The organism is Streptomyces sp. PA03-6a (assembly GCF_033792765.1).
Lineage (GTDB): Bacteria > Actinomycetota > Actinomycetes > Streptomycetales > Streptomycetaceae > Actinacidiphila.
On sequence record NZ_JARAVK010000004.1, the window covers coordinates 57,672 to 98,054 of the forward strand.

31 protein-coding genes and 3 pseudogenes (1 of these 34 cut by a window edge) are annotated in these 40,383 nt (G+C 72.8%); 11 read left to right on the plus strand and 23 right to left on the minus strand.

The window, feature by feature from the left end:
* Positions 1–2,983 carry the 3' portion of a carbohydrate-binding protein gene (locus PV350_RS01860; protein WP_500332608.1) on the plus strand. Its footprint begins 104 nt before the window's first position, so 2,983 of the gene's 3,087 nt are visible here — the last part of the coding sequence; its start codon lies beyond the left edge, outside the window; its stop codon occupies positions 2,981–2,983.
* 85 nt (positions 2,984–3,068) lie between these two features.
* Here PV350_RS01860 and PV350_RS01865 read toward each other — a convergent pair whose 3' ends face one another.
* Positions 3,069–3,977, minus strand: coding sequence for a LysR family transcriptional regulator (locus PV350_RS01865; protein WP_500332609.1), 909 nt, complete (start codon positions 3,975–3,977; stop codon positions 3,069–3,071).
* Between the two features lie 100 nt (positions 3,978–4,077).
* Here PV350_RS01865 and PV350_RS01870 point away from each other — a divergent pair, with 100 nt between their 5' ends.
* The gene (locus tag PV350_RS01870; protein WP_500332610.1) at positions 4,078–5,133 is read left to right on the plus strand and encodes an NADP-dependent oxidoreductase; all 1,056 of its coding nucleotides are present in this window, start codon (positions 4,078–4,080) and stop codon (positions 5,131–5,133) included.
* On the opposite strand, the pseudogene PV350_RS01875 reads toward PV350_RS01870, so the two are convergent.
* Positions 5,093–5,296, minus strand: a pseudogene (locus tag PV350_RS01875) (glucose-6-phosphate dehydrogenase); the annotation flags it as partial. The gene PV350_RS01870 and the pseudogene PV350_RS01875 sit on opposite strands and share 41 nt — an antisense overlap.
* A gap of 171 nt (positions 5,297–5,467) precedes the next feature.
* On the opposite strand from PV350_RS01875, the gene PV350_RS01880 reads away from it, so the two are divergent.
* Complete coding sequence (locus PV350_RS01880) at positions 5,468–6,193, plus strand: ABC transporter ATP-binding protein (RefSeq protein WP_500332611.1); 726 nt, start codon at positions 5,468–5,470, stop codon at positions 6,191–6,193.
* Positions 6,190–7,881, plus strand: coding sequence for a hypothetical protein (locus tag PV350_RS01885; protein WP_500332612.1), 1,692 nt, complete (start codon positions 6,190–6,192; stop codon positions 7,879–7,881). Before PV350_RS01880 ends, PV350_RS01885 begins: the two co-directional genes overlap by 4 nt.
* A gap of 97 nt (positions 7,882–7,978) precedes the next feature.
* Here PV350_RS01885 and zwf read toward each other — a convergent pair whose 3' ends face one another.
* The 3 genes from zwf to PV350_RS01900 all read right to left on the minus strand — a co-directional run bounded on the left by zwf (position 7,979) and on the right by PV350_RS01900 (position 11,438).
* Entirely contained in the window at positions 7,979–9,436 is a 1,458-nt protein-coding gene (zwf, locus tag PV350_RS01890) for a glucose-6-phosphate dehydrogenase (RefSeq protein WP_500332613.1), read from the minus strand.
* Positions 9,437–9,443: 7 nt separating this feature from the next.
* Positions 9,444–10,475 (minus strand): phosphogluconate dehydrogenase (NAD(+)-dependent, decarboxylating), encoded by a 1,032-nt coding sequence (gnd, locus tag PV350_RS01895; RefSeq protein WP_500332614.1) that lies wholly within the window; start codon positions 10,473–10,475, stop codon positions 9,444–9,446.
* 351 nt (positions 10,476–10,826) lie between these two features.
* A complete protein-coding gene (locus PV350_RS01900; RefSeq protein ID WP_500332615.1) occupies positions 10,827–11,438 on the minus strand; it encodes a hypothetical protein in 612 nt (203 codons plus the stop codon).
* Positions 11,439–11,789: 351 nt separating this feature from the next.
* Between PV350_RS01900 and PV350_RS01905 the strand changes: the two genes are divergently transcribed.
* Together PV350_RS01905 and PV350_RS01910 are read left to right on the plus strand one after the other, a co-directional pair.
* Positions 11,790–15,770: a metallophosphoesterase gene (locus tag PV350_RS01905; RefSeq protein ID WP_500332616.1), complete on the plus strand. Its 3,981-nt coding sequence runs from the start codon at positions 11,790–11,792 to the stop codon at positions 15,768–15,770.
* Positions 15,771–15,882: 112 nt separating this feature from the next.
* Positions 15,883–17,022: a HupE/UreJ family protein gene (locus PV350_RS01910; RefSeq protein ID WP_500332617.1), complete on the plus strand. Its 1,140-nt coding sequence runs from the start codon at positions 15,883–15,885 to the stop codon at positions 17,020–17,022.
* 36 nt (positions 17,023–17,058) lie between these two features.
* On the opposite strand, the gene PV350_RS01915 is transcribed toward PV350_RS01910, so the two are convergent.
* Positions 17,059–18,147 carry a DNA polymerase III subunit beta family protein gene (locus PV350_RS01915; RefSeq protein ID WP_500332618.1) on the minus strand — a complete coding sequence of 363 codons (1,089 nt, stop codon included), beginning with the start codon at positions 18,145–18,147 and terminating at the stop codon, positions 17,059–17,061.
* Between the two features lie 232 nt (positions 18,148–18,379).
* Here PV350_RS01915 and PV350_RS01920 point away from each other — a divergent pair, with 232 nt between their 5' ends.
* Complete coding sequence (locus tag PV350_RS01920) at positions 18,380–19,228, plus strand: endonuclease/exonuclease/phosphatase family protein (protein ID WP_500332619.1); 849 nt, start codon at positions 18,380–18,382, stop codon at positions 19,226–19,228.
* On the opposite strand, the gene PV350_RS01925 is transcribed toward PV350_RS01920, so the two are convergent.
* Together PV350_RS01925 and PV350_RS01930 are read right to left on the minus strand one after the other, a co-directional pair.
* On the minus strand, positions 19,229–20,113 hold the full coding sequence (locus PV350_RS01925) for a metallophosphoesterase family protein (protein WP_500332620.1): 885 nt from the start codon (positions 20,111–20,113) through the stop codon (positions 19,229–19,231).
* An 84-nt stretch (positions 20,114–20,197) separates the two neighbouring features.
* A complete protein-coding gene (locus PV350_RS01930; RefSeq protein WP_500332621.1) occupies positions 20,198–20,647 on the minus strand; it encodes an LppU/SCO3897 family protein in 450 nt (149 codons plus the stop codon).
* Positions 20,648–20,954: 307 nt separating this feature from the next.
* Between PV350_RS01930 and PV350_RS01935 the strand changes: the two genes are divergently transcribed.
* A complete protein-coding gene (locus PV350_RS01935; protein ID WP_499515071.1) occupies positions 20,955–21,233 on the plus strand; it encodes a hypothetical protein in 279 nt (92 codons plus the stop codon).
* Positions 21,234–21,581: 348 nt separating this feature from the next.
* On the opposite strand, the gene PV350_RS01940 is transcribed toward PV350_RS01935, so the two are convergent.
* Both PV350_RS01940 and PV350_RS01945 read right to left on the minus strand, forming a co-directional pair.
* Entirely contained in the window at positions 21,582–22,133 is a 552-nt protein-coding gene (locus PV350_RS01940) for a glycine-rich domain-containing protein (protein ID WP_499515072.1), read from the minus strand.
* Positions 22,134–22,730: 597 nt separating this feature from the next.
* A complete protein-coding gene (locus PV350_RS01945; protein ID WP_500332622.1) occupies positions 22,731–23,273 on the minus strand; it encodes a glycine-rich domain-containing protein in 543 nt (180 codons plus the stop codon).
* 1,185 nt (positions 23,274–24,458) lie between these two features.
* Here PV350_RS01945 and PV350_RS01950 point away from each other — a divergent pair.
* Complete coding sequence (locus PV350_RS01950) at positions 24,459–25,124, plus strand: hypothetical protein (RefSeq protein WP_500332623.1); 666 nt, start codon at positions 24,459–24,461, stop codon at positions 25,122–25,124.
* A gap of 47 nt (positions 25,125–25,171) precedes the next feature.
* Here PV350_RS01950 and PV350_RS01955 read toward each other — a convergent pair whose 3' ends face one another.
* The 8 genes and pseudogenes from PV350_RS01955 to PV350_RS01990 all read right to left on the minus strand — a co-directional run bounded on the left by PV350_RS01955 (position 25,172) and on the right by PV350_RS01990 (position 31,566).
* Entirely contained in the window at positions 25,172–25,735 is a 564-nt protein-coding gene (locus PV350_RS01955) for a glycine-rich domain-containing protein (protein WP_499515075.1), read from the minus strand.
* A gap of 597 nt (positions 25,736–26,332) precedes the next feature.
* The gene (locus tag PV350_RS01960) at positions 26,333–26,497 is read right to left on the minus strand and encodes a hypothetical protein (protein ID WP_499515076.1); all 165 of its coding nucleotides are present in this window, start codon (positions 26,495–26,497) and stop codon (positions 26,333–26,335) included.
* A gap of 169 nt (positions 26,498–26,666) precedes the next feature.
* Positions 26,667–26,876: pseudogene (locus tag PV350_RS01965) on the minus strand (ABC transporter ATP-binding protein); the annotation flags it as partial.
* Positions 26,865–27,316 (minus strand): annotated as a pseudogene (locus PV350_RS01970) (tannase/feruloyl esterase family alpha/beta hydrolase); the annotation flags it as partial. The pseudogenes PV350_RS01970 and PV350_RS01965, both read right to left, overlap by 12 nt.
* Positions 27,317–27,403: 87 nt before the next feature.
* Positions 27,404–28,078 (minus strand): GAP family protein, encoded by a 675-nt coding sequence (locus tag PV350_RS01975; protein WP_499515077.1) that lies wholly within the window; start codon positions 28,076–28,078, stop codon positions 27,404–27,406.
* Between the two features lie 198 nt (positions 28,079–28,276).
* On the minus strand, positions 28,277–28,939 hold the full coding sequence (locus PV350_RS01980) for a Type 1 glutamine amidotransferase-like domain-containing protein (protein WP_500332624.1): 663 nt from the start codon (positions 28,937–28,939) through the stop codon (positions 28,277–28,279).
* A gap of 72 nt (positions 28,940–29,011) precedes the next feature.
* The gene (locus PV350_RS01985; protein ID WP_500332625.1) at positions 29,012–30,898 is read right to left on the minus strand and encodes an ABC transporter ATP-binding protein; all 1,887 of its coding nucleotides are present in this window, start codon (positions 30,896–30,898) and stop codon (positions 29,012–29,014) included.
* A 281-nt stretch (positions 30,899–31,179) separates the two neighbouring features.
* Positions 31,180–31,566, minus strand: a complete 387-nt coding sequence (locus PV350_RS01990) for a hypothetical protein (RefSeq protein ID WP_499515080.1) — start codon at positions 31,564–31,566, stop codon at positions 31,180–31,182.
* A 579-nt stretch (positions 31,567–32,145) separates the two neighbouring features.
* Here PV350_RS01990 and PV350_RS01995 point away from each other — a divergent pair.
* Both PV350_RS01995 and PV350_RS02000 read left to right on the plus strand, forming a co-directional pair.
* Positions 32,146–32,679, plus strand: a complete 534-nt coding sequence (locus PV350_RS01995) for a glycine-rich domain-containing protein (RefSeq protein WP_500332626.1) — start codon at positions 32,146–32,148, stop codon at positions 32,677–32,679.
* Between the two features lie 118 nt (positions 32,680–32,797).
* Positions 32,798–33,694: a class I SAM-dependent methyltransferase gene (locus PV350_RS02000; protein WP_500332627.1), complete on the plus strand. Its 897-nt coding sequence runs from the start codon at positions 32,798–32,800 to the stop codon at positions 33,692–33,694.
* Here the strand turns inward: PV350_RS02000 and PV350_RS02005 are convergent.
* The 5 genes from PV350_RS02005 to PV350_RS02025 form a co-directional block, all read right to left on the minus strand.
* On the minus strand, positions 33,689–34,549 hold the full coding sequence (locus PV350_RS02005) for an alpha/beta fold hydrolase (RefSeq protein WP_500332628.1): 861 nt from the start codon (positions 34,547–34,549) through the stop codon (positions 33,689–33,691). The genes PV350_RS02000 and PV350_RS02005 overlap by 6 nt on opposite strands.
* A gap of 55 nt (positions 34,550–34,604) precedes the next feature.
* Positions 34,605–35,369: an alpha/beta hydrolase family protein gene (locus PV350_RS02010; RefSeq protein ID WP_499515084.1), complete on the minus strand. Its 765-nt coding sequence runs from the start codon at positions 35,367–35,369 to the stop codon at positions 34,605–34,607.
* Between the two features lie 237 nt (positions 35,370–35,606).
* Complete coding sequence (locus PV350_RS02015; RefSeq protein ID WP_500332629.1) at positions 35,607–37,505, minus strand: alkaline phosphatase family protein; 1,899 nt, start codon at positions 37,503–37,505, stop codon at positions 35,607–35,609.
* A 149-nt stretch (positions 37,506–37,654) separates the two neighbouring features.
* Complete coding sequence (locus tag PV350_RS02020) at positions 37,655–39,061, minus strand: cytochrome P450 (protein ID WP_500332631.1); 1,407 nt, start codon at positions 39,059–39,061, stop codon at positions 37,655–37,657.
* The gene (locus PV350_RS02025) at positions 39,058–40,062 is read right to left on the minus strand and encodes an NAD-dependent epimerase/dehydratase family protein (RefSeq protein ID WP_500332632.1); all 1,005 of its coding nucleotides are present in this window, start codon (positions 40,060–40,062) and stop codon (positions 39,058–39,060) included. Before PV350_RS02025 ends, PV350_RS02020 begins: the two co-directional genes overlap by 4 nt.
* Positions 40,063–40,383: the final 321 nt, after the last annotated feature.

Below are 40,383 nucleotides of genomic sequence, written 5' to 3' on the forward strand. Positions count from 1 at the left end.
CGCCGCCGCCGCGACCGGCGCGTCGACGCCGTTCGGGATCTACGAGGCCGAGGCCGGCACGACGGGCGGGGGCGCCACCACGACGACGCTGACGGCGCCGCCCGCGACGCAGTACTCCAGCGCCGCCCTCGAAGCGTCCGGCCACTCCTACGTGCACCTGGGCGGCACCGGGCACTCCGTCCAGTGGACGAACACCACCGGGGCGCCCATCAGTTTCCTCAACGTCCGGGCCAGCCTCCCCGACTCCGCCTCCGGCGGCGGCTCGACCTCGACGCTGAACCTGTACGTCAACGGGGTCTTTCGGCAGGCGCTCAACCTCAACTCCAAGCAGACCTGGGTCTACGAGGGCAACAACAACTACAACACCAGTGACAACCAGAACCCGGCCGACGGCAATCCACGGGTCTTCTGGGACGAGTCGCACGCCTTCGTCACCGGCGCCCCGATACCGGCAGGCGCCACGTTCTCACTCAAGAAGGACGCCGCCAACAGCGCGGCTTTCTACGATGTGGACTCCGTCGACGTGGAGAACCCGCCTGCGCCGCTGACCCAGCCGGCGAACTCGATCTCCATCACCAGTTGCGGTGCCGTCCCGGACGACACCCCGACCAACGGCGCGGCCGCCCCCCAAGCCGTCGACAGCCGGGCCGCGATCCAGAACTGCATCAACCAGGCCCAGTCGCAGGGCAAGACCCTCTGGATCCCGCAGGGCACCTTCTACGTGAAGGGCACCACCGGCCTGACCGCGCAGGGGATCCGCATCGCGGGCGCCGGCATGTGGTACAGCACGGTCTACCGCGACGTGCCGGTCCCCAACAGCACCCCGCTCGCGGCGCTGTTCAACCTGACCTCGTGCACGGTGGAGAACTTCCACGTCGACGCCAACGCCGTCAGCCGCAGCACCATCGGCGGCGACGGCGGCGCGATGGACACCACCGGCACCAACTGGGTCGCCGACGGCATCTGGACCCAGCACACCATGTCCGGCTTCTGGGCCTCGGGCACCGGCGGCACCGTCCGCGACAGCAGGCTGACGGCGATCTGGGCGGACGGCATCAACGTCAACAACGTGTCACTCGGCGCCGACACCGGCAACAACCTCACCGTCACGAACAACTTCGTCCGCGGCACGGGCGACGACGCCATCGCCATCAACTCCGTCCACTACAACACCAACGGCGACGGCTCCCAGACGTTCTACCAGCCGATGACGAACGTCACCGTGAGCGGCAACACCTCGATCGCACCTTGGGGCGGCAAGGGCATCGGGATCTACGGCGGCAGCGGCCACCACGTGAGCGGCAACTACATCAGCGACACCGCCCGCTACATCGGCCTGGGCGCCGGCCGGTTCGGTGTCAACGGCAGCGACCTGCTGTCCGCGACGGTCTCCGACAACACCGTCGTCCGCTCCGGCGGGAACGCCTACAGCCAAGGTCAGCCCGCCCTCCACATCGGCAACGGCGGCGACGGACAGAACACCGGCATCGTCGACAACGTCACCGCCACTGGCAACACCGTCGTGGACTCGCTCTACGACGGGATCGGCTTCTCCACCTCGACCGACACCCTGCTGCAGAACAACACCGTCACCACCCCCGGCCGCAACGGCATCGCGATCTCGCCCCCGTTCTACCCCGCGCCCACCGGCTCCGCCGCCATCACCGGTAACACCGTCACCGGTCTGCACCCCGGGGCCACGGCCTTCGTCAACAACTCCGGCGGCTTCACCGCCACACTGAGCGGCAACACCTGGGAGCCCCCGGCGCCCGAAGGCCCCTACGGCGGCACCCCCGCGGCGATCCCCGGCACCGTCCAGGCCGAGAACTACGACACCGGCGGCCAGGGCGTCGCCTACAACGTCACCAGCGTCAACGGCAACGCCAACGGCTACCGCGCCGACGGCGTCGACCTCGAAGCCACCTCGGACACCGGCGGCGGCCACAACCTCGGCTGGACCAGCGGCGGGCAGTGGTTCCGCTACACCGTCGACGTCGCCACGGCCGGAACGTACAACGTGGGCCTGCGTCTGGCGGCCCCCGCGGCGGTGACCGGTGCGCTGCACCTGTCCAGCGCCTCCGGCGCCAACCTCACCGGCGCCGTCGACGTACCCTCCACCGGCGGCTGGCAGACCTGGGCCACCGTCACGGCCCGGGTCACACTGCCCGCAGGCCGCCAGATCCTCACCCTCAACCAGGACAACGGCGGCTGGAACCTCAACTCCCTCACCTTCACGGCGGCGGGAAGCCCCCCGCCGGCCAGCCTCTCGGCATCCCCCGCCTCGCTCACCTTCGGCGGCCAGGCGCTGAACACCACCAGCGCCGCGCAGTCCGTCACCGTCACCAACTCCGGTGCCGTCGCCGCCTCGATCTCCTCGATCACCGTCGGCGGTGACTTCGCACAGACCAACACCTGCGGCTCGTCCATCGCCGCCGGAGCCTCCTGCACGATCAGCGTCACCTTCACCCCGACGGCCTCCGGCACCCGCACGGGTACGGTCACCGTCTACAGCAACGCGGTCAACAGCCCGACCACCATCGCGCTGTCGGGCACCGGAACCGGCGGCGAAGGCGTCAACCTGGCCGCGGGACGGCCGACGACCGAGTCGGGCCACACCGATGTCTACCCCTCGTCGAACGTGACCGACGGCTCCCAGTCCACCTACTGGGAGAGCGTCAACAACGCCCTTCCGCAGTGGGTGCAGGTCGACCTCGGGTCGGCGCGCAGCGCGTCCAGGATCGTGCTGCAACTGCCCGCGGGCTGGGGAGCACGGACCCAGACCCTGTCCGTGCTGGGCGGCACCGACGGCACGAACCTCGCCGCCGTCAAGGCCTCGGCGGCCTACACCTTCGACCCGGCGACCCACAACACCGTCACGATCACCTTCCCCGCCACCACCCAGCGCTACTTCCGCCTGAACATCGGCGCCAACACCGGCTGGCCGGCCGGACAGATCTCGGAGTTCCAGATCTGGGCCACCTGATCGCCCCTCGGGCTCCCCGCTGGTCGCTCCCGCCCCCGGACGCTCCCCTGCGTCGGGTGGCGGGGGCGCCCGTGTCCCCGTTCAGTCAGCGCGTAACGCCGGTTCCACTCGGGGTCGCCGCCCGCAGCTCCCTCACCAAGGCGCGCACGACGGCGGATCCGGCCAGTTCGGACGTGGTGACATAGCCGACCCGGCGGGTCGGGCGGGCGGGGCCGAGGTCGGAGATCTCGACGGAGTCCGGTGCTCCGACCAGGGAGAGCGCCGGCATGATCGCCATCCCGTGGCCTCCGCTCACCAAGGACAGCACCGCGCCATCGTCCTCGGCCTCGACGGTCGCTTGCGGGATCCAGTCCTGCGCGGACCACCACGCGCGGGTGTACGAGCCGCAGTTCTCGGCCCAGTCGACCAACGGAAGCGAACGCGGAGCGGCGTGACCCCTCGCGTGCACCAGGGCGTACGGCTCCTCCAGGAGTCCGCCCGCGACCAGACCCGGTGGAAGCGGTACGGAGCCGCCCAGGGTGGCAAGGGCTATGTCGGCCTTCCCGTCGGCCACTTCGCCCGCGGTGCCGCGCCCCACCTCGCGTACGATCCGCACCTGCGGCTCGATCCCGGGGTGCCGGGCGCGCAGCCGCCGCAGCACAGGCGGCAGCAGGTGGAGAGCCGCGCTGCGGAAAGCCGCGATCCGCAGCGGCCCCTCCGCGGCGTCGGGCCGGCCCGCGCCGCGCGCCTCGACGGTCAGAACGTCCAGCAGGCGGAGGATGCGGCGGGCGTGCGCGACGGCCTTCTCGCCGGCAGGAGTGGGGCGGGCGCCGGTGCGGCCGCGCTCGAAGAGGACGGCCCCGATCTTGCGCTCGCTGCCGCGCACCGAGTGGGAGACCGCGGACTGGGTCAGCCCGAGGGTGCCGGCCGCGGCCGAGAAGCCGCCGGTGTCCGCGACCGCCACCAGGACGCGCAGTTCGTGCGGGGCGAGATCGGACTCGGTCGTACGGGCCACGGGGCGTTCACCTCAGCGTATGAGAGCTGCTCATGGAACGGTGCGTCGCATGAGCCCAACCGCCTGTCCGGGCGGCGCATTCCCGCCCTACCGTCCGGTCATGAACGAGACCGCGCTCACCGTGCACCAGACCGCCCGCCCGCACGGCTTCCCCACCGCCGGGCACTTCGCCGTCGTCGAGTCCACGCTTCCCGAGCCCGCGGCCGGCAGCGCGCTCGTGGAGAACCTCTACTGGTCCGTCGACCCCTACCACCGCGAGATGATGGACGACATGCCCGGCGGCTTCGAGCTCCACGCACCACTGGAAGGCCGCACCATCGGGCGGGTGACCGCCTCGCGCACGCCTGCGCTGGACGAGGGCGAGATCGTGTTCCACTGGCAGGGCTGGCGTACGCACGCGGTGGTCACGCCCGAGGAGATCCGGCGGCTGCCCCGCTTCGACGGAGTGCCCCTGACCGCGTACTTGAGCACCCTCGGCGGCACCGGCCTGACCGCCTATGTGGGCCTGACCCGGATCGCCCGGCTCCAGGAGGGCGAGGACCTGTTCGTGTCGGCCGCCGCCGGCGGCGTCGGCACGGCGACCGGGCGGTTCGCCAGACTGCTCGGCGCCGGACGGCTCGTGGGCAGCGCGGGCTCGTCGGCGAAGGCCCGACACCTCATGCGGGAGGTGGGCTACGACGCCGTCTTCGACTACCACGACGGGCCCGCCGCCGACCTCCTCGGCAAGGCCGCGCCTGACGGCATCGACGTGTTCGTCGACAACGTCGGCGGCGAGCAGCTGGCCGCGGCGGTGGGAGCGCTGCGCGAGTTCGGGCGCGTCGTCCGCATCGGCACGATCAGCCAGTACAACACCCCCGACGCGCCGCCGCCGCTCTTCAACCACGCGGACATCGTGGAGAAGAGCATCCGCATGGAGGGCTTCCTGGTCCGCAACTACCGCGACCTGCAGGACGAGTTGTACGAGTTCGCGGTGCCGCATCTGCAGAGCGGCCGTCTCGCCCTGGACGAGACGGTGGTCGACGGTTTCGAGCACATCGTGGACGCGTTCCTGGGAATGCTGCGCGGCGAGAACACCGGCAAGATCATCGTGCGGGACCGCACGCGAGCCCCGCGGCTCACCTGCGGTGGGGAAGGCTCCAGTGGTGCGGTGCGATGAGCCGGCGGACGCTGTCCGGGCCCCAGGAGCCCGGGGCGTAGAGCCCGACCGGGGGCGGGTTCTCCAGCAGCGGGGTGGACGCCTCCCACAGGCGCTCGATGCCGTCGGAGCGGGTGAACAGGGACTGGTCGCCCAGCATCGCGTCCAGGATGAGGCGCTCGTAGGACGGCGACCTCTCACAGACGGACTCGCAGGCGCCCTGCACGCGGAGTGACCAAGGACACCCAGCGGCCCCCGGGCCGGGCGGAGCGTGGAGAATGGCCGGGCCGCTCCGGGCCGTCGTCCCGAGGTCGAAGCGGGGACAGCGTTCGTGGTTGACGAGAGGCCCGGCGACATGGGTGCACCACCATTGCTAGAGCTCAGCGGCGTCAGCCGGGTCTACGGCAAGCGCACCGCGCTGGCCACCATGAACCTGCGACTGCGGTCCGGGAAGTGCGTGGCGCTGCTCGGCCACAACGGCTCGGGCAAATCGACGCTGCTGCGCATAGCGGCCGGCCGGGACAGGCCGAGCACCGGCGCCGTGACGTTCGACGGCAAGCCGATGAACGAGAACGACCCGGCGGTCCGGGCCCGGGTGGCGGTGGTCGGCGACACCGCGGCCTGTTACCCCGACCTGACCGTGCGCGAGCATCTGCAGCTGGTGGCGGTGGCCCACGGGGTGGAGGACGCCGGCGACTGGATCGGCCACGTCATGGCCGAGCGGAAGCTGACCGACCACGCCGACGCGCTGCCCGGCGCACTGTCCTCCGGGCAGCTCCAGTCGCTGCTGCTGGCCTCCGCGATGGTCCGGCCGCGTGACCTGCTGCTGCTGGACGAGCCGGAACAGCGACTGGACCCGGGCGCGCGGCGGCAGCTCGCGGACCTGATCAAGAAGGAGACCGCGGAAGGCGTCGCCGTGCTGCTGGTCACACACCACGGAGAACTGGCCCGTGCGGTCGCCGACCGGGTGCTGGTCCTCAGCGACGGCAAGGTGGTGGCCGACGGCCACCCGGACAAGGTGCTCGCCACCGGCACCGACGGACTGACCTGGCTGGCCGAGAACCCGGACGGTGCCCGGTGACCACCCTCGCCGAGGAGACCGAGGGGACCGGGGAGCACTCCGCGGCCTGGTCCGAGGAGGACGACTGGACGCGGGAGACGCTGCGGCTGGTCCGTGACCTGCGCACCCCGCACCGCCGCAAGAGGACCGGCCAGATCGGCTACACCGTGTACTGCGTGGTGCTGCTCCTCGTGGTGTGGGGAGCACTGCCGAGCATGGGGCTGTTCCTCGAGAAGTCGATGGGCGCCGACTACTCCGGTCACGGACCGGCGATCCTGGCCGCGCTGCCGGCCGGGTCCTGTGCGCTGGGGCTGGGATGGCTGCTGGTCGCGGCCTGGGACGCCCAGTGGCGTGGGCCGGTGGTGCCGCCGCGGGAGACCGTGGACTGGCTGCTGGCCCAGCCGGTGGACGTCGCCCGGGTGCTGCGGCCGTGGTTCTGGGGGTCGGCCGCGATCTCCGGCGGAGCCGGGCTGCTGGTCGCGGCGATCGGCATGGTCGCGCTGGGCCTGACGGTCGGTGTGGGGCTGCCGGCCGCGTTCGGCTGGTGCCTGCTGGGCGGCTGCGGTCTGCCGCTGCTGGCGACCGCGCTGGCCATCGCGGTGGAGGGCAGCGAGCGGGTGGCCCGCTGGGCCCGGCTGGCTACTCCGTACGTCGGTATGGCGGTGCTGGCGCTGGTGGCGCAGACCGTGCTGGCGGTCAGGGGCGACCGGCTGCCGGGACTGGAAAGGGTGGAACTGTGGTCCGGGCCCTGGGGCTGGGCCGGGCTGGCCGCGCTGGCCCCCACGCCGGCCGCGTTGCCGGGCGGCTGGGCCGCGGGCATCCTGCTGGCGGTGGTGGTGGCCGGCGCACTGGCCGCGGCACACCGCTTCGCCGGCGCGCTGTCCTTGTCCGCGGTACGGCGGCGGTCGCGGACCGCGACTGGCGTGATGGCCGCGCTGCGCACGGTGGAGTTCCGTACCGCGCGGCAGGCGGTGGCCGGGGTCACCGGCGGGGGCCGCTCGGCGCGATGGCGGTTGCCGGCGCCCCGTCGGTCGGAACTGGCCGTGCCGTGGCGGGACACGCTCGCGCTGCTGCGGACTCCGGGCCGGCTGGGCCGGGCAGTGGTGCTGGGGGTGCTTGCGGTGCTGGGCGCAGTGCTGGCGGCCTCGGCGCACGGCGGGACGGGCGTGACGGCGGCGCTGGCCTCACTGGTGTTCGGCTACTGGTCGCTGACCCAGCTGCTGGAGCCGGCCCGGGTGGAGACCGACGACACGCGGCGCGGATCGTGGGCGCCGTATCCCTACCGGGGCCTGATGCTGCGGCACACGGCGGTGCCCGTCGTGCTGGGGCTGGTGGGCGCGCTGGTGGCGGCGGGGGTGCTGGCCGGGGAAGGCGTGGGGGCCCGTGCGTTGCTGGCACCGGCTCTGGTGCCGCCGCTGGTGGGCGCTTCGCTGGTCAACGCCTGCCGGGGGGCGACCAAGCACCATCTGCTGATGTCGTCGGCCCAGTCCCCTGCGGGTGGCATGGGCCCGGTGCTGTTCCTGGGCTGGTACGGCGCCGGGGCGCTGGCGGCGCTGGTCACGCTGGTCGTCCCGTTCCTGACCGCGCTGCATTCCGGCTCGGCCGCCTCGATCGTCACCGCCGTCGTGGCAAGCGGCATGGTGACGGTGATCATGGTGCGCTGGGCGGTCATGCGGATCGGGAACCTGACGGCTCCCTTGGCGGACTGACCGGGGTGCCGGTGGCGGCCCCCGACGGGTGGCCGGGGCCGTCTGCCGACTGCCCGGCCTCCGGCCACCGCACGCCGGGCAGCCGGCCGCCCGACGGTCACTTGTGGTGGGGAAGGCTCCAGTGGTGCGGCGCGATGAGCCGCCGGACGCTGTCCGGGCCCCAGGAGCCCGGGGCGTAGAGCTCGACCGGGGGCGGGTTCTCCAGCAGCGGGGTGGACGCCTCCCACAGGCGCTCGATGCCGTCGGAGCGGGTGAACAGGGACTGGTCGCCCAGCATCGCGTCCAGGAGGAGGCGTTCGTAGCCCTCGAGCGCGTGCATGGTGTTGAAGGAGTCGGCGTAGCCGAAGACCATCTCCGCGGTGCTCAGGCGCATGGCGGGGCCGGGTTCCTTCACCAGGAAGGAGGTGGTGATGCGGCCCGGGTCGTCGAAGTCGATCACCAGCGCGTTGCTCCGGGCCTCGGAGCCGCCCCGCGCGGCCAGCGGGAACATGCGCAGGGCCGGTTCCCGGAAGCCGAGGGTCACGACGTGCCGTGCCTCGCCGAGGGACTTGCCCGACCGCAGGTAGAAGGGCACCCCGGCCCAGCGCCAGTTGTCGATCCCGACGCGCAGGGCGACGAAGGTCTCGGTGTCCGAGGCGGGATCCACGCCCGGCTCGGCCCGGTACCCCTCGTACTGCCCCCGCACGACATGGGCAGGGTCGATGGGCTGAAGCGACTCGAAGACCTTCTCCTTCTCGTCCCGCAGGGACTGTGCCTGGAGCGCCGTGGGCGGCTCCATGGCCACGAATCCCAGGAGCTGGAAGAGGTGGGTGACGATCATGTCCCGGAACGTGCCGGTGCCCTCGAAGAACTGGGCGCGGCCCTCGATGCTGATGCTCTCCGGCACGTCGATCTGCACGTGGCTGATGTGGTCGCGGTTCCAGACCGGCTCGAAGAGGCCGTTGGCGAAGCGCAGGGCGAGGATGTTGTCGACCGACTCCTTGCCGAGGAAGTGGTCGATGCGGAAGACCCGGGACTCGTCGAAGACGGCGTGGATGGACGCGTTGAGCGCGCGGGCCGAGGCGAGGTCCGTGCCGAAGGGCTTCTCCACGATCACCCGGGCGTTGTCGGAGAGTCCGCTCGCCCCGAGCGTCTCGATCACGGAGGTGAAGGCGCTCGGCGGCACCGCGAGGTGGAACAGGCGCCGCGGGCTGCCCCCGATGGCCTGCTCGGCCTCCCGTACGGCCGCGAGCAGCGGCCCGGCTGCGCCGGGATCGCACGCGCCGAAGGACAGGGCGGCCTCGAACTCCTCCCACGCACGGCCCTGGGGCTTCGACCGGCCGAACTCGGAGACCGCCTCCCGCGCGTGCTTGCGGAAGTCCTCGTCGCTCAGCGTGCTCTTGGCGGGCGCCGAGCCGACGATCCGGTAGCGGGCCGGCAGCAGCCCCGCCTTGGCGAGGTGGAAGAGACCGGGCAGCAGTTTGCGGCGGGCGAGGTCGCCGGTCGCGCCGAACAGCACCACCACGTGGTCCTCGGGGACCGGGCCGTGACCGGGAGAGGAGGAACGATGGGACACGGCGCCTTCACCCGCTCTTCTCGGCGTGGCCGCCGAACTCGCCGCGCATCGCGGACAGCACCTTGTCGCCGAACTCGCCGAGTCCGCGCGACGCGTACCGCTCGGCCAGCGAGGCGCTGATGACGGGGGCGGGCACGCTCTCGTCGATCGCGGCCTGGACCGTCCAGCGGCCCTCTCCGGAGTCCGAGACCCGGCCGGTGAACTGGTCCAGCTGCGGTGAGCGGGCGAGCGCGTCGGCGACGAGGTCGACCAGCCAGGAGCCGATCACCGAACCGCGCCGCCACACCTCGGCGACCTCGGCCACGTCGATCTCGTACTGGTACGCCTCGGGCTCGCGCAGCGGCGCCGTCTCGGCGTCGACGGCCCTGCGGCCGAGCCCCGCGTCCGCGTGCCGGATGATGCTGAGGCCTTCGGCGATGGCGGCCATCATCCCGTACTCCACGCCGTTGTGGACCATCTTCACGAAGTGGCCGGCGCCGCTCGGCCCGCAGCGGAGGTAGCCCTCCGGCGCGGTGCCGTCGGACCTGGTCCTGCCAGGCGTGGGCTCGGCGTTCCCTCGGCCGGGCGCGATGGTGCGGAAGATCGGGTCCAGCCGCGCCACCGGCTCGTCCTCGCCGCCGATCATGAGGCAGTATCCGCGTTCGAGGCCCCAGACGCCGCCGGACGTGCCGCAGTCGACGTAGTGGATCCGATGCGGGGCGAGCTGCCGGGCGCGGGCCATGTCGTCGCGGTAGTAGGAGTTGCCGCCGTCGATGACGGTGTCGTCGGGTTCCAGCAGCGCGGTGAGCTCGTCGAGCGTCGACTGCACGACCCCCGCCGGGAGCATCAGCCACACGTTCCGGGGCGGCGCCAGCTTCTCCACGAACTCCTGGAGCGAGGCGGCGGCCGTCGCCCCCTCCTTCTCCAGTTCCAGCATGGCGTCGCGGTTGAGGTCGTGGACGACGCACGGATGGCCGTCGCGCATCAGCCGGCGCACGAGATTGGCGCCCATGCGGCCGAGCCCGATCATGCCGAGTTGCACGGGTGAGTCAGTGGCCATCCGGTTTCCCCGTTCCTCGGCGGCCTCTACGGGCCGAAGGTCGTGTGGGCCCACGTCTCAGGGCGGCTCCCTGGAAATCTACCCATGCGCGACATTTGGTGCGACGAGAGGAACGCCGTCCGCCGGCCGGGGTGCGACGGGCGAGGCAGGTCGTGACCTGCGGTCTCCGTGCGAGCCGGGAGTTCCGCCAGGTGCTGGGCGCGGACGCCGCGCTGCGCCGTCCCGGTGATGGGAGGGGGTTCCCGAGGCGGTACCGCCACGTCCTCGGATCCGGCCGTCGCCCACCGGGCGGCCGGGTCGCCGCGGACAGAGCGGTGGCGGTCTCGCCGCCGCCCTGCCCGGCGGCGTGCGTCAGCGCGCGACGGCGCAGTTCCGCCAGGCCGTGGCCAGGGCCCGCGGGATCTGCGGGATGGCGCGGCAGCCGCTCTCGCTCGCGGGGAAGCCGTCGGTGGCGACGTAGGTCCAGTTGGTTCCCGAGGTGGCGCGGAAGTACTTCATGGCGCTGCCCTCGTCCTGCAGGTTCACCAGCTCGCCCTCGGTCGCGCCCTGGGTGGGCTGGAACTGGGTGGCCGCGTAGCGGACGGTGCCGCACTGACCGAAGAAGAACCGCTGCGGCTCCGGCTCGATGTGCACGAAGCGCGGGAAGCCGCGCTGGTACGCCCGTGTCACCGCGGCCTTGACCTCACCGCTGACGGTCAGGTTGCGGCAGCCGGGGACGGAGGCGGGCGCCTGCCGGGTGCTGGGGGAGGTCGCGGGGGTGCTGGAGCGGGGCGACGGTGTGGTTGCCGAGGGGGACGTGACGGAATCGGACGGCTGGGCCGAGGGAGAGCCGGACGCTGATGCCTGTGCCGTGACCGACGCGTCCGGCGAGGGGGAAGTGGCCGGACCGGCGGCGGTGTCGGACCCGGAGGAGTCGCTGCACCCCGTCAGCAACAGGATCCCGCCCAGCAGTGCAGCCGCCATTGAGACACCTCTGAAACCGGACAACGTGACGCTCCTCCTCGGTTGACGAACCTCATGCGCACCCCGCCGTGCCCCACAGCCGGTGATCCGCTCACCCCTCACTACTCCGCCGGACCGTGGCCGGGTTGCACAGGCGGCCGGATCAACGATTGCAATTCCGCATACGCGTCCGCCGTGCAGCCATATGTCCGGATCAGGTGACCGGCCCCCGCGGGGCCAAGGGGACACCTTCCGCTGGTTGTTTACGTTTGCTTTACCTGCGTTCACCTCCGCTGGCCAAGATCCGCCAGGGGCATGCCACCTCTCGGCACCGGCGTGCCCCTCACCTTGTGGCGATCGGAAGGACAGCTGGTGATACGGCCAACACAGCGGCTCAGGCGGCCCGGTGGCGGATCGGCGGGGCAACGGCTCGCGGGGGCGGCGCTCGCCGCGCTGCTCCTGCTGAGCGGGAACCTCACCGGGGCGTACGCCGAGACCGGGGCGGAGAAGCATCCGCCGGGGCACGACCAGACGGCGGACGCCACGAGCCTGCCGGCGCTCACCCCCGGGGACGGCGCGTACCTGGAGGGCACGGAGAAGGTCGCGGCCACGCCCACGCTGGCCGGTGACTCCGTCACACGGCTCGCGGTCGACGGCAAGGCCGTGGACGCCGAGCGGACGGTCGGGACCTCCCGGCTCAGCTTCGACGTCGGGTCCAACTCGACGGAGGCCCGCTACCACAACCACGTCCTGGTCAACGGAGACTACCGGGCCGACATCGGCGACCTCGTCAACCAGCGCGGCACGATCGAGATCCCCAACGACGAGCTGGTCAAGGGCGAGAACAAGGTCGAGATCCTCGCCGGCACCGTCGACAGCTCCTGCGGCACCAACTTCGACGACTTCGTGCTCTCCGACATCAGCCTGGACCTGCTCGGCGAGGTCGCGGACGGCGAGGAGAACGAGTACACGTACTCCTTCGGCGACGGCAGCTGCGGCACCAACACCACGCTGCTCACCAAGGCCACGCTGACCTTCTTCGTCCTGGGCGACCCGCAGCGCACCACCGGCCTGCGCGCCGACCTGGACACCACCGGGCTCGCCAACGGCGCGCACGCCCTCACGGCGACGACGACCTCGGGCAAGACCGTCAAGAACACCGTGACGGTGAACAACGCCCCCGCGGGCGCCCCCCGGCTGCTGCCCAAGGACGGCACGCTGGTGAAGGGCCGCCAGCCGGTCTTCGCGAACTTCCCCGCGGGCGCCGAGGGCGAGCCCACGACGCTCACCGTCGACGGCAAGGAGCCCGCCACCGCCGCCAGTCTCGGCAACGGCGCGGCCACCTTCTCCTTCGACGTCGGGTCGAACTCGATCGACGACAGGTACGACAACCACCTCCTCGTCAACGGCAAGCGCATCGACCTGGGCGGCACCTGGGTCAGCCAGCGCGTCGACATCGCCGTCCCCGCGCGCTTCCTGGTCCCCGGTGACAACACGATCACGGTCGTGACCAGCGCCTACAAGGAGAGCTGCGGCAACAACCGCGACGACTTCGACATCTCGGGGCTCGCGCTCGCCCTCGACGGCGGCACCGTCACCGGCCACGGCATCGCCGACTCGTACGCCATGGGCGACGGCAGCTGCGGCAACAGCGACACCCGCCTGCGCGAGGCCGACCTGCACTGGACGATCGACGCCCCGGCCGTGCACGTCTCACCGACCCTGGGCTCGGGCAACGCGACCCTCGGCTTCACCGTGGGCACCAACTCGATCGAGGCCCGCTACCAGAACCACATCCTGGTCAACGGCCAGAAGCAGGTGCTCGACGCCGACTTCGTCAGCCGGCACGTCGGCCTGACGTTCCCCAACGAGTGGCTCGTCCCCGGCTGGAACACCATCGACTTCGTCACGGGCACCTTCCCGACCTCCTGCGGCGACAACCGCGACGACTTCGCCGTCTCCGACATCACCCTGACCCCGGCGAACGGCACCGCCGCCGGCCGGATGCTCAAGGGCTCGTACGGCTTCGGCGACGGCAACTGCGGCGACAACGTCAACCCGCTGACCGAGATCGACCTGGAGTTCTTCGTCGATGGCCCTGCCCAGGGCCTGTACGCCGACCTCGACACCGCCAAGACCGCCGACGGCAAGCACACCCTGGCCGCGACGTCGAAGAGCGGCAAGACCGCGACCCGCTTCCTGGTCACCGACAACTCCGCCCCCACGGTGGCGTCCAGCGTCCCCGCCGCCGGACAGCGGATCACCGCCTCGGTCGTCCTCGACGTGCGGCTCCAGGACCTGTCCGGCGTCGTGAAGGGCCCGGACGTCACGCTCGACGGCAAGCCGGTCGAGCCCGGCGCCGCGGTGGGCCCCGGCCTGTCCGCCGGCGAGCACACGCTGAAGGTGTCCGGCACCGACGGCGTCGGCAACACCGGCACCCGCGAGGTGACGTTCACCTCCGCCGGCGTCCCCGACGCCCCCGCCGACCTCACCCCGAAGTCCGGCACGACCGACGCGGGCGGCAGCGTGAAGCTGTCGGCCACGGTGGCCGAGCCCGACGGCGGTGACGTGACCGCCACGTTCTCCGAGACCGAGATCATCACCCCGGACCACGTCTACCAGGGCACGGCCACGTCCGTCCCCACCACGCTCAAGGTCAAGGGCGAGAAGAAGGTCAAGGCCGCCGGCCTCGCGCCCGCCGACGGCAGGACGCTGCCCGCGCCGGCCGGCCCGGACGTCACCTTCCAGCGGTACGACGTGAAGGTGAAGGGCCACGTGGACGCGCCGGTTCTGCGCTGGGAGGGCGTCATCGACCCCGAACGGCTCGCCGCGCTGCGCGTGTGGAACACCAGGACCGACGCCTGGGACGTCCTGACCAGCGCCCGCGGCGCCGTCGAGGGCAACACCGTGCTGACCGCCGTCGTCGACCGGAAGTACGTCGACCGGCAGCAGGTCCACGTCATGGTGACCGGCGAGGACCCGTTCGCCGACGACATCGACGCCGGTGACCCGGACCGCTTCGCCGACCCCGCCTCGTACGACTTCTCGATCGTCCACTACACCGACACCCAGTACCTCTCCGAGGGCGCGGTGGAGCAGGAGACGCCCGAGGAGCGCGCGGTGTGGGAGAAGGCGTACGGCGACGTCTCCCGCTGGATCGCCGCCAACAAGGACCAGCGCAAGATCGCCTACGTCGCCCACACCGGCGACATCATCGAGAACAACATCCGCAAGCCCGCCGACGAGGCCACGCAGCGCCAGATCACCGGCGAGCTGGAGCTCTCCTCCAAGCAGCAGAAGATCCTCGACGACGCCGGGATCCCCAACGGCGTGATTGCGGGCAACCACGACAACCAGTCGGGCACCGAGAACGGCCCCGGCGCGATCTACAACAAGTACTACGGCCCCGACCGCTACCAGGCCCTGTCCAAGGGCTGGAAGCACGCCGAGTACGGCGGCCCCTGGCGGCCCGGCGACAACCAGAACCACTACGACCTGTTCTCCGCCGGCGGCCTCGACTTCGTCGTGGTCGGCCTGTCCTACGGGGTGACCCGCGAGGAGGCCGAATGGGCCGACTCCGTCTTCAAGCGCTTCCCCGGCCGCAACGGCATCCTGCTCTCGCACGACTACCTCGCGCCGAGCGGCAACGCGAACGGACGCGGCGCCCCGTTCTCCGCGCCCGACGGCTCGATGCTCTACAAGACCGTGGTCCAGGACAACCCGAACGTCTTCCTGATCCTCGCCGGTCACGAGCACGGCGTCGGCACCAACGTGAAGCCCAAGGTCGGCGAGGTCGAGCACGACGTCGTCGAGCTGCTCGCGGACTACCAGTTCTACACGGTCTCCGCGGACCGGCTCGGGCTCACCGAGATCGGCGGCTACCAGCCGGACGACCAGCTCCAGTTCGGCGCGAGCTTCTTCCGGATGCTGCAGTTCGACGTCAAGCGCTCGGAGGTGACGGTGGACACCTACTCGCCGCTGCTCGACGAGTTCGGCGCCACCGAGTACGACACCGACCACCGCTACGACGGCACCGAGGACAACATGGTGCTGCCGGTCGACCTCACCAGCCGCAAGACGGCCTTCACGACCGACTCGCTGGCGCTCTACGACCCCGTGAGCGTCATCGGCAAGGCCAAGGCCCGCTCCGGCGAGGTCGCCTCGGTGACCTGGCGGGGGCTCAAGCCGGGCACGACCCACGCCTGGTTCGTCACGGTGCGCTCCACCGGCGGCGGTGTCAGCGCCTCCGAGCCGGGCGTCTTCGTGACCAAGGACGCCCACGGCCGCCCCGGCACGTGGGGACCGGACGCGCCCGCGTACCCGTGGTTCGCGCCGTCCACCGGCCGGCGGTGACCGGCTGACACGCCGGTAGGACCGCAGGCCCGCCCACGCCCGCCGTCCCGGACCCGACCGGTCCGGGACGGCGGGCCGCCGCCGTTCACCCCCCACCCAGAGGACCGACCTCATGCGTTGCACCACCGCGCCCCGGCTCTTCGCCGTGCTCCTCGCGGCCCTCGTCGCCGTGCTCGCCGCGGCCCTCGCCTCCGCCGCACCGGCCGCCGCGCACGACGCGACCTCGAAGGCGTACGTCGAGGTGAAGGGCACCGGAAGCCACGTGGAGGCGACCCTCGACCTCGAGTACGACCTGCTCATGAAGTCGGCCTGGCTGTACGAGGAGGCGTACGGGGCGCAGGGCCGGACCGAGCAGCTGCACCAGCTCCAGACCAACGCCGACGCGGTGCACGAGTACGTCACCGGGCGCTTCGCCGTCGGCCACGAGGACGCCGCCTGCTCACCCCGCCCCGCCCGCGACGCGGACGTCCACACCCGCGGCACCCGCCCGTACGCCGTCCTCACCCTGGTCTACGACTGCCCGGGCGGCGCCGGCGGCACGTACACCGTCTCCAGCGCCCTCTTCCCCGACGCCGAGAGCTTCGTGCACAGCACGCAGACGATCGTCCACTACGACATCGACGGCCGGCGGGGCTCCCAGGTGCTGACCGCCGCCGAGCCCACCCTGGAGACCACCGGGCACCACGAATCCCGGCAGATCACGGACTTCTTCCTGCTCGGCATGGAACACCTGCTGTTCGGCCTCGACCACATCCTCTTCCTGCTCTCCCTGCTCATCGGCGCCCGCGGCCTGCGCGACGTCGTCCTCGCGGCGACCGCCTTCACCGCCGCGCACAGCGTCACCTTCCTCCTGGCGGCCATGGGCCTCGTCCACGTCCCCGGATCGGTCGTCGAGCCGGTCATCGCGGCCTCCATCGCCGCCGTGGCCCTCGCGGGGCTCCTCCTGCGCAACCGCGAGGCCACCGGCCGCTGGCGGCTCCCGGTCGTCTTCCTCTTCGGCCTCGTCCACGGCCTGGGCTTCGCGGGCGCGCTCGGCATCGACGAGAGCTGGTCCTGGGAGCTGCTGCTGTCACTGCTCAGCTTCAACGTCGGCATCGAGGCCGTGCAGCTCGGCATCATCGCGGTCACGTTCCCCCTGCTGGCCCTGCTGCGCCGCACCCCCGCCCACCGCTGGGCGCTGCCCGCGATGACGGCTCCGATCGTGGTCGTGAGCGTCTACTGGTTCTGCGAGCGGGTGGCCGTGCCGGCGTGACGGGGTGCGGCCGCCGGGCCGGTTCCCCGGAAGCGGTCAGGCTTCCAGGCGGACGGGCATCAGGACCGAGAAGGCGCCGTCGTCCTCCGCCCGGCGGATCGTCAGGGGCGCGGTGGGGGCACCGAACTCCAGCACCAGCTGGTCGCGGGCTCCGGCGGCCAGCGCCTGGAGGAGGTACTCGCGGTTGACGGCGACGTCGTCCGGGCCCTCGTCGCCGTCCTCGCACACGCTCACCGTGCCGTCGCCCGCCACCGTGAGGACGCTGATGTCGGGGGACTTCCCGTCCTGCTCCCGCGTCTCGCCGGCGCGGACCGGTCCGGTCTCCAACGCGGTGCGCAGCGCCGCGACCTCGACGAGGACGCGCCGGCCCTCCGGCAGGCGCACGATGCGGCGGTAGTCGGGGAAGTCGTGGTCGAGACAGCGGCCGGCCGCCTGACGGTCGCCTGCCGCCAGGGCGACACGGTCACCGTCCACCGTGAGCTCGACGGACGTCTCGCCGCCGGCCAGGAGCGCCCGCATGGCGTCGGCGAGCGGGGACGGCACGACGACCTGGCGGCGGGGCCCGTCGTGCCCGGTGGCACCGGTCTGCGCGACGGCCATCCGGTACCGGTCGGTGGCCACGACATGGAGCGTCCCGCCGTCGATGTCGAACAGGACCCCGCCGAGCACCGGCAGTTCGGGATCGGTCCCGGCGGCGAAGCGGACCGCGTCGAGTGCGGCGGCCAGGTCCGGCGTGGGGACGGCCAGGCGGACGGTGCCGGTAGTGAGGGGCGAGGACATGGGGTTCTCCTTGCGGTCGAGTAGTGCGCGGATCGCGGAGAACTCCACGCGGGCGTCGGACAGACCCCGTTCGAGGCGGCGCAGTTGCGCCTGCAGCAGTTTCCTGACCAGGTCGGTGTCGGCACTGGACCAGCCGGCCAGCACCAGGCGGATGTCCGCCAAGGGCATGCCGGTCCGGCGCAGCCGTGCCAGCAACCGGGCCTCTTCGAGCTGCTCGGGGCCGTACCAGCGGTAGCCGCTCGACGGTTCCACGCGGGCCGGGACCAGGACCCCGGCGCCGTCGTAGAACCGCAGCGCGCTCACGCCCAGGCCGCTGTCCCGGGCCAGCTCACCGATACTGCGCATGTCGTTCTGCACACCCGGGACTCTGCCCCCTCCACCAGGTCGAGGGTCAACCCGCCTGCCCGGAGGGGCCGTCCCAGGCTCCAACCAGACCCGCGGGTCGGCGGGTTGAACGGGGCGTGACGTCCGGCACCGGGGAGGGGAGGTGGACTTCACCTCCCCGTCACGCGTCCGCCAGGAGGCCCGGACACGATCGTGATCGTTCCCGCTCGCCGTCCCCAGGAGGACCCCCGTCATGCTGCGCCGGACCCTGTCCGCACTCGCCGTCGTCTTCGCGCTCTCCGCCACCACCGGCACCGCCGCCGCCACCACGGGCAAAGCCCCGGCCGCCGAGGGCCGCGGCGCGCGTGTGCTGGACGTGATGACGTTCAACATCCACCACGCCCAGGGCACCGATGACGTGCTCGACGTCCCGCGGATCGCGGACGTCGTCCGCAGGAGCGGCGCCGACGTGGTCGGGCTGCAGGAGGTCGACAACCACTACTCCGCGCGCAGCGACTGGGCCGACCAAGCCGCCGACCTGGCGAAGCTGCTGGGCTACCACGTCGTCTTCGGCGCCAACATCGACAACGCGCCCCCGGCCGGCAGCGACCACCGGATCCAGTACGGAACCGCGATCCTGTCCCGCTACCCGATCACCGCGTCGGAGAACACCTGGCTGTACAAGTCCCCCGGCCAGGAGCAGCGCGGACTGCTGCACGCCACCTTGAACGTGCGCGGCAAGGCCGTCCACTTCTACTGCACCCACCTGGCCGCCAGTTCGCAGACCGACCGCCTCCAGCAGACCCCGCAGATCGTGGACCTGATCGGCGACAGGGAGCCCGCCGTCCTCGTCGGCGACTTCAACGCCCTGCCGGACGCCCCCGAGTCGCAGCCGCTGCAGTCCCGCTACACCGACGCGTGGGCCCGTTCGCTGCACGGCCGTGGCGACGGCGCGACCTACCCCGCCGAGGCCCCGACCGAGCGCATCGACGCCATCTACACCACCGACGAGGTCAAGCCGCTCGTCACGCGCGTGGTGCAGGCCGACCCGACGGCCTCCGACCACCTGCCGCTGATCAGCAAGGTCCTGGTCACGCCCTGATCAGGAGCCGGGGCCCAGCCGCTCGACGACCGAGCGGAGCTGGTCGCGGTCGAGCTCGTACACCGTCTCGCCCGCCCGTGGGTCGCGTGCGTGGAGCACGTGGAACAGCGGGGCGTACGGACCGCCGAGGTCGACGAGGGTCGCCGAGGCCCCGCGTACCGCCCGCTCGGTGCCCTGCGGGCCGGAGAGGTCGATGCGGCTGAGGACGCCCGGGGTCACCCACACCGGGACCGGCCCGAGGTGGCCGAAGAGCTGCAGGTGGAAGTGGCCGCACAGGACGAGCCGTACGTCCGTGCCGCGTACGGCGTCCGCCAGTTCGGCCCCGTCCTGCAGCCCGAGGGCCTTCTGGGTCGCGACGTCGAGGGTGACGGGCGGGTGGTGGAGGACCACCACGGATCCGTGCGGCGCGGGCTCGGCCAGCACCTCGCGGAGCCAGCCGAGCTGGCGCGGGCCGACCCGGCCGTACACCTTGCCGGGGACGAGCGAGTCGAGCGTGATGAAGCGGTGGCCGCCGATCACGCTCACGGCGGCCCGCTCGCCCTCCGGGGAGTCGACGACCGCGGTCGCCAGGTCGTCGCCGTCGGCTCCCAGGTGGCCGCTGCCCAGCACCTTGGCGAAGGCGCCGCGCTCGTCGTGGTTGCCGGTGCAGAACACCACGGGCGCCCGCCTGCGCGCGGCGAACTCCCGCACCATGTCGCGGGCCGCGGCGTACGCCTCCGGGGAGCCGTCGTCGGCGACGTCGCCGCTGACGACGACGGCGCCGACGTCCGGGACGGAGTCGAGGGCGGCGAGCATCCGGCGCAGGGACTCCCGCGCGTCGATCCCGCGGGAGTTGGGCCCGTCGACGGGGCCGATGTGGATGTCGGACAGATGAAGGATCCGCATCCCGACCACGGTACCCACCACGTGACGTGGCGTCACCGGGGCTGACCGGGGCCGGGAGCGGACCTCAGCAGTGGGGGCGGGCGCTCACTTCAGCCGTTCGAGGCAGAGCGTGAAGTCCCGGCCGGAGCCGCCCTGCGTGTACCGGCTGTACGGCTCGTCGCAGCTCCCGTCCGTCCCGGACTGCCTGCTGGCGACCTTGAACTGGGCCCCGGGGTCGCCGCAGTCCACGATCTCGAACTCCGGGTCCCCGACGGAGATCACGCCCGTGGCCGCCGCGTTCCCCGCGTGCAGGCAGTCGCCCGCGTCGGCGGTCGCGGCGCCCCCGAACCAGGTGGTGTAGCCGCCGTAGACCACGAAGCCGATCACGACGAGGCTGATCACTCCCCTGACGATGCCCTTCACGCCGATGCGGCGTGCGGGCGCGGGCGCCGGAGGGCCGGGCACGCTGTACGGGTTGCCGGCCGGCGGGCCGTACGGCGCGGGCGGCTGCTGGTTGTACGGGTTGGTGCCGGGCGGCGGTGGCGGAGTGCTCATCGCGGTTCCCCCTGGATCTCGTAAAGACAAGGTCAAGTAGCCGGTGGAAGTTACCACCGGGACCCGCGCTGGGGACCGGATCACCGGAAATCTGTGGCCTTGACGTGACCCTCGGCCACGTCGGCCGCGCACGGGAGGCGCTCCGGGGTCCCGACCCCGGTGGACGTCGCTTTTGTCAAGCCCCGAATTCCAGGGGCGTGACGCGAGGCACCGGGCCGGGCTCAATGGAGGCATCGGTTCACGCAGAACGGGTGGCCCTCCCGGAACCATCCCGGTTTCCCGTCATCCCTCAACAAGGAGAATTCTCATGGCCCGCACACCTCGTTCCCGGCGTCTGGCGATCTTCACGGCCTCCGCGGCCCTGGCGGCAGGGGGCGCCCTGATCCCCACCACGGCGTTCGCCGCTCCCGCGTCGGCGCAGACAAGCGCCGTGTCCACCCAGGCACCCCAGCAGCAGACGAAGACCACCGGCTACGGCGGCGACAGCGATTGCTGGGAGTCCGACTACGAATATTGGGAGTACACGGAGTACTGGGACTACACGGATTCCTACGACTACTACGACGGGTACTGGGTTTACTACTGATCCACGGCTGCCCGAAGACACGCGGGTGCCGGCCCGGCGGTGGAGACCGCCGGGCCGGCACCCGTCCTCCGCTGAGGCGGCCTCGACGTGGCCCGCCTTGCGTACGGGCCGACCCCTCCGGCCGCCCGATGCCCTCACGGCATGCGGGCCTGCGCGACCCGGCGGAGAAGGAGATGCGGATATCCGGCCATCCAAGCGACTGGCTCATGCCGGACGGCTGGCCGTCGCGGAAGAAGGCGTCTCAACTCGGGTCGGCGCTCGGGAGATGGCGGCCGACAGCCAGGAAGGCATCTGACGCCTGGCTGCCCGCGCCCGGCGCACCGGATGGTGCGCCGGGCCGCCGGCGGTTTACCACCAGATGACGACGTATCCGGGGCCGCCGTTCTCGCCGAGGGCGGGGAGGCCGATGGTGCGTGCGCCGCCTGATCCGCCGATGCCTGCGCCCTGGGGTGCTGGCTGGATGATGCCGTCCACCGCAGGACGGCCTCCCTGGCCACCCGGCTCACCGATCGGACCAGTGAGGGTGCCGTTTGCGCCGTTGTTGCCTTGGCGGACTGTGCCCTGGCCGGGGCAGGAGGCTGTGCCGCCGGCGCCACCGGGAATGAGCCCCCGCGCGCCGCCTTCGGCAGTCACGATGTCGCCTAGCCCGTTGTCCACCGTGCTTGGTGTGCCGGGGAAGCCGCTCGCAGGCCCGCCCGCGCCTCCTGTGCCGACGTCTACCACGACCGGTGTACCAGACTGGACGGGAAGGACGCACCAGGCGAATCCCCCGGCGCCGGCACCGGCTCCGGTGCGGGCGAAATCGCCTCCCTCACCGCCCCCGCCGGCGCCCCATGCCTGCACGAAGACCGTGGTGACGTCGGCGGGCGGCATGAATTGACCGTCGCTCTGGAAGTCCATCAGGCCGTGGGCGGGGGCGACACCGGGCAGGCCCTGGGGTCCGGCAGGTCCGGCGGGTCCGGCGGGTCCGGCAGGTCCCTGCTGGCCGGTCTCGCCCGGAAGTCCCTGCGGCCCGGCGGGTCCAGCAGGTCCAGCAGGCCCCTGCGGGCCGGGAGGTCCAGGCGGGCCGGGAGGTCCGGGAATGCCGGGGCGGCCCGGGTGACCATAGCCCGGGCGGCTGGGGCAGTAACCGGGGAAGTACGGGAAGAGAAAGCACGGATCAGCGAGGCCGGCTTGAGCGTCAGGCTTCACGGCGGCAGCCTTGCCACCGTCGGCGTACGCGGCGCCCGTCAGAGCACTGGACGCCAGGGCCACGCTCGCGGCCGCCGTCAACAGCGCCCGAGGTATGGCTATTCGAGACAACATGTCACCTCCAGGAAGGGGCCCCGCAGCGGGCGGCAGCCGCCGCTATCTGTCATTGACGGCAGCGAGCCACCCGCAAGAATTGCCCTGCATAATTCGACGTGCACTTTCAGTAGCCGACCGAGTGACCCCCGGGACAGCCCCCTGAAGACGCGGCGCCCGGCGCGCCAGGTGGTGCGCCGGGCCGCCTGCGGTCTACCACCAGATGACGACGTATCCGTCGCCGCCCGCCGCACCTGGAGCGTCGGTGTCGCTGCCGCCGTCGCCGCCCTCGCCCGCACCGGTCGGTGCTGGCTGGACCACGCCGTCCACCGCGGGGCGGCCGCCCTGGCCCGGGGCGCCCGGTAGCGGGTTGCCCTCCTGGCCGTCCGCGCCCGTGCGGACGGTGCCCTGCCCAGGACAGACGCCCGTGCCACCGCTGCCCCCGATGAGCAGCGACGCGCCCCCGCCGCCGCTGGCCGACACGACGCCGCCCAGGTTGTTGTCCACAACGGTCGGCGTGCCCGGAGAACCGTTGGCCGGGCCGGCGCCACCGGCGCCACCGGCGCCGACGTCCACCGCGACCGGTGTGCCCGGCTGGACGGTGAGGACGCACCAGGCGAAGCCGCCGCCGCCGCCTCCGGCGCCGGTGATCGCGCCGCCGCCTACGGCTCCGCCCCCGCCGGCGCCCCATGCCTGGACGAAGACCGTGGTCACCGCGGCGGGCGGCACGAACTCGCCGTCGTCGTCGAAGTCCACCAGGCCGTGGGCGGGGGCGACACCGGGCAGGCCCTGGGGTCCGGCGGGTCCGGCGGGTCCGGCGGGTCCGGCAGGTCCCTGCTGGCCGGTCTCGCCCGGAAGTCCCTGCGGCCCGGCGGGTCCAGCAGGTCCAGCAGGCCCCTGCGGGCCGGGAGGTCCAGGCGGGCCGGGAGGTCCGGGAATGCCGGGGCGGCCCGGGTGGCCGTGGTGGCCGGGGCGGCTCGGGCAGTACCCGGGGAAGTAGGGGAAGAGGAAGCACGGGTCGGCGAAGCCTGTTTCGGCACCAGGCTTTGCGGCGTCAGCTCGGCTGCTGTCGGCGTTGCCCCCGTATGCGGCACCTGTCAGAGCGCAGGACGCCAAGGCCACGCTCGCGGCCAACGTCCACAACCGCGGACCACCTGGGCGCCGCCGTGTGGGCGCCTGAAGCAGGGCTGTTCGGGACAACACGTCACCTCCGGCAAGGGGGGCCCGCAAGGCGCGGCTGACGCCGCTCACCAGGAGAGAGGAACTGTCGGAGACAGCGGCGAGCCCACAGAAAGAATCACTCTGCGCAGCATGTCGCGCACATTAAGTAGCCGACCGGGTGATCGCCCGGCCTGGTGTCCCGGCGCGGCCGGGCTCGCCTGACCAACCGGCGCCCGCGGCGGATGTGCCCGGACCGCGACAGCGAGCCTGCAGGAGGGGGTGAGTGAGCGGCATCGGGACCTGCGCAAAGCGCCCGCCTCCACCGCTGGGACGGGCGCTTCGGGTGCGCCGGGCCCGTTTCACGCCGGGCCGATGGCCACCGCCGGCACGGGTGATCAACCCGTGCCGGCGCAGACCGTACTGTCATACAGCCTGCACTTACGGAGACCGGACAGCCCGCCGGTGTGTGACAACAAGCTGGCAGCGCAGGCGATCTGACGCCCTGCGTCGTCATCCGGGGCCTTGCAGCAACGTCCGGTTTGTTTGAATCCCAGGTGTCTCGGACCCGGTAGCGCCGCGCCCGAAGTGGAACCCAGGCGGAGAGATCGGCTACAGCAGCGGCTTCGATGATGTCCCGGTTCGCCGAGGTCGAAGCGGGTTCGTCCGCCACACGTCAGCGCACCGTGTCGGGCAGGAGGCCCTCCTCGCGGAACTGCGTGCGAGACAGACGCGTGCCAGTTCGACGACACCCACACCGTCGCCGGGATCGTCACTGTCGGCATGAACGCCCGCGGCATGTGGTTCTGCGGCGCCGCCGGGCCGTGGCTGTCGGAATGGGACCGGCGCGTGTTCCAGGGCTGCCAGCCCAGCTACCACATGAAGAAGGGCGGCAACGGGCGTTGGCAGCTCCGCGCCGTCCTGTCCGTCCCCGTCCCAGGGCACTCCTCGCCGCTGGTCGCTACAGCGGTCGCCGAGCGCGCGAACCTCGCCCTCGCCGCCTCCGCCGCCCTCGCCCAGCCCGAGGCCGCGCCCGGGCACCCGGACGTAGCGCCCGGACACGACACCGGCACCGCACCCGCGCCCACCGACCAACCCGTGACCGACATCGCCGCCCTGGCCGCCGCCCTCGTCGGACGGCGGCCTGGTCGACGCCCTCACCGCCGCCATGGCGCGCCGCGACGAGGGGCGCCGCGCCGAAGTCGACGCCTTGGCCTCCCTCGTGGCCGGCCCCGCCCGCACCACTGCCAGCGAAGGAGCCCAGTAATGCCGTGCTCGTGCCAGTCCAAGCGAGAGCAGTTCGAGGTCGTCGCTACGAGCGGCAAGGTCGTCTTCACCTCCGGCAACAAGGCCACGGCCGAGACCGTCGCCACGCGTTACCCGGACAGCGAGGTCCGCAAGGAGGCGCCGGCCGGAGCCAAGACTGCCGCCCAGGCCGGCGGCTCCTGACCGGACGGGCCAGGCGCCCCGGACGGCGTGCCGGGCCCGGTCGCGGTCTACCACCAGATGACGACGTATCCGGAGCCGCCGTTGTCGCCGGTGTTGTCGGCGCCGCCGGTGCCGCCGGTGCCGCCGGTGCCGGCACCTGCTGGCGCCGGCTGGATGATGCCGTCCACTGCCGGACGGCCTCCCAGGCCGCCGGGCGCAGCATTCGAGAACGATCCAGTGCCGCCGGTGGCGCCTTGACGGACCGTGCCCTGGATGCCGTTGCACTCGCCCATGCCGCCCGCACCACCAACTGGGGGCAGGAACCTGCCACCGAGGCCGCCGCGGCCGGCCACGAAATTGCCGAGGCTGTTGATCGCCCCGCTATTTCCGCCGACAAGGCCGTCCGATTGTCCGGACTGGCCCACGCCTCCTGCGGCTACGAACACCGTGACCGGTGTACTGGGCTGGACAGGCAGGACGCACCAGGCGAAGCCCCCGGCCCCACCACCGGATCCACTGAGGGCGGCGGCACCACTCGCACCACCTCCGCCACCGCCCCACGCCTGGACGAAGACTGTGGTGACATTCGCGGGCGGGACGAACTCGAAGGTACCGGGATCGTCGTAGTCCATCAGGCCGTGAGCCGGGGCGACACCAGGGGGGCCCTGCGGGCCGGTCTCGCCCTGCGGCCCCTGCGGGCCGGTCCCGCCCGGAGGTCCGGCCGGACCAGCGGGACCAGCGGGACCAGCGGGACCGGCCGGACCAGCGGGACCAGCAGGCCCGGGAGGTCCTGGCGGGCCGGGAATCCCGGGGCGCCCCGGGTGCCCGTGATGCCCGGGGCGGCTGGGGCAGTACCCGGGGAAGTATGGGAACAACAAGCACGGGTCCGCGAGACTGGTCTCAGCGCCGGGCTTCGCAGCGCGAGCCTGACCGCCGCCGGCGCCCTCGGCATACGCGGCACCAGTGAACGCACTGGACGTCAGGGCCACGCTCGCGGCCACTGCCCACCACGCCCGAGGTATGGCTATCCGGGACAACACGTCACCTCCAGCAAGGGGCCCACAACGCGCGGCGGACGCCGCTCACCAGGAGAGAAGAACTGTCGAAGACAGCGGCGAGCCCACAGCAAGAATCGCCCTACGTAATGTGACGTGCACATTCAGTAGCCGACCGGGTGATGCGGAACTGCCCCGACCTGGCGCGCCACGCGGTGCGCCGGGCCCCGGTGGTCAGGGCCCGCCCGTGACGAGGCCGGCGAGGCCGAAGACGCGCCGGATGTCGCGCCGGAAGACCACGGCCGTCACGAAGACCGCGATGAGCGTCACGTCGATCGGCTCGGCCCCATCGGACAGGCCCGCGAAGGAAAGGCCGCCCACACCACCCGCAGTGGGCACGGCCCAGGTGAGGATCCGTACCCACTCCCGGTCTGACCCCGTTTCGGCGTCCTGCCAGGAATGCGGCGACGACGGTCGGGACAGCCCGCCGCAGGTTTATGACGTTCGAATCGGCGGGCACCGCTGTAGCCCAATCCGTCCGTCCCGAAGCGGGTTTCTCCGGCCCAGGTCAGAGGAGGGTGCCCGGCAGGACGCTCTCCGTGCTGAACTGCGTGCGGTACGACTCCGCGTACCGGCCCTCCGGCGCCAGGAGTTCCGCGTGGGTGCCGCGCTCGACGACGCGGCCGTCCTCGACGACGAGGATGAGGTCGGCGGCGCGCACCGTGGAGAGGCGGTGGGCGATCACGACGGCGGTGCGGTCGGTAAGGGCCTCGGCGAGGATGCTGTCGTAGTCGTCGGGGTAGCGCTGGGCCTCCATGTAGCCCTGGCGTCCGCCGGTGGAGCATCCGGTGAAGTAGGAGGAACGGGAGGCGAAGTTGTTCAGCGGAGTGGTGTTGACCTCACCGTTGCTGTTCAGCGCCCAGCTGACGTCGAGGGCATCACCGACGCCGGCGTCCGTGGTGGTCGCCGCGTAGCCGGTCTTGACGGCGGTGCCCATCCCGACACCGTTGTCCCCGGCGAGGTAGGCGCTGCCGAGTGCCTGGAAGCGGCGGTTCCAGCCTTTCTCGGGCAGCCAGGTGGTCACCGTGGCGTGGTGCCGCCCGCGTCGCGGACCGCCGTCACGGCCTCCACCTCGGTGCCGGCAGCGGCCCGCACCGGCATGGAGGCGCAGTCGAACGGCGCGGCCGAAGCGGGAGCGCGGGTCTCCGTGCCGACCGACGCCTTGGTGTCCGGCCTGGCCGACGCGACCGACGCCCGGCTCTATGCGTAGTTGGACGCGAAGCCCGATTCGGGGCTGCGGGGGCCTCAGGCCAGGCCGCTGATGCCGTCCCCCAGTAGCTTCAGGCCGAGGACGAAGAACAGGGCGGCCATGATGGCGGCGTTGTGCCGGGCGGCCCGGTCCCGCCAGTTGGCGAGGATGCCCTCGGCTCGTTCACCCATGCACAGGTACACGGCGAGCGGGGCGAGGACTCCGAGCGACGCGATGACCACGAAGACGGCGAGCGCCCCGATCTGCTGAGGCACGGGGATCCCTGCCGAGCTGATGGAGGCGCCGGCGGCGATGGTCAGCGGGGCGTTCTTGGCGTTCGCGGCCGAGAGCAGCAGGCCGAGGCCGAGCACCTTCGGCGGGGTGAAGTGGTCGATCGCCGCCATCCACTTCGGCAGCTGCGCCTGTGAGGGGTCGCGTGGACGTCCCCGCCACTGCCGGGCCGCGAACAGGAGGAGCAGGACGCCCAGCGCCAGCTTGAGGGCCCCCACCCACGTGGCCGGGTGACCGTGCGCGGACGCCCCGCCGGGGCCGCCCACCGCCAGCGTGATCGCGCCGAGGACGGCCAGTCCCAGGAACCAGCCGAGGGCGAACAGCGTGCCGTTCGTCCGCCCCCGCGGGGTGGCCAGGACGAGGATGATCGCCACGATGGGGAGCGGACTGACCGCGACAGCGGCGGCCAGGCCGAGCACATCGCCGACGGCGTGTCCCAAGGCGGCCTCCTCGACGGTGGAGAGATCACGTGCGCCGGCCGTCCGGATCGGTGATCGTGCGCGCCGGACCGGCTCCGCTACCGATCGTGAGACGGGGGCCGCGTCGAGGCGCGGTATCCGTGCCGTACGGGTGACCGACGGACGTGGTGTCCCGGGCTCGGCCCTTCCGGCGACGCGACGTCACGGACGCCGTCCCGGCTATGACCCGAACTTCGTCCATTGGCCTTCGGAGACCAGCTCGACGGAGCCGTCGACGACCTGGATGGCCGTCTGTTCGTCGATGGCGTAGGCCGGGACGCCGATGTCGGCGGCCCACCGCTCCGCGTCGGCCAGGGTGTTCGTCGGGAAGGCGTCCAGGTGCGGGAAGATCGAGAAGTCGACGACTCCCAGAGTGCGGTCGTCCGGCGCGGACGGCCACTCGACGAAGTACGCTCCGATCCGGGGCGTCATCACCATGCTTCCGGCACTCACTCCCACCCAGACCGTGTCGGGCAGCGAAGGCAGCAGATCGGCCAGCCCGGACTCCCGCATCCAGTGGCACAGGTACGTCGCGTCGCCGCCGTCGACCAGGAGCACGTCGGCCTCCCGGACCCAGGGGACCCATCGCTCCGCGCCGATGGTGGGCAGTGCGGTGAGCTCGAGAACGCCGAGCGACGCCCAGCCCAGGCCGGTCAGGTGCTGCCACCGGGGCTCGGCGGCTGCGAAGCCCCGCACCGATGCCGGACCGCACATCGGGTGACCCCATTGTGCTGTCGGGATGCAGAGGGCGTGGCACTCGGCGATCGGCTTGCCGAGAAGCCGCACGAGCGCCGAGTGGATGCTCGGGTTCGTGACGCCGCCTGACGTGAGCAAGAGCTTCAAGGTGCCTCCAGAATCGTGCGCGGAAGGTGCATGTGCCGGAACACCCGGGACCGTGCTGGAACAGCTCAGGCGTCAGCGCAGCGTGCCCGGGAGGAGGCCCTCCTCGCGGAACTGCGTGCGGTACAGCTCCGCGTACCGGCCGTCCGCCGCCAGGAGTTCCGGGTGCGTGCCGCGCTCCACGATGCGGCCGTCCTCGACGACGAGGATGAGGTCGGCGGCGCGCACCGTGGAGAGGCGGTGGGCGATGACGACGGCGGTGCGGTCGGCGAGGGCCTCGGCGAGGGCTTCCTGGACGGCGGCCTCGGAGGTGCTGTCGAGGTGGGCCGTGGCCTCGTCGAGGATGACCACGCGCTGGCCGGCCAGCAGCAGCCGGGCGATGGTCATGCGCTGGCGTTCACCGCCGGAGAGGCGGTAGCCGCGTTCGCCGACGACGGTGTCGAGGCCGTCGGGGAGTTCGGCGACCAGCCGGTCGAGGCGCGCGCGGCGCAGGACGTCGCGCAGGTCGTCGTCGGTGGCGTCGGGCCGGGCGAGCAGGAGATTGGCGCGGATGGTGTCGTGGAAGAGGTGGCCGTCCTGGGTGACCATGCCGACCGTGGCCCGCAGCGAGGCGGCCGTCAGGTCGCGGACGTCGGTGCCGCCGACGCGGACGGCGCCCCCGTCTGCGTCGTAGAGGCGGGGCAGCAACTGCGCGATGGTCGACTTCCCCGCGCCGGACGAGCCGACGAGCGCGACGGTGTGGCCGGGTTCGGCGCGGAAGGAGATCCCGTGGAGGACCTCGCCGCCGGCGCGGGTGTCCAGGACCGCGACCTCCTCCAGTGAGGCCAGCGACACCTTGTCGGCGGACGGGTAGCCGAAGCGGACGTCCTCGAACTCGACGGCGACGGGCCCGTCCGGCACCGGGCGGGCGCCGGGGCGGTCGGCGATGAGGGGCTCCAGGTCGAGGACCTCGAAGACCCGCTCGAAGCTGACCAGGGCGCTCATGATGTCGACGCGCGCGCCCGCGAGTGCGGTCAGGGGCGCGTAGAGGCGGGTCAGGAGGAGGGCGAGGGTGACCACGGAGCCGGCGTCGAGGGCGCCGGTGAGCGCGAAGTGGCCGCCCAGTCCGTAGACGAGCGCCAGCGCGAGGGCGGAGACGAGGGTGAGGGCCGTGATGAACGCCGACTGCGCCATGGCGGTCCGCACGCCGATGTCCCGGACCCGGCGGGCGCGTTCCTCGAACCGGGCCGACTCGTCGGCGGGCCGGCCGAAGAGCTTCACCAGGGTGGCGCCGGGCGCGGAGAAGCGCTCGGTCATCTGGGTGCCCATGGCGGCGTTGTGGGCCGCGGCCTCGCGCTGGAGGCGGGCCATGCGGGTGCCCATGCGGCGCGCCGGGACGACGAAGACCGGGAGGAGGGCGAGGGCGAGCAGGGTGATCTGCCAGGACAGGGTGAGCATGACGCCGAGGGTCAGCAGGAGGGTGACGAGGTTGCCGACGACCCCGGAGAGCGTGTTGCTGAACGCGCGCTGCGCGCCGATCACGTCGTTGTTGAGGCGGCTGACCAGGGCCCCGGTGCGGGTCCGGGTGAAGAAGGCGACCGGCATGCGCTGGACGTGGTCGAACACGGCGGTGCGCAGGTCGAGGATGAGGCCCTCGCCGAGGTTCGCGGACAGCCAGCGGTTCAGCAGCCCGAGGCCCGCCTCGGCCAGGGCGATCACGGCGATTAGCACGGCCAGCGTGGTGACCCGCCCGGGGTCGCCGCCGGAGACGATGGCGTCGACGACCCGGCCGGCGAGGACCGGGGTCGCGACGGCGAGCAGCGCGGTCACGGTGCTCAGCAGGACGAACTGCGTGATGCGGCGCCGGTGGGGCCGGGCGAAGGCGCCGACGCGGCGCAGGGTGTCGCGGGCCAGGGGGCGTCGGTCGTGCGTGGCGTTCATGACGCTGTGCAGTTGGGTCCAGGCCGTGGTCTCCATGCTCATGCAGTGACCGTAGAACCTCGACCGGCCTTGAGGTCAAGGGACCCCCGCGAAGGCGCCGGATCCGGGGTGCCCGCACCCGGTCCGGTTACTGGATGTGCATGACGACGTGCCCGAGGCGATGCTCGCCTCGAGGGGCGGCTACGGGCTCGAGGGCCGGTTCCGGTTCCGGCTCCGCGGGCTCCTCCCAGCCGTGGCCCCCGGCTTCGCCACGCCGCCGCCCTCCCATGGGCGCCGACGTGGCCCGCCCGGCACCGTGGGCGGGCCGCGTCGTTGTGCCCGGGCTACGTCACGGGCAGGAACGCCTTCTTGCAGTGCATGCAGATCATCTGCTTCAGCCACTCCGCACGCTTGCGCTGAGAGGTCTGCTCCTTGCCTCGCTCCCGCGTACCCCACACCGCCCCGCCGACCGTCACGAGCAGCCCCAGCAGGATCACCCCCGACACCAGCAGCGCCACCCCGAACCCGGCCACCAGCAGCGGCCCGATCAGCGCTGCCTTCTCCTCCGCCGGTTGCGCGAAATCCTTCTTCAGCGCCGAGCCCGGATCCATCGTCGCCACGTACAGCTCCAGGCTCTGCACCTGAGTCGACCCGCATCGCTTGCACTGCAACACCGCCACCGCATCCCCCGATCCGTCGACAGACAACGAGAATGCGGGCCACTCCGCCAAGTCGACAAGATGACAAAACGCCTCATGTAGAGGTTCCGGGGCCCGGGGATCACCCGGTCCGGCTACTGGATGTGCATGACGAGGTGCCCGAGGCGAGGCTTGATGCGGGCCCGCCGCTGTCCACGACCGCTCACTCTCCCCAATGGCGGTACCTGCCGCCCGTCGTGGGCCGTTCCCGGAGGTGACGTGGTGTCTCGAACAGTCATGCCCCGCGTGGTGCGGGCGGTGGTCACGAGCGTGGTCCTGGCGGCCGGTTCGATGGCGGGTGCGGCCTACGCGGTCGGCGCGGACGGTGGCCCCGCGCCCGAGGCCGGCGGACCCCAAGCCGGGAAGCGTGCGGCCCAGCCGTGCTCATTCTTCCCGTACCTGCCCTGGCACTGCCCGGGCCGGCCGGGCCGCCCCGGTCCACCTGGGCTCCCTGGTCCGCCGGGACCTCCCGGTCCGCAGGGCCCCGCCGGCCCTCAGGGGCCGCAGGGCGGGACCGGTCCGCAAGGACCCGCCGGGCCCGCCGGACCGGACGGCCCCCAGGGGCCCGCCGGGCCTCAGGGGCCGCCCGGAACCGCAGCCGCCCACGGCCTGGTGGACTTCGACGACGACGGCGAGTTCGTGCCGCCCGCCGCGGTGACCACGGTCTTCGTCCAGGCATGGGGCGCCGGCGGGGGCGGAGCCGTAGGCGGCGGCGCGATCACCGGCGCCGGAGGCGGCGCCGGCGGCTTCGCCTGGTGCGTCCTCACCGTCCAGCCGGGCACACCGGTCGCGGTAGACGTCGGCGCCGGTGGCGCCGGCCCGGCCAACGGTTCTCCGGGCACGCCGACCGTTGTGGACAACAACCTGGGCGGCGTCGTGTCGGCCAGCGGCGGCGGGGGCGCGTCGCTGCTCATCGGGGGCAGCGGTGGCACGGGCGTCTGTCCCGGGCAGGGCACCGTCCGCACGGGCGCGGGCGGCCAGGAGGGCAACCCGCTACCGGGCGCCCCGGGCCAGGGCGGCCGCCCCGCGGTGGACGGCGTGGTCCAGCCCGCTCCGCCCGGTGCGGGCGAGGGCGGCGACGGTGGCAGCGACACCGACGCTCCGGGTTCGGCGGGCGGCGACGGATACGTCGTCATCTGGTGGTGACGCACCGCCCTCCGGTCCGAGTGCGCCCGCCCTCGCCTCACGGCCTCCCCGGGATTCCGGCCGGAGATCGATATCCTCGCGTCCAGTTCGGCGGACCACCTTCTCCAGGGAGAAGCTCATGCCACATTCGGGAGAGACCGCGGACGCGATTCCCCGGCCGCAGCGGTTCGCGGACGTCAAAGGCTGGTTCTGGCCGGTGGACCAATTGCTCTTCGACTGGTTCCTGCGGCGGCAGAACGACCGGGAACGCCCGGGTGACCTGCTGGAACTCGGCGCCTACATGGGGAAGAGCGCCATTTTCATGGGCCGCTACCTCCGCGAGGGGGAGCGGTTCACGGTGTGCGACCTGTGGGATTCCCCGGCTGTGGACGACCCCAACAGCGCCGAGATGAACAAGGCGTACGCGACTCTCACACGGCGTGCGTTCGAGGCCAATTACCTGTCGTTCCACGACCGGCTCCCCACCATGGTGCAGGGCCCGACCTCGGTGATCACCTCGCACGTCGGCGCCCGCAGCTGCCGGTTCGTGCACGTCGACGCGTCCCATCTGTACGAGCACGTCTCCGGCGACATCGCGGCCGCGCGCGAGCTGCTGGTCCCGGAGGGCATCGCGGCCTTCGACGACTTCCGGAGCGAGCACTGCCCGGGTGTCGCCGCCGCCGTGTGGGCGGCGGTGGCGACGGTCGGACTCAAGCCCGTCGTGGTCACGAGCACCAAGCTCTACGGCACCTGGGGGGATCCGGACCAGGTCCGCGAGGAACTGCTGCGGTGGCTGAGGACGCGCCAGGACCTGTGGCACGCCGTGGACCAGGTGGCGGGCGTGCCCCTGATCCGCATCAGGGGCACGAAGGCGAAGTCCCCGGCTCCGCCGGTCTCCCGCCACGAGCCGCTCAACGGGTACCCGTCCCTGTCCGGGGAACGGGCCTCCGCCGTCCGCCGCCTCGCGAAGGACCTCGTCCCGCCGATCCTGGCCCGCGCCGTGCGGTCGGTGTCCCGCAGGCGCCGGACGTCATGAGGCCCTGAGCCCGTCCTCACCCCCCAGGAACCCCGCGACGGACGTCACGAAGCGGCCGGCGTCGTCGAGCCAGGGGAAGTGCCCGGCCCCGGGCTGGACGACGAGCCCGGCGTCCGGGAACAGCGCGGCGAACTCGGCGACCGTGGCCGGGGGCGCCCCGAGGTCGACCTGCCCGGCCAGCAGGAGGACCGGTGACGCCAGCCCGGCGAGCGCGGCACGCGTGCCGTCCGGGTCGAAGGCGCCCTCGGCGCCGAACGCGGACACGACCTCGTCGCTCATCTGCTCCCGTTCCGCGGCCTGGTGGGCCCGCGCCACCTCGTCCCAGCGGCCGTAGGAGAACGGCGCGACGGCCTGCCACCGCTCGGCGGTGGCCTCGCCCGCCACGATCGCCTCCAGGGCCGCGAACGCCTCCGGGAACCACGGCTCGTCCCGGCGCAGCAGGGCCGTCTCGCGCCGGAGGCCGCCCGTGATGGGCAGGCCGACGGCCCGGACGCTCGGCGTGACGAGGACGAGGCTGCCGACCCGGTCCGGATGGCGGCCCGCGTACCGCGCGGCGAGGTTGGCCCCCGCGCTGTGCGCGAGCACGTCCATCCGGTCGAGGCCGAGGTGCCCGCGCAGGGCCTCGACATCGTCGACGAGCCGGTCGCAGCGGCAGGAGGCGATGTCCCGCGGCATCCCGGACAGGCCGGTGCCCCGGAGGTCCAGCCTGATCAGCTGCCGGTGCGCGGACAGGCCGCCGAGGTCACCGAGGTACACGGAGTCCTGCGGCCCGCCGGGCAGGCAGACCAGCGGGCGGCCCGAGCCGAGGACGTGGTAGGCGAGCACGGTGCCGTCGTACGAGGGGAAGACGGGCATGGCGGAGTTCCTTTCGGCGGTGCTGAGGGAAGCTGAGGTACCGGGGCCCGGAGGGTCAGTGGTGTGCCGGTCGCGCGCCGGGGTCCCGGACCAGACGGCGGGCGAAGAAGCGCTGTTCGCTCTCCACCTCGGACGTGGGCAGCTCCATGTGCCGGCCCGGGTTGGCGCGGAGCGTCTTGTCGCGGGAGGCGAAGGCGTCGAAGAGGGCGAGGGACGACGACCGCGGCACCAACTCGTCGTCCCACTGCAGGAGGAAGCGGACCGGGACGGTGATCCGGGCCGCCGTCCCGGCCAGGGACTCGTGACCGAGCAGCCCGAACACGGCCGCGGTGATCCGGGGTTCGGCGGCCACGAGCGGCACGCCGACGGCGGTGCCCAGCGACACGCCCCAGAACCCGACGGGGACGTCCGGGCCGACGCGCCCGTGGGCCTGCAGGGCGTCCAGGGTGGCCCGCCACTCCGGGACGGCGCGGGTGGACAGCGCCGCGTTGTGGGCCGCGATGAGCGGGGCGACGGGCCCGCCCGAGGCCACCGCCTCCCTGATGCGTACCGCGGCGGTCTCGTCGGCGGCGGTCCGCGGGCGGTCGCCGTGCCCGGGTGCGTCGATGGCGGCGACCGCGAAGCCGCCGGTCGTCACATGGTGGTGGGCGCGGGCCAGGAGGCCCGGGGCCTTCTTGTCCCGGCCGCCGCCGTGGGCCAGCAGGATCAGCGGGCGGTCGCCGGCCGCGTCGGCGGGGGACCAGAGCACGCCGGTGATGTCGCCGAGGACGAAGAGGTGTTCCGAGACGCCGTTCGCGGTCGTCTCCGAGAGGAAGCGCATGGCTCGATGCCTTTCGGGATGCCTTCGGGCACTCCCGGGGACACCTGCGTCAGAGGGTCCGCGCAGCCGTGCGGGAGGGGAGTACCCGGCCTGTTACAGCGTTGATGGGTCTCACCTCCTCGGTCGTCACTGCACGGTGACGGTATCAGGCCCGTGATCGTGGGGCAGCCGGTTTTCCCGGCCCCTTCCCGGCGGTCCCGTCGCCCCCCGCGGTACGGGGGGCGACGGGGAGAAGCTCTAAGGCTGTCGGGAGGTGAACGCGGTCAGGAAGCGGTCACGGAAGGCGTCCATCCGCCAGACCGGCGCGTCGTGTTCGGGCTGCAGCCCGTCGCTCCAGCCCCAGTCGGAGACCTGGTCCAGCACCTTGGGGTCGTGGGCGACGATCGCGACCGGCACGTCCCGGCTGGCGTTGACGCCGACGACCGTCGACACGGGCTGGTGGTCGCCGAGGAAGACCAGCACGGTGTTCTTGTTGCCGTACTTCGTCACGAAGTCGATGAGGCTGGTCAGCGAGTACTGGATGGCCTTGCTGTACTCCTGGCGCACCTGCTTGGGGTCCTTCCAGACCTCCTTGGGGTCCTTGCCCTCCTTCTTGATGGCGTCGTAGACCGAGCCGTCGCCGACCTGGTCCCAGTCGATCATGTGGGGGATCGGCGCCCAGGGGTTGTGGCTGGAGGCCAGGATGATCTCCGACATCATCGGCTGGTTCGACGCCTTCCCGTGCTCCAGGCGCTCGAACGCCGACAGGGTGTACTGGTCGGGCACCGGCGACCAGCTGAACTTGGGCCCCTGGTACCCCATGGTGCGGGAGTCGTGGATGTGGTCCAGGCCGAAGAACTTGCCCTCCGGCCAGGCCCGGGTGACGCCGGGCATCATGCCGACCGTCCGGAAGTCGCCGGTGCGCTTGAAGGCACTGGTGAGGGTCATCCGGTCACTGGAGCTGACGTAGCGGTAGCGCTGCTGGTCCGGGACCCACAGCCCGGACAGGAAGGTGGTGTGGGCGAGCCAGCTGCCCGCGCCGGTGACGGGGGAGGTCAGCCAGCCGCTGCGGGCGGAGAAGCCCGCGTCGGCGAGCTGCTGCGTGCCGCCCCGCAGCACCGCGTCGACGTCCGGCGCCATCGCCGGGTTCTCGACCGCGTCGCGGCCGTAGCTCTCGATGAACGTGAAGATGACGTCCTTGCCGCGGAGTCCTGACAGCAGCCGGTCGGACGGGATCTTCGCGAACGGGTCGTTGGCCACCTTCTTGGCGAACACCTTCTGGTCGGCCAGGCCCTGCTGCACCATGTCCACCTGGCCCCGGACCCGCAGGCTGGCGTCCTTGGCGGCGAAGTTCAGCCCGGAGACCTGGACGCCGAGCGTCGCGCACGTCATCCAGACCACGCCGGCCACCAGGGTGCCGCGGCGTGCCACCGAGGGGTGCCGCACCATCACCTTGCACAGCCGCACGATCGCCAGCGGCATGAGCACGAGGAGCGCGAGGACGGCGATCAGGGCCCCGGCCAGGGCGCCGTACGCGGTCGTCGCCCCGTCCGTGTCCTTCAGGAACGACAGTCCGTCGGCGAACAGGGACCAGTCGAACAGCAGGTAGAACGGCCGTTGCAGCGTCTGGTAGAAGCCCATGTCCACGCAGTTGAGGACGACCAGCAGGCCGAGCAGGACCCCGCTGAGGACCGCCACCACGCGCCGGGGCCTGGGTGGCAGCACGAGCAGCAGGGCGGCCAGCAGGATCGGCTCCGCCGGGACGCGGACGAAGCGGGAGGCGGTCAGGTAGGGGAGCCGGTCGGGCATCAGGAAGGCGAAGAGCACCAGGGCGGCGGCGAGGATCGTGAGGCTCCACGACACGGCGCGGGTGACGTCCGGGTGCCGCTCCCGCCATCGGGCGAGGGCGCTGCCCGCGGCGGGAGCCGGTTCGCCGGGGCCCTCCTCGTGGGCCTGCTCGTCGTCCGCCCCGGGGCCGGGGGCGGGAGCCGCCTCCGTTTCGGGCTCGGGCTCGGGCTTCGCTTCGGGCTCGGTCTCCGCCGCCTCCGCCTCCGCCTTGGCCGCCGCCTCCTCCTCCGGAGCGTCGCCCGGGGGTGGTTGCTCCGTCGTGTCCGCCTGGTCCGTTACCGGTCGCTGATGAGCGCTGGAGAGCGACAACCCGAAGTTCCTTCCAAGCGAGCCACAGTGATGGGGGCGACCCCCGCTGGAGGAGCTTGGGCCACCGACAAGCCTGTACGGCTCGCCCCACGCTCCGGTTCACCCATCTCCCGTACGCCGGGAAAACGGACCATTGCATGGGGATGTCTTTACGGAAGCGGGAGGGTCTCCACCTGGGCGTCCTCGCGGGGCACGCTCCGCATCGGCATCGCGGTGGGGTGGACGACCGCGCCGCGGGCGAGTTCGCGCACGTGCGGGCCGGCGTCCGCCGGGCGCAGGCGCCACCGGGCGGCGACGGTGGCGACCTGGATGACGGCCTGCGTGAGGGCGAAGACGTTCCCCGGGCACTGGCGGCCGCCCGCGCCGAAGGGGATGGACGCGGCCCTGGGCAGGCGCGCGGCGCGTTCGGGCAGCCAGCGGTCGGGGTCGAAGGCGAGGGGGTCGGGGTGGAGTTGCGGCAGGTGGTGCAGGACGTACGGGCTGAACAGCACCGTCGCGCCCGCCGGGACGCCGACGTCGCCGAGGAGCACCTCCTCCGGGGAGAGCCGCAGGATGATCCACGGCGCGTACCGGCGCAGGGCCTCCTGGACGACGCGCCGGGTGTGGGGGAGGTGGGGCAGGTCCTCGAAGACGGCCGGGCGCCCGCCGAGGACCCGGTCCGTCTCCTCGTGGAGCCGGCGCTCCACCGCGGGCTCGCGGGCGAGTTCGTGGAACACCCAGGCCAGGGTGGCGCCGGTGGTCTCGGTGCCCGCGACGAGCATGTTGACCAGCTGGTCGTGGACCTGGCCGTCGGTCAGCCGCTCCCCGGTCCCCTCGTCCGCGGCGAGCAGCAGGACGGAGAGCAGGTCGCCGTGGTCGGTGCCGTCGGCGCGGGCGGCCTCCACCACGTGACGGGTCGCGGAGCGCAGTCGCCGTACGGCCCGGTCGAAGCGCCGGTTGGCGGGGGTGGGCAGCCGCAGCAGGGCGTCGGGGAGCATGGAGCGGCGGGGGATCTCGTCCAGGACGACGGGCAGCGAGCGCTGCACCTCGGCGACGGCGTCCGCGCCGAGGTCCGAGGAGAACAGCGCCCTGGCCACGGTGGTGAGGGCGAGCGCGTTCATCTCCTCGTCCACGCGCAGGATCCCGCCGGGCCGCCAGGCGGCGGTGCGCTCGGCGGCGACGGCGGTCATGGTGGCCGCGTAACGGGCGATGCGGGCCCGGTGGAAGGCGGGCTGCATCAGCCGGCGCAGCCTGCGGTGCTCGGCGCCGTCGGCAGTGCCGACGCCGGAGCCGAGCAGAGGGCGCACCTTCTCGATGAGCACGCCCTGGTCGAACCGGCCCGCTTCGCCGACCAGCACGGCGCGGACCAGTTCGGCGTCGTTGACGACGTACGCGGGCAGGCCGCCCAGGCGGATGCGGACCACCGGGCCGACGGCGGGGAGCGAGCCGAGGAACTCCAGGGGCCGGCGCAGCAGTGCAGGGCCGTGGCCGAGCAGGGGCAGCGCACCGGGGGCCTCGGGAGCGCGCCGGAGGGCGGAGGGCGCGCCGGCGGTCGCGGTGGTGGGGATGGGGGTCACGGCGTCCCGTCTTCCGTCGGGCCGGCGGCCGCTGCCGCCGGCGGGGCCAGAGGGGCGAGAGGGGTGAGATGGGTGAGCGGGGCGAGGTGCGCGCGGTACCAGGGCGCGGCGGCGGCGAAGCGGGTGGCGAAGGCTCCCGGGGTGTGTCCGGTGCGCCGCCAGACGCGGCCGCTGTCGTAGTGGTGGTCCTGGCCGAACAGCGCCAGGTGGCGCAGGTCGCGGGGCCGCCCGGCGAGGAGTTCGCGGGCCTCGTCGTACGTGAGGTCGGCCGCGGGGGCGGGCACGCCCAGGTGCCCGGTGAGCGCCGCGGCCAGGTCGCGCACGGCGACCGGCTCCGGATGGCCGACGTGGTGGACCTCCCCGCCGGGCACCGGACCCCAGTCGGCCACGGCCAGCGCGGCGATCGCCGCCGCCAGGTCCTCGACGGCGACCAGGGAGAGCAGGGCCCGGCCCCCGTCGACGGAGACCGGGAGGGCGGTGAGGGTGCGCACGAGCCGGGGGACCAGCCATCGGTCGCCCGGCCCGTACACGAACATCGGCCGCAGTACGACGCCTCCTGCGGCCCGGACCGCGCGCTCGCCCGCGAGCCGCGAGCGGCTGACGGCGGAGACCGGCGCGGGGACGAGGTCGCCCTCGGCGGCGCCGCGGTGCGGTCCGTCGCCGTAGACGGCGGCGGTGCTGAGGTGGACGAACCGCCGCACCCCCGCACGCCGCGCCTCGGCGACCAGGGCGGCGGTGCCCCGGTCGTTGACGAGGCCGCAGGCCCGGGGATCGTCCTCGTCCACGGTGCAGGCCAGGTGGAGCAGGGTGTCCACGCCGTCGCAGACGCCGTGCAGGGTGCCGCGGCGGGCGAGGTCGGCGTGGACGAGGCGGGCCGCGGGGTCGGCGACGGGCGGGCGACGGTGCGTCAGCAGCCGCAACTCCACCGGCTGGCGGCGGAGTAGGCGGTGGACGGCACGGCCGGTGAAGCCGGCGGCGCCGGTGAGCAGGACGGTCCTCATCGGGCGCCTCCGGGGGCGGACGGGAAGACGACGGCGAAGGCCATCACCATGGGCATCGGCCGGGCGGCGGTGTGATGGCGGGGGAAGCCCGGCGCCGTCATGACCGGCAGCGCAGGGCGGGGCCGAGGATGGGCGGTGGTGTTCCGGTGGTCGTAAGTCCGGTCGGGGCACGCGGGGTTGGTGGTTGGCGGTGGTCGTCATCGCGGGCCTCCGGGGGCGGCGGGGGAGCGGGCAGGCGGGGCGGCGGTGCGATGGTGAGGGAAGCCGGTCGCCGCGCGGCACGGGACGGCCGGCAGTGCGCAGGGCAAGTTGGCAGATCGG

Bases quoted from the DNA above. Each gene is read 5' to 3' on its own strand.
- PV350_RS01935 (WP_499515071.1), top strand. From the start codon at position 20,955: ATGGCCCGCACACCTCGTTCCCGGCGTCTGGCGATCTTCACGGCCTCC.
- PV350_RS01940 (WP_499515072.1), bottom strand. From the start codon at position 22,133: ATGGACTTCCAGAGCGACGGTCAATTCATGCCGCCCGCCGACGTCACC.
- PV350_RS01985 (WP_500332625.1), bottom strand. From the start codon at position 30,898: ATGAGCATGGAGACCACGGCCTGGACCCAACTGCACAGCGTCATGAAC.
- PV350_RS01920 (WP_500332619.1), top strand. From the start codon at position 18,380: ATGCTGCGCCGGACCCTGTCCGCACTCGCCGTCGTCTTCGCGCTCTCC.
- PV350_RS01910 (WP_500332617.1), top strand. From the start codon at position 15,883: ATGCGTTGCACCACCGCGCCCCGGCTCTTCGCCGTGCTCCTCGCGGCC.
- gnd (WP_500332614.1), bottom strand. From the start codon at position 10,475: ATGGCCACTGACTCACCCGTGCAACTCGGCATGATCGGGCTCGGCCGC.
- PV350_RS01880 (WP_500332611.1), top strand. From the start codon at position 5,468: ATGGGTGCACCACCATTGCTAGAGCTCAGCGGCGTCAGCCGGGTCTAC.
- PV350_RS01870 (WP_500332610.1), top strand. From the start codon at position 4,078: ATGAACGAGACCGCGCTCACCGTGCACCAGACCGCCCGCCCGCACGGC.
- PV350_RS01900 (WP_500332615.1), bottom strand. From the start codon at position 11,438: ATGGCGGCTGCACTGCTGGGCGGGATCCTGTTGCTGACGGGGTGCAGC.
- PV350_RS02000 (WP_500332627.1), top strand. From the start codon at position 32,798: ATGCCACATTCGGGAGAGACCGCGGACGCGATTCCCCGGCCGCAGCGG.
- PV350_RS02025 (WP_500332632.1), bottom strand. From the start codon at position 40,062: ATGAGGACCGTCCTGCTCACCGGCGCCGCCGGCTTCACCGGCCGTGCC.
- PV350_RS01915 (WP_500332618.1), bottom strand. From the start codon at position 18,147: ATGCGCAGTATCGGTGAGCTGGCCCGGGACAGCGGCCTGGGCGTGAGC.
- PV350_RS01925 (WP_500332620.1), bottom strand. From the start codon at position 20,113: ATGCGGATCCTTCATCTGTCCGACATCCACATCGGCCCCGTCGACGGG.
- PV350_RS01955 (WP_499515075.1), bottom strand. From the start codon at position 25,735: ATGGACTACGACGATCCCGGTACCTTCGAGTTCGTCCCGCCCGCGAAT.
- PV350_RS01950 (WP_500332623.1), top strand. From the start codon at position 24,459: ATGAACGCCCGCGGCATGTGGTTCTGCGGCGCCGCCGGGCCGTGGCTG.
- PV350_RS02005 (WP_500332628.1), bottom strand. From the start codon at position 34,549: ATGCCCGTCTTCCCCTCGTACGACGGCACCGTGCTCGCCTACCACGTC.
- PV350_RS01930 (WP_500332621.1), bottom strand. From the start codon at position 20,647: ATGAGCACTCCGCCACCGCCGCCCGGCACCAACCCGTACAACCAGCAG.
- PV350_RS02010 (WP_499515084.1), bottom strand. From the start codon at position 35,369: ATGCGCTTCCTCTCGGAGACGACCGCGAACGGCGTCTCGGAACACCTC.